Annotated in this window: 56 protein-coding genes and 1 pseudogene (2 of these 57 running past the window's edge); 24 read left to right on the top strand and 33 right to left on the bottom strand. The window is 70.4% G+C overall.

Translation table 11 applies throughout. From position 1 onward, the window contains the following. The 6 genes in view from ACSQ18_RS03830 to ACSQ18_RS03805 are tightly spaced (at most 10 nt apart) and all read left to right on the top strand, a layout consistent with a single transcriptional unit that may run on beyond the window. Nucleotides 1-652, top strand: the 3' portion of a protein-coding gene (locus ACSQ18_RS03830) for an ABC transporter permease (RefSeq protein WP_301039530.1). 299 nt of this gene lie to the left of the window's left edge; only the last 652 of its 951 coding nucleotides appear in the window; its start codon lies beyond the left edge, outside the window; it ends in the stop codon at nt 650-652. Next, nucleotides 649-1560 carry an ABC transporter permease gene (locus tag ACSQ18_RS03825; RefSeq protein ID WP_436035849.1) on the top strand — a complete coding sequence of 304 codons (912 nt, stop codon included), beginning with the start codon at nt 649-651 and terminating at the stop codon, nt 1558-1560. The genes ACSQ18_RS03830 and ACSQ18_RS03825 overlap by 4 nt, the downstream gene beginning before the upstream one ends. Then, nucleotides 1557-2357: an ATP-binding cassette domain-containing protein gene (locus tag ACSQ18_RS03820; protein WP_436035847.1), complete on the top strand. Its 801-nt coding sequence runs from the start codon at nt 1557-1559 to the stop codon at nt 2355-2357. Before ACSQ18_RS03825 ends, ACSQ18_RS03820 begins: the two co-directional genes overlap by 4 nt. After that, entirely contained in the window at nt 2354-3169 is an 816-nt protein-coding gene (locus ACSQ18_RS03815; protein WP_436035845.1) for an ABC transporter ATP-binding protein, read from the top strand. The genes ACSQ18_RS03820 and ACSQ18_RS03815 overlap by 4 nt, the downstream gene beginning before the upstream one ends. 10 nt (nt 3170-3179) lie before the next feature. Continuing rightward, nucleotides 3180-4295 carry a M4 family metallopeptidase gene (locus ACSQ18_RS03810; RefSeq protein ID WP_436035843.1) on the top strand — a complete coding sequence of 372 codons (1116 nt, stop codon included), beginning with the start codon at nt 3180-3182 and terminating at the stop codon, nt 4293-4295. After that, on the top strand, nt 4279-4680 hold the full coding sequence (locus ACSQ18_RS03805; RefSeq protein WP_436035842.1) for a protealysin inhibitor emfourin: 402 nt from the start codon (nt 4279-4281) through the stop codon (nt 4678-4680). The genes ACSQ18_RS03810 and ACSQ18_RS03805 overlap by 17 nt, the downstream gene beginning before the upstream one ends. On the opposite strand, the gene ACSQ18_RS03800 is transcribed toward ACSQ18_RS03805, so the two are convergent. Genes ACSQ18_RS03800 through ACSQ18_RS03790 form a run of 3 tightly spaced genes read right to left on the bottom strand, consistent with a single transcriptional unit; the run spans nt 4663 to nt 6483 of the window. After that, on the bottom strand, nt 4663-5280 hold the full coding sequence (locus ACSQ18_RS03800; protein WP_144807377.1) for a GNAT family N-acetyltransferase: 618 nt from the start codon (nt 5278-5280) through the stop codon (nt 4663-4665). The two genes, ACSQ18_RS03805 and ACSQ18_RS03800, sit on opposite strands and share 18 nt — an antisense overlap. Before the next feature lie 4 nt (nt 5281-5284). Beyond that, nucleotides 5285-5983, bottom strand: a complete 699-nt coding sequence (locus ACSQ18_RS03795; RefSeq protein ID WP_436035840.1) for a uracil-DNA glycosylase — start codon at nt 5981-5983, stop codon at nt 5285-5287. Further along, nucleotides 5983-6483 carry a phosphoribosyltransferase gene (locus ACSQ18_RS03790; RefSeq protein ID WP_436035838.1) on the bottom strand — a complete coding sequence of 167 codons (501 nt, stop codon included), beginning with the start codon at nt 6481-6483 and terminating at the stop codon, nt 5983-5985. Before ACSQ18_RS03790 ends, ACSQ18_RS03795 begins: the two co-directional genes overlap by 1 nt. A 167-nt stretch (nt 6484-6650) precedes the next feature. On the opposite strand from ACSQ18_RS03790, the gene ACSQ18_RS03785 reads away from it, so the two are divergent. Next, complete coding sequence (locus ACSQ18_RS03785; RefSeq protein WP_436038380.1) at nt 6651-8105, top strand: MFS transporter; 1455 nt, start codon at nt 6651-6653, stop codon at nt 8103-8105. A 208-nt stretch (nt 8106-8313) separates the two neighbouring features. Here ACSQ18_RS03785 and ACSQ18_RS03780 read toward each other — a convergent pair whose 3' ends face one another. Then, complete coding sequence (locus ACSQ18_RS03780) at nt 8314-9090, bottom strand: SDR family oxidoreductase (RefSeq protein WP_436035836.1); 777 nt, start codon at nt 9088-9090, stop codon at nt 8314-8316. A 174-nt stretch (nt 9091-9264) separates the two neighbouring features. On the opposite strand from ACSQ18_RS03780, the gene ACSQ18_RS03775 reads away from it, so the two are divergent. After that, nucleotides 9265-10587, top strand: coding sequence for a bifunctional o-acetylhomoserine/o-acetylserine sulfhydrylase (locus ACSQ18_RS03775; RefSeq protein WP_144809133.1), 1323 nt, complete (start codon nt 9265-9267; stop codon nt 10585-10587). Nucleotides 10588-10656: 69 nt separating this feature from the next. Here the strand turns inward: ACSQ18_RS03775 and ACSQ18_RS03770 are convergent, their stop codons facing one another. Then, entirely contained in the window at nt 10657-11598 is a 942-nt protein-coding gene (locus tag ACSQ18_RS03770) for a hypothetical protein (protein ID WP_436035834.1), read from the bottom strand. Between the two features lie 103 nt (nt 11599-11701). Between ACSQ18_RS03770 and metX the strand changes: the two genes are divergently transcribed. Beyond that, entirely contained in the window at nt 11702-12904 is a 1203-nt protein-coding gene (gene metX / locus ACSQ18_RS03765) for a homoserine O-acetyltransferase MetX (protein WP_436035833.1), read from the top strand. Between the two features lie 21 nt (nt 12905-12925). Here the strand turns inward: metX and ACSQ18_RS03760 are convergent, their stop codons facing one another. Genes ACSQ18_RS03760 through ACSQ18_RS03745 form a run of 4 tightly spaced genes read right to left on the bottom strand, consistent with a single transcriptional unit; the run spans nt 12926 to nt 16589 of the window. Continuing rightward, entirely contained in the window at nt 12926-14137 is a 1212-nt protein-coding gene (locus tag ACSQ18_RS03760) for an MFS transporter (RefSeq protein WP_436035831.1), read from the bottom strand. Between the two features lie 9 nt (nt 14138-14146). After that, nucleotides 14147-14467: a thiamine-binding protein gene (locus ACSQ18_RS03755; protein ID WP_436035829.1), complete on the bottom strand. Its 321-nt coding sequence runs from the start codon at nt 14465-14467 to the stop codon at nt 14147-14149. Nucleotides 14468-14498: 31 nt separating this feature from the next. Continuing rightward, nucleotides 14499-15722, bottom strand: coding sequence for a hypothetical protein (locus ACSQ18_RS03750; protein WP_436035827.1), 1224 nt, complete (start codon nt 15720-15722; stop codon nt 14499-14501). Between the two features lie 30 nt (nt 15723-15752). Next, on the bottom strand, nt 15753-16589 hold the full coding sequence (locus tag ACSQ18_RS03745; protein ID WP_436035825.1) for an ADP-dependent NAD(P)H-hydrate dehydratase: 837 nt from the start codon (nt 16587-16589) through the stop codon (nt 15753-15755). Nucleotides 16590-16628: 39 nt separating this feature from the next. On the opposite strand from ACSQ18_RS03745, the gene ACSQ18_RS03740 reads away from it, so the two are divergent. Next, entirely contained in the window at nt 16629-17696 is a 1068-nt protein-coding gene (locus ACSQ18_RS03740) for an NADH:flavin oxidoreductase/NADH oxidase (RefSeq protein ID WP_436035823.1), read from the top strand. A 69-nt stretch (nt 17697-17765) separates the two neighbouring features. On the opposite strand, the gene ACSQ18_RS03735 is transcribed toward ACSQ18_RS03740, so the two are convergent. The 3 genes from ACSQ18_RS03735 to ACSQ18_RS03725 form a co-directional block, all read right to left on the bottom strand. Beyond that, the gene (locus tag ACSQ18_RS03735; protein WP_436035821.1) at nt 17766-18821 is read right to left on the bottom strand and encodes a hemolysin family protein; all 1056 of its coding nucleotides are present in this window, start codon (nt 18819-18821) and stop codon (nt 17766-17768) included. Next, entirely contained in the window at nt 18818-20164 is a 1347-nt protein-coding gene (locus ACSQ18_RS03730; protein WP_436038379.1) for a hemolysin family protein, read from the bottom strand. Before ACSQ18_RS03730 ends, ACSQ18_RS03735 begins: the two co-directional genes overlap by 4 nt. A gap of 195 nt (nt 20165-20359) precedes the next feature. After that, nucleotides 20360-21817, bottom strand: coding sequence for a GuaB1 family IMP dehydrogenase-related protein (locus tag ACSQ18_RS03725; RefSeq protein WP_436035820.1), 1458 nt, complete (start codon nt 21815-21817; stop codon nt 20360-20362). Nucleotides 21818-21963: 146 nt separating this feature from the next. Here ACSQ18_RS03725 and ACSQ18_RS03720 point away from each other — a divergent pair, with 146 nt between their 5' ends. Continuing rightward, nucleotides 21964-25722 carry a multifunctional oxoglutarate decarboxylase/oxoglutarate dehydrogenase thiamine pyrophosphate-binding subunit/dihydrolipoyllysine-residue succinyltransferase subunit gene (locus ACSQ18_RS03720; RefSeq protein ID WP_436035818.1) on the top strand — a complete coding sequence of 1253 codons (3759 nt, stop codon included), beginning with the start codon at nt 21964-21966 and terminating at the stop codon, nt 25720-25722. Here ACSQ18_RS03720 and ACSQ18_RS03715 read toward each other — a convergent pair. Next, nucleotides 25712-26998, bottom strand: a complete 1287-nt coding sequence (locus ACSQ18_RS03715; protein WP_436035816.1) for an APC family permease — start codon at nt 26996-26998, stop codon at nt 25712-25714. The genes ACSQ18_RS03720 and ACSQ18_RS03715 overlap by 11 nt on opposite strands. 110 nt (nt 26999-27108) lie before the next feature. Here ACSQ18_RS03715 and ACSQ18_RS03710 point away from each other — a divergent pair, with 110 nt between their 5' ends. The 6 genes from ACSQ18_RS03710 to ACSQ18_RS03685 all read left to right on the top strand — a co-directional run bounded on the left by ACSQ18_RS03710 (nt 27109) and on the right by ACSQ18_RS03685 (nt 31784). Beyond that, nucleotides 27109-28008, top strand: coding sequence for a diacylglycerol kinase (locus ACSQ18_RS03710; RefSeq protein WP_436035814.1), 900 nt, complete (start codon nt 27109-27111; stop codon nt 28006-28008). A gap of 106 nt (nt 28009-28114) precedes the next feature. Next, on the top strand, nt 28115-28420 hold the full coding sequence (locus ACSQ18_RS03705) for a hypothetical protein (protein WP_144807363.1): 306 nt from the start codon (nt 28115-28117) through the stop codon (nt 28418-28420). Beyond that, nucleotides 28420-29673 carry a hypothetical protein gene (locus ACSQ18_RS03700; protein ID WP_436035813.1) on the top strand — a complete coding sequence of 418 codons (1254 nt, stop codon included), beginning with the start codon at nt 28420-28422 and terminating at the stop codon, nt 29671-29673. The genes ACSQ18_RS03705 and ACSQ18_RS03700 overlap by 1 nt, the downstream gene beginning before the upstream one ends. Before the next feature lie 48 nt (nt 29674-29721). Further along, nucleotides 29722-30327, top strand: coding sequence for a hypothetical protein (locus ACSQ18_RS03695; RefSeq protein ID WP_436035812.1), 606 nt, complete (start codon nt 29722-29724; stop codon nt 30325-30327). Then, complete coding sequence (locus tag ACSQ18_RS03690) at nt 30320-30934, top strand: hypothetical protein (protein ID WP_436035811.1); 615 nt, start codon at nt 30320-30322, stop codon at nt 30932-30934. The genes ACSQ18_RS03695 and ACSQ18_RS03690 overlap by 8 nt, the downstream gene beginning before the upstream one ends. Beyond that, nucleotides 30927-31784, top strand: coding sequence for a hypothetical protein (locus ACSQ18_RS03685; RefSeq protein WP_436035810.1), 858 nt, complete (start codon nt 30927-30929; stop codon nt 31782-31784). The genes ACSQ18_RS03690 and ACSQ18_RS03685 overlap by 8 nt, the downstream gene beginning before the upstream one ends. Before the next feature lie 3 nt (nt 31785-31787). Here ACSQ18_RS03685 and ACSQ18_RS03680 read toward each other — a convergent pair whose 3' ends face one another. After that, complete coding sequence (locus ACSQ18_RS03680; protein WP_144807358.1) at nt 31788-32033, bottom strand: zf-HC2 domain-containing protein; 246 nt, start codon at nt 32031-32033, stop codon at nt 31788-31790. Next, the gene (locus tag ACSQ18_RS03675; RefSeq protein ID WP_301039505.1) at nt 32030-32707 is read right to left on the bottom strand and encodes a sigma-70 family RNA polymerase sigma factor; all 678 of its coding nucleotides are present in this window, start codon (nt 32705-32707) and stop codon (nt 32030-32032) included. The genes ACSQ18_RS03680 and ACSQ18_RS03675 overlap by 4 nt, the downstream gene beginning before the upstream one ends. 59 nt (nt 32708-32766) lie before the next feature. Between ACSQ18_RS03675 and aroA the strand changes: the two genes are divergently transcribed. The 3 genes from aroA to bcp are packed head-to-tail and all read left to right on the top strand — an operon-like array spanning nt 32767 to nt 35652. Further along, a complete protein-coding gene (gene aroA, locus ACSQ18_RS03670; protein WP_436035807.1) occupies nt 32767-34119 on the top strand; it encodes a 3-phosphoshikimate 1-carboxyvinyltransferase in 1353 nt (450 codons plus the stop codon). Between the two features lie 16 nt (nt 34120-34135). Further along, nucleotides 34136-35173 carry a ribosome small subunit-dependent GTPase A gene (gene rsgA, locus ACSQ18_RS03665; protein WP_436035805.1) on the top strand — a complete coding sequence of 346 codons (1038 nt, stop codon included), beginning with the start codon at nt 34136-34138 and terminating at the stop codon, nt 35171-35173. Nucleotides 35174-35187: 14 nt separating this feature from the next. Continuing rightward, nucleotides 35188-35652 (top strand): thioredoxin-dependent thiol peroxidase, encoded by a 465-nt coding sequence (gene bcp, locus ACSQ18_RS03660; RefSeq protein ID WP_436035804.1) that lies wholly within the window; start codon nt 35188-35190, stop codon nt 35650-35652. Here bcp and ACSQ18_RS03655 read toward each other — a convergent pair. After that, complete coding sequence (locus tag ACSQ18_RS03655; protein WP_436035802.1) at nt 35635-36048, bottom strand: histidine kinase; 414 nt, start codon at nt 36046-36048, stop codon at nt 35635-35637. The two genes, bcp and ACSQ18_RS03655, sit on opposite strands and share 18 nt — an antisense overlap. 253 nt (nt 36049-36301) lie before the next feature. Here ACSQ18_RS03655 and ACSQ18_RS03650 point away from each other — a divergent pair, with 253 nt between their 5' ends. After that, the gene (locus ACSQ18_RS03650; protein WP_028496164.1) at nt 36302-36550 is read left to right on the top strand and encodes a WhiB family transcriptional regulator; all 249 of its coding nucleotides are present in this window, start codon (nt 36302-36304) and stop codon (nt 36548-36550) included. A gap of 134 nt (nt 36551-36684) precedes the next feature. Here the strand turns inward: ACSQ18_RS03650 and ACSQ18_RS03645 are convergent, their stop codons facing one another. The 9 genes and pseudogenes from ACSQ18_RS03645 to ACSQ18_RS03605 form a co-directional block, all read right to left on the bottom strand. Continuing rightward, a complete protein-coding gene (locus tag ACSQ18_RS03645) occupies nt 36685-37830 on the bottom strand; it encodes an ABC transporter permease (protein ID WP_436035801.1) in 1146 nt (381 codons plus the stop codon). Next, entirely contained in the window at nt 37827-38543 is a 717-nt protein-coding gene (locus ACSQ18_RS03640) for an ABC transporter ATP-binding protein (protein ID WP_436035800.1), read from the bottom strand. The genes ACSQ18_RS03645 and ACSQ18_RS03640 overlap by 4 nt, the downstream gene beginning before the upstream one ends. After that, entirely contained in the window at nt 38540-39421 is an 882-nt protein-coding gene (locus ACSQ18_RS03635; RefSeq protein WP_436035798.1) for a hypothetical protein, read from the bottom strand. Before ACSQ18_RS03635 ends, ACSQ18_RS03640 begins: the two co-directional genes overlap by 4 nt. Beyond that, nucleotides 39418-39819: a hypothetical protein gene (locus ACSQ18_RS03630; protein WP_436035796.1), complete on the bottom strand. Its 402-nt coding sequence runs from the start codon at nt 39817-39819 to the stop codon at nt 39418-39420. The genes ACSQ18_RS03635 and ACSQ18_RS03630 overlap by 4 nt, the downstream gene beginning before the upstream one ends. A gap of 95 nt (nt 39820-39914) precedes the next feature. Next, nucleotides 39915-40427 carry a hypothetical protein gene (locus ACSQ18_RS03625; RefSeq protein WP_436035795.1) on the bottom strand — a complete coding sequence of 171 codons (513 nt, stop codon included), beginning with the start codon at nt 40425-40427 and terminating at the stop codon, nt 39915-39917. After that, entirely contained in the window at nt 40421-40837 is a 417-nt protein-coding gene (locus ACSQ18_RS03620) for a hypothetical protein (RefSeq protein ID WP_436035793.1), read from the bottom strand. The genes ACSQ18_RS03625 and ACSQ18_RS03620 overlap by 7 nt, the downstream gene beginning before the upstream one ends. An 80-nt stretch (nt 40838-40917) precedes the next feature. Further along, nucleotides 40918-42411 carry a sensor histidine kinase gene (locus tag ACSQ18_RS03615; protein ID WP_301039494.1) on the bottom strand — a complete coding sequence of 498 codons (1494 nt, stop codon included), beginning with the start codon at nt 42409-42411 and terminating at the stop codon, nt 40918-40920. Nucleotides 42412-42420: 9 nt separating this feature from the next. Continuing rightward, nucleotides 42421-43668 carry an AAA family ATPase gene (locus ACSQ18_RS03610; protein ID WP_436035791.1) on the bottom strand — a complete coding sequence of 416 codons (1248 nt, stop codon included), beginning with the start codon at nt 43666-43668 and terminating at the stop codon, nt 42421-42423. Between the two features lie 373 nt (nt 43669-44041). Next, nucleotides 44042-44284, bottom strand: a pseudogene (locus ACSQ18_RS03605) (hypothetical protein); the annotation flags it as partial. A gap of 103 nt (nt 44285-44387) precedes the next feature. On the opposite strand from ACSQ18_RS03605, the gene ACSQ18_RS03600 reads away from it, so the two are divergent. Continuing rightward, complete coding sequence (locus ACSQ18_RS03600) at nt 44388-44666, top strand: excisionase family DNA-binding protein (RefSeq protein ID WP_436035789.1); 279 nt, start codon at nt 44388-44390, stop codon at nt 44664-44666. Between the two features lie 48 nt (nt 44667-44714). Here ACSQ18_RS03600 and ACSQ18_RS03595 read toward each other — a convergent pair whose 3' ends face one another. Continuing rightward, nucleotides 44715-45314, bottom strand: a complete 600-nt coding sequence (locus tag ACSQ18_RS03595; RefSeq protein ID WP_436035787.1) for a hypothetical protein — start codon at nt 45312-45314, stop codon at nt 44715-44717. 126 nt (nt 45315-45440) lie between these two features. Here ACSQ18_RS03595 and ACSQ18_RS03590 point away from each other — a divergent pair, with 126 nt between their 5' ends. Then, nucleotides 45441-45878 carry an Rv3235 family protein gene (locus ACSQ18_RS03590; protein WP_436035786.1) on the top strand — a complete coding sequence of 146 codons (438 nt, stop codon included), beginning with the start codon at nt 45441-45443 and terminating at the stop codon, nt 45876-45878. A 3-nt stretch (nt 45879-45881) separates the two neighbouring features. Here ACSQ18_RS03590 and ACSQ18_RS03585 read toward each other — a convergent pair whose 3' ends face one another. From ACSQ18_RS03585 to secA, 3 genes are all read right to left on the bottom strand, one after another. Beyond that, nucleotides 45882-47105: a pyridoxal phosphate-dependent aminotransferase gene (locus ACSQ18_RS03585; protein WP_436035784.1), complete on the bottom strand. Its 1224-nt coding sequence runs from the start codon at nt 47103-47105 to the stop codon at nt 45882-45884. A gap of 72 nt (nt 47106-47177) precedes the next feature. Continuing rightward, a complete protein-coding gene (locus ACSQ18_RS03580) occupies nt 47178-47429 on the bottom strand; it encodes a hypothetical protein (RefSeq protein ID WP_436035783.1) in 252 nt (83 codons plus the stop codon). A 340-nt stretch (nt 47430-47769) separates the two neighbouring features. Next, nucleotides 47770-50544, bottom strand: coding sequence for a preprotein translocase subunit SecA (gene secA, locus ACSQ18_RS03575; RefSeq protein ID WP_436035782.1), 2775 nt, complete (start codon nt 50542-50544; stop codon nt 47770-47772). A gap of 179 nt (nt 50545-50723) precedes the next feature. Between secA and ACSQ18_RS03570 the strand changes: the two genes are divergently transcribed. Then, entirely contained in the window at nt 50724-52058 is a 1335-nt protein-coding gene (locus ACSQ18_RS03570) for a hypothetical protein (RefSeq protein ID WP_436035780.1), read from the top strand. Nucleotides 52059-52140: 82 nt separating this feature from the next. On the opposite strand, the gene hpf is transcribed toward ACSQ18_RS03570, so the two are convergent. The 4 genes from hpf to mtrB form a co-directional block, all read right to left on the bottom strand. After that, on the bottom strand, nt 52141-52803 hold the full coding sequence (gene hpf, locus ACSQ18_RS03565; RefSeq protein WP_436035778.1) for a ribosome hibernation-promoting factor, HPF/YfiA family: 663 nt from the start codon (nt 52801-52803) through the stop codon (nt 52141-52143). 68 nt (nt 52804-52871) lie between these two features. Further along, on the bottom strand, nt 52872-53585 hold the full coding sequence (locus tag ACSQ18_RS03560; protein WP_436035776.1) for a ComF family protein: 714 nt from the start codon (nt 53583-53585) through the stop codon (nt 52872-52874). Nucleotides 53586-53685: 100 nt separating this feature from the next. Next, the gene (locus tag ACSQ18_RS03555) at nt 53686-55410 is read right to left on the bottom strand and encodes an LpqB family beta-propeller domain-containing protein (RefSeq protein WP_436035774.1); all 1725 of its coding nucleotides are present in this window, start codon (nt 55408-55410) and stop codon (nt 53686-53688) included. Continuing rightward, nucleotides 55407-55734, bottom strand: the final stretch of a protein-coding gene (mtrB, locus tag ACSQ18_RS03550; protein ID WP_436035773.1) for an MtrAB system histidine kinase MtrB. The gene runs 1355 nt beyond the window's last position; the window shows 328 of its 1683 coding nt (coding positions 1356-1683); its start codon lies beyond the right edge, outside the window — the gene reads right to left on this strand; the stop codon is at nt 55407-55409. Before mtrB ends, ACSQ18_RS03555 begins: the two co-directional genes overlap by 4 nt.

The raw sequence follows: 55734 nt of genomic DNA, 5'->3' as shown, positions 1-55734 counted from the left end.
GCTGGGATTGATGGCCCTCACCGTCGCGCTCCTGATCGCCCTCCCGTTCGGAGTGCTGTCGGCCGTGCGACGCGGCCGCCGCGATGGCACGGCGCTCAACGTCGGCGCACAGACGATCGCGGCAGTCCCGGTCGTCTGGGCGGGGATGATGCTCGTCATCGTGTTCGCCGTGTGGCTCGGCTGGCTGCCCGCTCAGGGCTTCCCTCGCGAGGGATGGGACGATCCGGCGCGCGCCTTCCGCTCGTTGCTGCTCCCGGCCGTCACCATCGGGGTGATCGAGGGGGCGATGCTCATGCGATTCGTCCGTTCGGCGACGCTCCAGGCGGTAGGACAGGACTACGTGCGCACCGCCGCCGCGAAGGGGCTCACCCGCACCCGCGCACTCCTCCAGCACGGCCTGCCCAACGTCGGCCTGTCGATCATCACGGTGCTCGGGCTGCAGGTCGCCGGCATCCTCGTCGGAGCCGTCGTCATCGAGCAGCTCTTCGGGCTCCCCGGCATCGGCCGCATGCTCGTGGCCGACGTGGGCAACCGCGATCTTCCGAAGGTGCAGGGCGAACTCCTCGTGCTCACCGGCTTCGTCCTCGTCGTGGGGTTCGTCGTCGATCTCCTCCACCGGGTCATCGACCCTCGGCAGCGGGAGGCGGAATGACACCCCGAGCGACGACGTCCCCTGACAGCCCGAGCCGCGTGGCGTGGTTGCGCCGGCTGTGGCAGCTGTCGACCGGCCGTTTCGGCATCCTGGTCGTCGCCGCCATCGGACTCGTCGCGCTCGTCTCGTGGGTGTGGCTGCCGTTCGATCCGCAGCGTGTCGACATCGCCGCGCGCTGGGCACCCCCGGGGTGGCCGCACCTCCTCGGCACCGACAACAGCGGACGCGACATCCTGAGCCTCTTGATGGCGGGAGCCCGCACGACCGTGTGGGTCGCTCTCGGCGCGGGGCTCGTGGCGACGGCCATCGGGCTCGTCCTGGCCGCGCTCGGCGCCCTCACGGCGCGGTGGGTGCGCGAGTCGGTCGCCGTGCTCGTCGACATCCTCATCGCCTTCCCGGTGCTGCTCATCGCGATGATGATCTCCTCGGTGTGGGGAGGGTCGCTGTGGGTCGTGATCTTCTCCGTGGGCATCGGCTTCGGGGTGAACATCGCCCGAGTGACGCGCCCCGAGCTGCGGCGCGTGCTCCACAGCGACTTCGTGCTGGCGGGCCGCGCCAGCGGTCTGACGCCCCTGCAGAACCTCTGGCGCCACCTCCTCCCGAATGTCGCACCGGTGTTCATCGTCCAGCTCTCGTGGGGCATGGCGGTCGCCGTACTGGCCGAAGCCGGCCTCAGCTACCTCGGCTTCGGAGCACCCTCGACCGAGCCGTCGTGGGGCCTGCTGCTGAAGGAGCTCCAGGCGTACATCACGGTCTATCCGCTGAGCGTCGTCTGGCCGGGCCTGACCATCACCCTCACGGTGCTGGGGCTCAACCTCCTCGGCGACGCGCTCCGCGAGGCGACAGACCCCACACTGTCCCGTCGCCGATCGGCCGCGCAGACCCACCAGCCGGCGGTGATCGCATGAGCCTCGAAGTACGCGACCTCGTCATCGAGATCGGAGATCGCCGCGTCGTCGATCGCATCTCCTTCGACGTTCCCGACGGCGCGCGGCTCGGACTGATCGGCGAATCGGGGTCGGGGAAGTCGCTGACGGCGCTCGCGCTGCTCGGACTGCTCCCGGAGGGCGCGCAGGCGACCGGCAGCATCCGGTGGGACGGTCGCGAACTGATCGGCCTCTCCGACCGCGAGCTCGCTCGCCTGCGCGGCGACGAGATCGGCATCGTATTCCAGGAGCCGCAGACGGCCCTCAATCCGATCCGCACGGTGGGGCGGCAGATCGCGGAGTCGCTGCGCATCCACACGCCCCTTTCCCGCGCGGAGGCGCGCACGCGTGCCGTCGCCGAGGCGGAGCGCGTGCGCCTGCCCGACCCCGAACAGATCGTCCGGCGCTATCCGCACCAGCTCTCGGGGGGTCAGCGTCAGCGCGTCGCGATCGCGATGGCGCTCGCCTGCCGTCCGCGGCTGCTGATCGCCGACGAGCCGACGACCGCTCTCGACGTCACGATCCAGGCCGAGATCCTCGATCTCCTGGGGTCACTCGTCGCCGACGACGGGATGTCGCTCGTCTTCATCACCCACGATCTCGCCGTCCTGTCGCAGGTCGCGACCGATGCCGTCGTGCTCGAAGACGGACGCGTCGTCGAGCAGGGACCGCTGTCGACGCTGCTGACCGCGCCGTCCTCCCCCGTGACGCAGGGCCTTCTGCGCGACGCGACGGCGACGCTGTGGCGACCGTCTGGCGCATCGGGAGGCCAGCGATGAGCACCCTGCTGAGCGGACGCGGTCTCACGCGACGGTTCCGGGCGCCCGCCCTCCGGCCGTTCGGACCGCCGCGGTGGACGACCGCCCTCGACGACGTCGACATCGACGTGCGCGAGGGTGCGGCCCTCGGCATCATCGGCGAATCCGGCTCGGGCAAGTCGACGCTCATCCGCCTCCTGCTCGGATTGGACGCGCCGACGGCAGGCACGGTCACCGTCGCCGGAAGAACGGTCGACGCGCGCGCCTCGGCACGCTCCCTCCACTGGCTCCGACGAGAGACCGGGATCGTCTTCCAAGACCCGTACGCGTCGCTCGATCCGCGCATGAGTGTGGGCCGCATCGTCGCGGAGCCGCTGTGGGCGCTCGACATCGAGGGCGACCGGCGCGCGCGCGTGCGCGACGTGCTCACCGACGTCGGACTCGAACCCGACATGGCCGATCGGTTCCCGCACGAGTTCTCCGGCGGACAGCGCCAGCGCATCGCCCTCGCGCGCGCGATCGTGCACCGTCCACGCCTCCTCGTCGGCGACGAGCCGCTGTCCGCCCTCGACGTGACCGTCCGCGCGCAGATCCTCGACCTGCTGCGAGAACTGCGCACGACGCAGCAGCTGACACTCGTCCTCGTCTCGCACGACATCGGCGTCGTCCAGAACCTGTGCGACGACGTCGTCGTTATGAAGGACGGGCGGGTCGTCGAGGAAGGGCCCACCGAGAAGGTGCTCCTGACGCCGCAGGTCGCGTACACGCGTCGTCTGCTGGCATCCATCCCCACCCTCTCGCCCGGGGGCCCCGGTGTCGGCCGGGCTGACTAGCCTGACCTGCATGGATGCCGAGACGACCGACCCCCGCACCCCACACCCCGCCATCGCCCGCGACGACGCCCACAGCATCATCCCGGCCTACCTCCTGGCGCGGCTCGCGGCATCCGATCACCCCGGCTTCGCGCGCGCGTCGGAGGCCGCCCGAGCGACGCTCGCAATGCCGCGCACGTACCGGCCGGTCCGCGCGAGCATCGATCTCACGGTCGACGGCGATGCGCTCGTGGTGGAGGCCTCACCCGATCCCGACCGCCTCGTGTCCGACGCGCAGACGCGCGAAACGCTCCCCGGTGTGCCCGTGCGCCGCGAGGGCGACGGCCCGACCGGCGACATCGCGGCGGACCAGGCGTACGACGGGCTCGGCGAGACGTTCGCGTTCCTGTGGGATGCCGTCGAGCGGGTGTCGCTCGATGGGGCGGGCGGGGCGCTCCTGGCGACGGTGCACTACGGCGAGAACTACGACAACGCGTTCTGGAACGGCGAGCGCATGGTCTTCGGCGACGGGGACGGCGAGGTGTTCACCGGCTTCACCGGCTCGCTCACGGTGATCGCCCACGAGCTCGGCCACGGCGTCATCGAGAGCGCGGGCGGCCTCGTGTATGCGGGACAGTCCGGTGCCCTCAACGAGTCGATCGCCGACGTCTTCGGGGTGCTGACGGAGCAGCACGCGCGGCAGCAGACGGTCGACGAGGCATCCTGGCTCATCGGCGCCGGTATCTTCACGGCCGCCGTGCAGGGCGAGGCCCTCCGGTCGATGAGCGCGCCGGGAACCGCCTACGACGACGACGTCCTCGGGCGCGACCCGCAGCCGGCGCACATGCGCGACTTCGTCGACACGACGGCCGACAACGGCGGCGTCCACATCAACTCCGGCATCCCGAACAAGGCCTTCCATCTCGCCGCCACCGCGCTGGGCGGCTACGCGTGGGAGCGCGCCGGACGGATCTGGTACCTCACGCTCACCGGCGGCGCTGTCGCCCCGACGGCCGACTTCGCCGCGTTCGCCCGCGCCACGCTAGAGACTGCGACACGCGAGTACGGTGAGGAGTCGGAGGAGCACACCGCCGTCCGCGCCGCGTGGGTCGGCGTCGGTGTGATCGACGATGTCGCAGCCCGCTGACCGCACCGACGAGACCGCCGCGGAGCTCGCCCTCTCGATCCGAGTCGAGCGCACGGGAGGCTTCGCGGGGCTCACGCGCCGCTGGTCCGCGACTCCCCCGCCGGACGAAGCGGATCACTGGCGAACACTGATCGACGCGTGCCCGTGGGATGCCGCATCGCCTGGGGCAGGCGCCGACGCCGCGGCAGGCTCCGATGTCGGGGCGGGCGCCGATGTCGGGGCCACGACCGGAGGCGCCGACCGGTTCTGCTGGACGGTGGTCGCCGGCACCCCGGAGAGCGAGCACACCGCCGTGCTGCCCGAGACCGACCTCGGCGAACCCTGGCGGCGACTCATCGACTCGGTGCGCGAGGCGGATGCCGGTCGATCACCGGCCGAAGAGTGAGCGCTTCTTCCGTTTCTTGGCGTCGAGGTGCTTCTGCAGATAGATCGTGCCGAGCCAGCGCCCGAACTTGAAACCGACCCGTCCCATCCGCCCGACCTCGACGAAGCCGAGCTTCTCGTGCAGGGCCACCGACGCCTCGGCGCCCTTGTCGCTGATGACGGCCACCATCTCGCGGATGCCGAGTTCTTCGCACGCGGCGATCAGCGCCTCCAGGAGCGCGCGGCCGAGACCTTTTCCGGTGGCCGCCTGCCCGAGGTAGATCGAGTTCTCCACGGTGTACCGGTAGCCGGACTTTCCGGTCCACGGCGAGACCAGACCGTAGCCGAGGATCTGACCCGACGGCGACACGGCGACGAGGAACGGGAGCCCGAGCTTGTGCAGGTAGTCGAACTTGTCGGTCCAGCGCGCGTGCGACCACTTCTTCTCGTCGAGCGTCACGACGGAGTTGGTGACGTAGTAGTTGTAGATCTCCCTCACGTCCGCCATGTCGGTGCGGGTGGCGGGACGGATCTCGAAAGCGAAAGGACGCTCGGGCTCGGGAGCGCGGCGGAGGTGGTGCGGCAGCACCCGCCGAGTCTTCTCGTACTCCTCCTCCAGCATGGGCTCAGCCTACGGGGCGCACCCGCCAGTCCACGGAGTCCGCTCCCAGATCGGCGAGGAGCGCGTTGGCCCGCGAGAACGGCCGCGAGCCGAAGAACCCGCGACGGGCCGAGAGCGGCGACGGATGCGCGGATTCGATCACAGGGGTCTGCCCGAGCAGCGGGCGGAGGTTCGCGGCATCCTTGCCCCACAGGATCGCGACGAGCGGCCGGTCCCGAGCCACCAGGGTGCGGATCGCGTGCTCGGTCACGGCTTCCCAGCCCCATCCGCGGTGCGAGGCGGGTGCGCCGGGCGCGACCGTGAGCACGCGGTTGAGCAGCATGACCCCCTGATCGCTCCACGCCGAGAGGTCGCCGTGCGGCGCGGGAGGGATGCCGAGGTCGGTCTCCAGCTCTCGGTAGATGTTCGCGAGGCTCCGCGGGAGGGGGCGGACGTCGGCGTCGACGGCGAAGGAGAGCCCGATCGGATGCCCCGGCGTGGGATAGGGGTCCTGCCCCACGATGAGCACCCGCACATCGTTCAGCGGTCGCGCAAAAGCCCGCAGCACGCGATCCCCCGAGGGGAGGTAGCCGCGTCCGGCGGCCGTCTCGGCCCGCAGCCTCTCGCCGAGAGCGGCGATGTCGTCGGCGACGGGGGCAAGCGCCGATGCCCAGCCGGGGTCGATGAGTCCTGCCTCGGCGAGTTCCGACAGCCCCCGCGGCATCAGGCGCTCGCCTTCGCGCCGCCGTCCTCCTCGACGACCGTGCCCCGGGCCGACCACGGGAAGTCGATCCAGAGACCCGTCTCACGCCAGGCGTAATCCGGCAGCGCGACCGAACCGGGCTTCGTGTAGATGCACACCGAGCGCACGTCCGCACCCGCGTCGCGCAGCAGCTGCACGGCGAGCGCGAGGGTGCGGCCGCTGTCGGCCACGTCGTCGACGAGAAGCACGCGCTTTCCGGGCAGGTACCCGAGGTCGAGGTCGGGCGGCAGCAGTTCCGGCGCGTCGAGCACGGTGCCGATCCCCGTGTAGAACTCGACGTTCAACGCGCCGCAGCTCTTGACGCCGAGACCGTAGGCGATCGCCCCCGCGGGGAGCAGTCCGCCCCGCGCGATCGCGACGACCACATCGGGCACGAACCCGTCGCCGACGATCCGCCGCGACAGCTCGCGCGTCGCCTCCCCGAATCCGTCCCAGGTCAGCTTCTCGCGCTCCTGCGTCACCCGTTCCTCCTTCGTCGGCTCCAGCCTACGGCGCGCCGAGAGGGCTTCCTTCCGCTGCACGCGGTGTCAGCGCGCGTGAGACCTAGACTGACGCCGTGGCATCCCGACCCGCTTCATCCCCGCGGCCCGCCGCCGCCCCGCGTTCCTCAGCCCCGCGGTCCTCCGCCCTGCGCTCATCGACACTGGGGATCACCGCCGGGCTCATCGGCTGGTTCATCCTCGTCGAGGTGGTCAGCGGCATCCTGCAGGGGTACTACGTGCCCCTGTTCAGCGACATCGTCGTCGCCCTGGACATCCACGACTCCGACGTGAACTGGTTCGAAGCCGCGCAGCTGCTGCTCTCGGCGCTCGTCGTGCCCGTCCTCGCCAAGCTCGGCGACATGTACGGCCACAAGCGCATCCTGCTGATCGCGGCGATCCTCACGGCGGGCGCGACGTGGTGGCTCGCGTTCGCCGGCTCGTTCTGGACCTTCCTCATCGCCTGGGCGCTGCAGGGGTTCTACGTCGTGTGGCTGCCCTTGGAGATCGCCCTCATCTTCGAGCGCGGCCGCGCGCAGAATCGCGGGGTCTCTCTCACGCGTCGCGCCGCCGGTCTCCTCGTCGTCGGACTGCAGGCGGGCGCGATCATCGGCGCCCTCGCCGCCGGACGCATCTTCGCCGCCACCGGCGGCGACCTGACGCTCACCCTCATCGTCCCGGCCATCGCGGTGACGCTCGTCGCCGTCGTCATCTGGCTGTGGGTGCCGGAGTCCACCCCGCAACCGGGCCGGACGCTCGACACCTGGGGCTTCGTCATCCTCGCGTGGGGGCTGCTGCTCATCACGAGCGCACTCGCCTGGATGCGTCTCATCGGCGAACTCGACCTCGGTGACGGTGTCTGGGTGGGCGTCGTGACGCTCCTCGTGCTCGGCGTGGTCGTCCTCGTCGGCTTCGTGCTGTTCGAGCTGCGCCAGAAAGACCCGGCGATCGACGTCCGCGTGCTCGCGCGCCCCGACATGTGGCCCGTGCAGGTGACGGCGTTCCTCATCGGCATCAGCCTGCTCGGCGCACAGGGCCCCCTCTCCACCTACGCGGGCACCGACCCGTCGCTCGGCTACGGCCTGGGCCTGGATGCCACGGAGCGCTCGAACGTCATCGGCGTCTACCTCGTGTCGCTCATCGTGGGCGCCGTGCTGTTCGCCGTCACCTCGCGTCGGGCGAGCCCTCGGATCGTCCTGATCGCCGCCGCCCTCCTCGTCGGCGTCGGGTACACGCTCTTCCTGCCCTTCCACCTCGAGCTGTGGCAGGTGCTCCTGAACCTCTCGATCGCGGGCCTCGGTTGCGGTGCCCTCGTGGGCGCCATGCCGGCGGCGGCCGCGGCGGCCGCACCGCTCGGTCAGACCGGCGTGGCATCCGCTCTCACCAACACGACCAAGACGATCGGCGGCACATTCTCGTCGGCGGTGTTCGGCGTCGTGCTCGCCGGCGGCGCGGGGGTGGCGGCGAGCCAGACCGCCGCGTCGCTCGGCGGGTACCTGACGGTGTGGGCGATCTGCGCTGCGGGTGGCTTCCTCGCGGCGGCGCTCCTGTTCTTCGTCCCGAAGGTCGCTTTCGCCGACGCTGCGGAGACCCCCGCGGCCTGAGTCGGTCCCGGTCGGCGGCAGCTCGCGTCGCCAACTCCTTCGATCCAGGCGCGCGCGGCGGGTGCTCCCGCGTCGTTCCGCGGCAGGGCTACCGCGCGCATGCCGTTTTGGAGGAGTTACCGACGCGACGCGTCGCCCACACGAGACGGATCGGCCGAGCGAGCGCCCGCCGGTGCCGCCACCGACGCAGCGGTCAGGCCGCCGAGCGTTACGCGCGCGGGCGGAGTGGCCCGCGCGCCAGGAGATGCTGGGCCGACTGCGCGACAGGGCGCATCGTGACCAGGTCGAGGTTCACGTGCCCCGGAGCGGACAGCGCGTACGCGATCACGTCGGCCACGTCGTCCGCCGTCAGCGGCTCCGCCACACCCTCGTACACCTTCTCGGCCGCGGCCTGGTTGCCACCGAGGCGGTTGAGCGTGAACTCCTCCGTGTAGACCATGCCGGGGGCGATCTCGGTGACGCGGATCGGCTCCCCGTTGAGCTCCAGCCGCAGCGCGCGGGCGATCATCGACTCCCCCGCCTTCGCCGCGTTGTAGCCGGAACCGCCGGGGTAGGCGGTCTGGGCGGCCGTGGAGGTGACGTACAGCGCATCGGCGTGGTCGTCGTCGGCGGCGGCGGCCCGCAGCAGCGGAAGCAGAGCCGCGGTCACCCGCTGGGCCGACAGGACGTTCACCTCGAACATCCACCGCCAGTCCTCCGGGTCGCCGTTCTCGACCAGGTCGGTCCCGCGCGCTCCGCCGGCCACGTGGACGAGCGCGTGCACCGCACCCGACGCGGCCAGGTGCTCGGCCAGCGCCGACACGTCGGCCGCCGCGGTGAGGTCGGCGGCGAAAGACACGGAGCCCACCTCGGCATCCAGTTCGGCAAGCCGATCGGCGCGACGCGCGACCCCCACGACATCCCAGCCCTTCGCCCGGAGGGCTCGCACCGTCGCGGCCCCGATCCCCGAACTCGCCCCGGTCACCACTGCACGCCGTGTCGTCATGACCTCCACGCTACGACACCCGCAGCGCGGCCCCTCGGTGACCCGCGCATCCGCCCTCCCGCCGCGCACGTTACGTCACATTTCCCGGGCGTTGTTGCGAGGGATGCCGTGAACATACTGTCGAGCAACGGCATCCGCCGTGAGACCCGTGACCCGAACCCGCAGGAGCACACCATGTCCGCCAACGAGAACTGGCGCTTCGAGACCACGCAGATCCATGCGGGAGCCGCTCCCGACCCGGTCACGAAGGCGCGCGCCACGCCGATCTACCAGACCACGTCGTACGTGTTCGACAACGCCGACCACGCCGCGAACCTCTTCGCGCTGGCCGAGTTCGGCAACATTTACACGCGCATCCAGAACCCCACGCAGGATGTCGTCGAGCAGCGCATCGCGGCGCTCGAAGGCGGCACGGGGGCGCTCCTGGTGGCCTCGGGGCAGGCCGCAGAGACCTTCGCGGTGCTCAACATCGCCGAGGCCGGCGACCACATCGTCTCGTCGAGCTCGATCTACGGCGGCACGTACAACCTGTTCAAGTACACGCTGGCCAAGCTCGGCATCGAGACGACCTTCGTGGAGAACCAGGACGACCCCGAGGAGTGGCGTCGCGCCGTGCGGCCCAACACGAAGCTGTTCTTCGCGGAGACGATCGGCAACCCGAAGATCAACATCCTCGACATCCGCACGGTGGCCGACGTCGCACACGAGGCGGGCGTGCCCCTCATCGTCGACAACACGATCGCGACTCCCTACCTCATCCGCCCGTTCGAGCACGGCGCCGACATCGTCATCCACTCGGCCACGAAGTTCCTCGGCGGGCACGGCACCGTGATCGGCGGCGCCATCGTCGACGGCGGGAAGTTCGCGTGGTCGCAGAACGTGGAGAAGTTCCCCGGTCTCACCGAGCCCGACCCGTCGTACCACGGCGCGTCGTACACGACGGCGGTCGGCGACGCCCTCGCCTACATCATCAAGGCGCGCGTGCAGCTGCTGCGCGACCTGGGCGCCGCGATCTCGCCCCAGAGCGCGTGGCTGCTCATCCAGGGCATCGAGACGCTCTCGCTGCGCATCGAGCGTCACGTGCAGAACGCGCAGGAGATCGCGGAGTGGCTCGAGAACCACGACGACATCGCGTCGGTGAACTACTCGGGTCTGCCCACGTCGCCGTGGTACGCCGCCGCGAACACGTACGCCCCCAAGGGCGTCGGTGCAGTGCTGTCGTTCGAGCTCAAGGGCGGCGTTCAGGCGGGTCGTGAGTTCGTCAACGCACTCAGCCTCTTCAGCCACCTCGCCAACATCGGCGACGTGCGCTCGCTCGTGATCCACCCGGCCTCGACGACGCACTCGCAGCTCACGCCCGAGCAGCAGCTGACGACGGGGGTCACCCCCGGCCTCGTCCGCCTGTCGGTGGGCCTCGAGAACATCGACGACCTCAAGGCCGACCTGGAGCAGGCCCTCGCGGCCGCCCGTCGCGTCTCGGAGGCGGCTCGCGCCTGACCCGCACTCCACCGAACGACACGGATGCCTCGTCCTTCGGGACGGGGCATCCGTTGTTCGTCGGGCCGCTCAGGCGCCGTCCCACCACCGCAGCACGCGTCGTGCGCGCAACGTGACCCACCGGCTCGGTGCGCCCTCGTGTTCGCCCTCCATCTCGAAGAGCATGGGCCCTTCATGGCGGTTCTCGTAGGGGAACCGCCCGTCGGGGAGCTGCTTCGCGCGAAGCAGCTCGACCGCGTCACCCAGTCGCGGATCGCGCAGGTCGGCGCGACGGAAGTACTCGAGAGCGCGGAGCGTGTCGTAGAACCAGCGCACGGGGTACGACGCCATCCCGAAGCGCGGGTCGATGACCGCGTCGTCGGACTTCCGGAAGAGCAGCCGCCTCTCCAGCAGCACCTCCTCCCCACGCCGCAGCACCTCGTCGAGCCGCGCGTCACCGCCGCGGGCGCGGTGGGCGTCGCGGAGTCCTTCGAGCGCGCAGATCGTCGAGTGCAGCGATGCGACGCTCGTGCCGTCTTCGTCCCAGCAGTTCCAGCCGCCGTCGGGCAGCTGCCCCGCCACGAGCGTGTCAACGATGGCCGACCCGTCGCGTCCGAAGTACGTCGCGATCGTGAGCGCGACGCCGTTGATGCAGGGCTCCGTCTCGCCCTCGAAGTAGGGCTCGTCGTCGTGCTCCCACCGCACGTGCTGTTCGACGCGGTCGACGGCCGTCACCACCCGCGGGTCGTGCGGATCGACACCGAGGTCGACCAGCTGCTGCAGCGAGAAGTGCGTCGCCGTCCACGCGTCGAACATCGGCCGGGACTCGTCCACCCACCCGGGACGGTACACCCCGCCGTCCCACCGCCCGTCGGCACCCTGCTCGGCCAGCAGCCGCGCACCCCAGCCCTCCGCGGCGACACGTGCGCGTTCGGCAGCGACCGTCGCCTCGTCGGCATCCGTCAGGTCGCGCAGGGTCTGCCAGCGGATCGCCGGATCTCCCCCGAGCAGGTACTCGACTGCATCGTCCATGCCGGCGAGCGTACGCCCGGCCCCCGACACCGCCCGGCCCCCGACACCACGCAGGGCCGTAACACGACGCACGCCTGCGCCCACGACCGGGAGAATGGATGCCATGGACTGGCAGACCTCCGAAGACACGGTGCCGAGCGCACCGATCACGGAGGCCGACGCGCGCCTGCTTCGCGCGCGCCCGCCGGCGACCGGCGCGTGGCGCGACGGCGACGACCCGGGCGAGCGACGGTTCGCCGCGCTCGGCGCGTTCCGCACGGAAGGCGGCCGGGAGCTGCCCGGCATCCGTCTCGCGTACGAGACGTGGGGTGAGCTGTCCCCTGCGCGCGACAACGCCGTGCTCGTGCTCCACGCGCTGACGGGCGACAGCCACGTGCGCGGTGCCGCCGGGCGCGGACATCCCACCGCGGGCTGGTGGGAGGACGTCGTCGGCCCGGGGGCGGCGATCGACACGGACCGCTGGTTCGTGGTCGCGGCGAACATGCTCGGCGGATGCCAGGGCTCCACCGGACCGTCGAGCATCGCTCCCGACGGCTACGAGTGGGCGGGGCGCTTCCCGACGCTGACGATCCGCGATCAGGTCGAGGCGCAGGTGCGGCTCGCCGATGAGCTCGGCATCGACGTATGGGCGGCGGTCGTCGGCGGCTCGATGGGCGGCATGCACGCGCTGGAATGGGCGGCCGGTCACCCCGATCGCGTCGAGAGGCTGGCGGTGCTCTGCTCGCCGCCGACCACGACGGCCGACCAGGTAGCGCTGAACTCCGTGCAGCTCGAGGCCATCCGCATGGACCCGCGGTTCGCCGGCGGCGAGTACTACGACGCCGCGGACGGGGAGGGTCCGCACCGCGGCCTCGCGCTCGCGCGCCGCATGGCGCTGCTGAACTACCGCAGTCCCACCGAGCTCAACCAGCGCTTCGGTCGCAGCTGGCAGTCCGACAAGAGCCCGATGACCGCGGGCGGCCGGTACGCCGTGGAGAGCTACCTCGACTTCCACGGCAACAAGTTCACCCGCCGCTTCGACGCGAACGCCTACCTCACCCTCGTCGAGGCGATGAACTCGCACGACATCGGGCGCGACCGGGGCGGTGTCGAGGATGCCTTGGCCCGCATCACGGCCCGCACGCTCGTGCTCGGCATCGACAGCGACCGTCTGTTCCCCGTCGACGGTCAGCGGCGCATCGCCCGTGGCATCCGGTCGACCATCGACGACGACGTCGTGGTGCTCTCCAGCGACTTCGGCCATGACGGCTTCCTCATCGAGAGCGAAGCGGTCGGCAGGCACCTGCGCCGGCTGCTCGACTCCTGAGGGAGCGTTCGGAAAGGGACGTCAGACCAGCGCGGGACGCCGTTCGGCCCGGAGACTGACGACCGCGATCGCGAGCCCGGCGAGGGCGAGCACGACGCCCACCCAGACGGGGGCGACGAAGCCGAACCCCGCCGCGATGACCGCGCCGCCCAGGGCCGCTCCGGTCGCGTTGCCGATGTTCAGTGCGGAGTGGTTCAGGGCCGCGGCGATGGACTGGTTGTCGCCGGCGACGTCCATGAGCCTGGTCTGGATCGTCGGCCCGAGCACCGAAGAGGTGAACCCGATGGCGAACACGAAGACGGTGAGCGCGACGATCCAACCGGCGGTGAGGGCGAGAGCGACCTGGACGACCACGAGCCCGAGCAGGCCGCCGAGCAGCGTGCGCCGCAGATCGTGATCGGCGAGTCGCCCACCCGCGAGGTTGCCGGCCGTCATCCCGAGTCCCATCACGACGAGCACGACGGGCACCGCGGCCTGCGGCGACCCGGCGACCTCCGTCACCAGCGGCGCGATGTAGCTGTACGCGGCGAAGAAGCCGCCGAACCCGATCGCCCCGACGCCGAGCGTGAACCACACCTGTCCGATGCGGAAGACGCCCAACTCCGCGCGCAGCGTGCGCGCCGGATCGCCGGCGTGCGCGGGCACGAACACCCAGATCATGACGGCGGCGACCGCGAAGATCGTCGCGACCAGCAGGAACGCGATGCGCCAGCCGAACTGCTGCCCGAGGTACGTGCCGAGCGGAACGCCGACGACGTTGGCGATCGTGAGACCCATCATCACGGCGGCGACACCTCGCGCGCGCTTGCCCGGACCGAGCACATCGGATGCCACGAGCGCTCCGATGCCGAAGTACGCGCCGTGCGGGAGGCCGGCCAGGAGCCGTGAGGCGGCGACCGTCTCGAAGGTCGGTGCGAGGAACGTCAGCGCACTGAAGAACGTGAGCGCGGCGGCCAGCGCCAGCATGACGCGGTGCCGCGGGAACCTCGCGACGGTGGCGGCGATCGTCGGGGCTCCGATGACGACGCCGAGCGCGTACAGCGTGATGAGCCAGCCGGTCTGGGCGATGGCGCCGTCGGGGTCGGCGGCCGAGCGCGCAGGAAGCAGGTCGGCGGCGATGTCGGGCAGGAGGCCCATCACGACGAACTCGGTCATGCCGATACCGAAGCTGCCGATGGCGAGAGAGAGGAGCGCCCCCGTCGCCGCACCCCTCGAACGAGTCGAGGAGGTCACCGCACCATGCTACCCGCGGTCGTCCTCGCGCGCGGTCAGCGCCTGCTCGAGGCGATCGAGCTTGCCGGTGATCTCCCTCGTGTGGCCGGGGCGGATGTCGGCCTTGAGCACGAGCGAGACGCGGGAGCCGAAGGGCATCACGGCATCCGTGGCGGCCTTCACCACCGCGAACACCTCGTCCCACTCCCCCTCGATCTCGGTGAACATCGAGCTCGTGCGGTGCGGCAGCCCGGAGGCACGGACCACCGCGACGGCCGCGGCGACAGCGTCGTGGACCGATCCGTCGGCACGTCCGGTGCCGCTCGGGGCGACGGAGAAGGCGATCAGCATGGGTCCTCCAGGGTGTGGGACGGCGAGACGGTCAGGCGACGGCGCGAGGCGCGGCCAGTGCGGTGTGCCGGGGTGAGCGGACACGAGCCAGACGCGCCACCATCCAGGCGAAGAGCGCGATCAGCACGAGGTTGCGTGCCGTCAGCAGACTGACCGCCAAAGGCTCGGGCACGAGGATGCCCATGTAGAGCACCGGGTAGACGAACTGGGTGAGCAGCGCGGCGGCGAGCGCGAGGGTGGCGGGGGCGATCCACGCCGAGCGATCGAGCAGGAGTCCCAGCACGAGCGACGGGATGAGCCAGCACAGGTACTGGGGCGAACCCACCTTGTTGAAGACGATGAACCCGGTGACGAGCGCGAGAGACAGCACGGGGAACAGCGCATGGAACGTCGCGCCCCGCCACGCCTTCACGACGCCGAGCACAGCGACCGCGGCCATCGCGAGCACCAGCAGCGGGGTCATGGCGGCGATCACGGGGTCGATCTGGGTGCCCGTCACCTGGAACGTGAGGAGGTCGTACGAGTAGTACACGGAGAAGCCGTCGAGCCGCAGGAGAGCACCCCACAAGTACGGTGCTGCTACCGGTGCCTCGACCTGCAGCCCTCGCGTGGTCTGATCCCCGATGAAGCCGAAGGCGTTCGCGCCGCCTCCCGCGGCCCAGACCGCGGCCAGCGTCACCGCCGACACGGCGACCGCGCCGCCGATCACCGCGCCGCGTCGACGGAGCGCGACGAGAGCGGCCGCGAGCAGGGCGGCCGGCCACACCTTCATCCAGGTGACGGCCGCCAGGAGGATCGATGCGAGCCAGGGTCGACCGACGAGCCACAGGCACGCGGCGATCGCCACCGGGACGGTGAAGCCGTCGAGTCGGTAGAGGCCCACGGGACCGAGCGCCGCGATGTACGCGAGCCAGTACCACGCTGCCACCGTGCGGCCGGCCGCATGACCGCGACCGACGAGCAGGGCGAAGGCGACGGCATCCACGAGCATCACCAGGAGGACCCAGGCGACCGTGTAGGACCCGACGAACGGGACGAAGGCGTGCGCGAGCACCATGGGGGTCAACGCCAGCTGCGGATAGACCCAGGTCTCGTCGATCCCGACGATGCCGCCGCCGTTCAGCGCCTGCGTCGACCACGGTTCGTAGACGCGGTACACGTCGCCCATCGGCTCGTTCGGCATGAGGAAGCCGAGCCACGCCACGCCGAGATGTACGACGACGAACGCGACCCATAGAACCGTCCGTCTCGACACCCTCCCATCCTACGGAGAGCCCCCGGCGACTCACTCCGGCCTGTGGAGAGCGCCGACCGCTCTGGCCAGCTCCCCCGCGACATCGAGCGCCGTCACGGGTCCGCCGCCCGCGGCGCGCACCGCACGACGGGCCGCGTCGGCGTGGAGCCAGGCGCCCGTCGCCGCGAGCGGGCCGAGCGCCTCGACGTCGAGCTCGGCGACCGCGGCACGAGCGGCGATGACCGCACCGATCGCCCCCGCGAGCACATCGCCCGTTCCCGCGGTGGCCAGCCACGGGGTCGCATGCGGAAGCGTCACCGACCATCCCGACGGCGCGGCGACGACCGTCTCCGCTCCCTTGAGCACGACGCACGCGCCGAGGGCCTCCGCCGTCTCCACGGCAGCCTCCGCGCGCGACTCGCGCGGGCGCAGACCCAGCATCGCCCGCAGCTTCTCGTGCTCACGCTCGTGGGGCGTGACCACGATCGGCGCTGCAGCCCCCGGCGCGAGATCGAGGGCACCCGCGTCGACGACGACCGGCACCGTCCCTTGCAGGATGCCTTCGAGGGCACGGGCGTCCTCGTCCGAGCGGTCATCGGCATCCGTCCCCGACCCGATCAGCCACGCCTGCACGCGCCCCTCCGCGACGACCGTCTCCGGCCGACGCGACAGCACGAGATCGGCCGCGCGCGCCGGCCCGACGTACCGCACCATCCCGAGCCCGGTCCGCCACGCGGCCTCGACACCGAGCACCGCCGCCCCCGGGTACGCCGTCGAACCTGTTCGGATGCCGAGCACCCCTCGGGAATACTTGTCGTCGGACGCGGTTGGCTCACGAAGGAGCTCCGCCGCGTCGGATGCCGTCCATCCCCTGGCCGCCGTGTTCATGGCGCCACCCTATCCACGCCACCCCTGGAGCCTCACCGCATGAGCCTGCTGTTCTCGCCCATCGACCTGCACGGCATCCCCGTGCGCAACCGCTTGTGGGTCGCCCCCATGTGCCAGTACTCCGCCGTCGACGGCGTGCCCAACACGTGGCACCTCGTGCACCTCGCGCAGTTCGCCTCCGGTGGAGCAGGAGTCGTCATCGCCGAGGCGACGGCCGTCTCCCCCGAGGGCCGCATCTCCCCCGAGGACACCGGCATCTGGAACGACGAGCAGCGCGACGCCTGGCGCCCGATCGCGCACGCGATCCGCGACCGCGGTGCTGTCGCCGGCATCCAGCTCGCCCACGCGGGCCGAAAGGCGTCGACCTGGTCGCCGTTCACCGGCCACCGCGGCAGTGTGCCGACGAGCGAGGGTGGCTGGCAGACCGTCGCGCCCTCCGACGTCGCCTACGAGGGCTTCGCGGCCCCCGAGGCGCTGAGCATCGCCCAGATCGACGAACTCGTCGACGCGTTCGCACACGCCGCCGTGCGCGCCGTCGACGCCGGCTTCCAGGTGCTCGAGGTGCACGCCGCGCACGGCTACCTGCTCCACCAGTTCCTCTCGCCGCTGTCCAACCGTCGCGACGACGAGTACGGCGGCTCGCTGGAGAACCGCGCGCGCCTGCTCCTGCGCATCGTCGACGCCGTGCGCGCCGCGGCACCGGATGCCGCCGTCCTCGTGCGGTTCTCCGCCACCGACGCGGCAGACGGCGGCTGGGACGTCGAGCAGACGGCCACCGTGGCCCGGTGGGCCGCCGAACACGGCGCCGAGTTCTTCGACATCTCCAGCGGCGGCCTCGTCGCCCACCAGCGCATCGTGACCGGACCGGGCTACCAGGTGCCGCTGGCAGCCGCGGTCCGCGCAGCCGGCGCCGGTCCCGTCGGCGCCGTGGGCGAGATCACCGACGGCCCGCAGGCCGAGAGCATCCTCGCCGCCGGCGACGCCGACGTCGTGCTCGCGGGTCGGGAGTGGCTCCGCGACCCGCATTTCGCCCTGCGTGCGGCACGCGAGCTGGGCGAGACCGACAGCGCACCGTGGCCCGTGCAGTACGCGCGGGCGGCTCGCTGAGCGGATCGCCGTACTGACGGCAGAGGGGGCGGGCGCTTCGCGCACCCGCCCCCTCTGCCGTATCCGTCGCTAGCGGCGTCGCCTCGTCGCGTCGTGGACCTCGCCGACGAGTTCCTCGATGATGTCCTCGAGGAACAGCACCGCCGTCGTCTCGCCGCGCGCGTCGCGCACCTGCGCGAGGTGGCGACTCGACCGTCGCATCAACGCGAGAGCGTCCTCCAAGTCGGTCGTCTCCGACACGGGCACCATATGGTGGATGCGCTTGGCGGGGATCGGCACGTCGGCGAGCGCATCGGCATCCGGGCCCTCCGCCTCCCGCAGCACGTCCTTCAGGTGCACGTAGCCGAGCGGGATGCCGTCGGCATCCACGATCACGTAGCGCGAGAAACCGTGCCGGGCGACCGATCGCTCGATCTCGTCGGGCGTGGTCGATTCCGGGAGGGTGACCAGGTCGCCGAGCGGGACGGCGACGTCCTTCGCCTTCTTCTCGGTGAACTCGACCGCCGCCGTCACGGCGCCCGACGCGTCGTCGAGGACGCCTTCGATGCGCGACTGGTTCACGATCGTCGCCACCTCGTCGAGCGTGAAGGTCGAGGCGGCCTCGTCCTTCGGCTCGACGCGGAAGAGGCGCACGATGTGGTTCGCGATCCAGTTGAGCGCGACGATCACCGGGTGGAAGAGCTTGGATACCCACACCAGCGGCGGGGCGAGCATCAGCACGGCGCGGTCGGGCAGCGAGAACGCGAGGTTCTTGGGCACCATCTCGCCGAAGACGACGTGGAGGTAGGAGACCAGCACGAGGGCGAGGGCGAACGCGACGCCGCCGATGACCGCCTCGCTCCACCCCGTGAGACCGAGCGGCACCTCCAGGAGGTGGTGGATCGCCGGCTCCGACACGTTCAGGATCAGCAGCGAGCAGATCGTGATGCCCAGCTGGCTCGTGGCGAGCATGAGCGTCGCGTGCTCCATCGCGAACAGCGCGGTCTTGGCCGCACGCGACCCCTTCTCGGCGAGCGGCTCGATCTGCGACCGGCGTGCGGAGATGACGGCGAACTCGGCGCCGACGAAGAAGGCGTTGAAGATCAGCAGGACGAACAGCCATGCGATACCGGCCCAGTCGTTCATCGCACCTCACCCCCCTGCGTCTCCGCGCGGACAGCCTTCTCGGCACCCTCCGACATCGGTGTCGGCACGAACCGCACACGGTCCACGCGCCGGCCATCCATCCGGTGCACGGTCAAGGTTCCGTCCTCGATCTCCACCGTGTCGCCCACGACGGGGATGCGTTCCAGGGTCGACATGACGAATCCGCCGATCGTGTCGTAGACGTCGCCCTCCGGCACGCGGATGCCGGTGCGATCGCTGAGCTCGTCGGGGCGCAGGTCGCCGGGGAACGTCACGGCATCCGCACCCCGGACGATGCCGGCACGGCTGCGGTCGTGCTCGTCGAGCACCTCGCCGACGATCTCCTCGACGAGGTCCTCCAGGGTGACGACGCCGGCCGTGCCGCCGTACTCGTCGACGACGATCGCCATCTGATACCCGCGGGCGCGGAGCTCCGACATGAGACCGTCCAGGTGCACCGCCTCGGGCACCCGCAGGGGCTCCTCGGCGATCGCCGCCGCCGGCACGTCGGCCCGGCGGTCGCGCGGCACGCTGATGGCCTGCTTGAGGTGGACGATCCCGGTGATGTCGTCCATCGATTCGTCGTACACCGGGAAGCGGCTGTGGCCCGTGCGACGGGCGAGCTGGATGACTTCTTCGACGCTGTCCCCCGCCGCGACGGCGTGGACGCTCGGACGCGGCGTCATGACGTCGGCCGTCGTGAGGCGCGCGAAGGTCAGCGTGCGGTCCAGCAGCGAGGCCGTGTCCTTCTCGAGCACGCCCGCGCTCGCGGAACGGCGGACGAGGCTCGAGAGCTCCTCCGCGGTGCGAGCGCCCGACAGCTCCTCCTTCGGCTCGACGCCCATCGCCCGCAGCACCCCGTTGGCGCTGCCGTTGAGCACCGTGATCGCGGGGCGGAAGACCGTCGTGAACACCGTCTGGAACGGGATCACGAGCTTGGCGGTCTGACGGGGAACCGCCAGGGCGAAGTTCTTCGGCACGAGCTCGCCGATGATCATCGAGAACACCGTCGCCACCGAGATCGCCACGATCGTCGCGATCGGGCGGGCTGCCGACTCCGGGATGCCCCACGCGGTGAAGACGGGGTTCAACAGGTTCGAGAGCGCCGGCTCCATCGTGTACCCGGTGAGCAGCGTCGTCAGGGTGATCCCCAGCTGCGCACTGGAGAGGTGCGTCGAGGTGATCCGCAGCGCGCTGATCGTGAGCGACAGCCGGGACTCACCGGCGGCCTGTCGCTTCTCCAGCTCTGCCCGGTCGAGATTGACCAGGGCGAACTCGCTGGCGACGAACAGGCCCGTGCCGATCGTCAGGAGGAGCCCCACGCCCAACATGACGTAATCCATCACGCATCACCCCCGCTCGCGCGGGATGAGGGTCGGTGGGGCGAGTGTCTGCAACTAGGAGGGTCGTCCATCGTGCCGACGATTCTACGGCATCCCCTCTCGGAGCTCTCCGGAGCTTTCGCCGACCGGAAAGTGGCGCCGCGACTCGCGAAGCGTGCCGGAAAGTGGCGGCGAGGCGGGGAGAGCCCGCGGCGGCTACCAGCTGACCGGGAGCGCCTTGCCCTCTTCGTAGCCGGCGGCGGACTGGAGCCCGACGGTCGCGCGCTCGTGGAACTCCGCCACGGTGGCGGCTCCGGCGTAGGTGAACGACGAGCGCACGCCCGACGTGATCATGTCGACGAGGTCCTCGACCGACGGGCGCAGCGGATCGAGGTAGATCTTCGACGACGAGATCCCCTCCGCGAACAGCTCCTTGCGGGCACGCTCGTACGGGTCGAGCCGGCCGAACCTGCCGTGCACGGCCTTCGTGGACGCCATCCCCCACGACTCCTTGTAGACGCGGCCCGCGGCATCCGTCTGCAGCTCGCCGGGCGCCTCGATCGTGCCGGCGAACCACGAGCCGATCATGACGGATGCCGCACCCGCCGCGAGCGCGAGGGCGACGTCGCGGGGGTACCGCACTCCGCCGTCGGCCCAGACGTGGGCGCCCAGCTCCGCGGCGGCCTGGGAGGTCTCCAGCACTGCGGAGAACTGCGGACGTCCGACGGCGGTCATCATGCGCGTCGTGCACATGGCGCCCGGACCCACGCCGACCTTCAGGATCGATGCGCCGGCGTCGACCAGATCGCGCACCCCCTCGGCGGTGACGATGTTGCCCGCGACGAGCGGGATGCCGAGGTCGAGGGCCGCCACGTCGCGCAGGGCGCGGAGCATGCCCTCCTGGTGGCCGTGGGCCGTGTCGACCACGAGGACGTCCACTCCGCCGCCGGCCAGGGCGCGCGCCTTCGCGGCGACGTCGCCGTTGATGCCGACGGCGGCCGCGACGATCAGCCGCCCGTCCGCATCGACGGCGGGGCGGTAGAGCGTGGATCGCAGCGCCGTGCGCTGCGACAGGGTGCCGACGAGGTAGCCGTGCTGCAGCACGCACACGGTCTCGGCCTCCGCGGCGACGATGAGGTCGAACGCGTGGCGCGCGTCGGTGACGTCGTCGGCGTCGATGGATGCCGCGCGACCGCGTGCGAGGTCGCCCAGACGGGCATCGGGCAGAGCGGTTCCCAGGCGGGTCGCGGGCACCACCCCCAGGACGTCGTCGATGTGCACACGGTCGTCGCGCTCGACGGCCACGACGATGCCGTGGCCGTCGGTCGCCGGGAGCAGACTCGCCGCGTCGGCCACGGTCGCCTCGGGCGGGAGTACCAGCGGGGTGTCCCACACGACCGGCTGCGCCTTGACCCAGCGGATCGCGGCGTCGATCTCCTGCAGCCGCATGTCCTGCGGCAGCACGCCGAGACCGCCGCGGCGCGCGAGGGTCGCGGCCAGTCGCGCTCCGGTGACCGAGTTCATGTTGGATGCCACGAGCGGGATCGTCGCCGTGGACCCGTCGCCGGGCGCCAGATCGACGTCGAGACGGCTCGTCACGTCCGATCTGCGCGGCACGAGGAAGACGTCCGAGTACGTCAGGTCGACCTGGGGGCGCTCTCCGGAGAAGTGCATGATTCCACGGTACCCACTCCTGACCGCACCGACGCCGGCATCCGTACTGCGGCCGTGATTACTGGGATACCCTTGTTAGTCGTGCGCAAGTGCCACGATCCGGGCCTGCGCACCATCTGAACTTCACCGATGAAAGCAGGAGAATCGTGTCCAGCCAGGTGACCGGCGCGGGAACATCGAACGACGGCGAATTCGGCGCCAACGAATGGCTCGTCGCCGAGATGTACGAGCAGTACACCAAGGACCGCAACTCCGTGGATCAGGCATGGTGGCCGATCCTCGAGTCCTACCGACCGGATGCCGAGGCCGCAGCACCCGCCGAGGCCGCCGCACCCGCCGAGGCCGCCGCACCCGCCGAGGCCGCCGCACCCGCCGAGGCCGCAGCGCCCGCTCCCGCCGCCACGCCCGCGCCGGCTGCAGCCCCTGCCCCGGAGTCGCATCCGGTCACCGCGCCGGTGCCGGTGATCGGCGCCTCTCCCGTGGCCCGCACGACCGCGCGGCCTGCCGCACCCCAGCCCGTGCCCGCGCAGGCACCCAAGTCGGCGCCGTCGCCGCAGGAGGCCGGTGAGGACGTCGTCACGACCCTCCGCGGCATGCCCAAGACCCTCGCCGCCAACATGGACGAGTCGCTGACCGTGCCCACCGCGACGAGCGTGCGCACGATCCCCGCGAAGCTCCTCATCGACAACCGCATCGTCATCAACAACCACATGTCGCGCACGCGCGGCGGCAAGGTGAGCTTCACCCATCTGATCGGGTGGGCGCTGATCCAGGCGCTCAAGGCGTTCCCGAGCCAGAACGTGTACTACGCCGAGGTCGACGGCAAGCCGTCCGTCGTCGCCCCCGCTCACGTGAACCTGGGCATCGCGATCGACCTGCCCAAGCCCGACGGCACGCGGGCTCTCATGGTCCCGAGCATCAAGCAGGCCGAGTCGCTGACGTTCCAGGAGTACCTGCAGTCCTACGAGGACCTCGTCCGCCGGGCCCGGGGCGGCAAGCTCACCGCCGCCGACTTCCAGGGCACCACGGTGTCGCTCACGAACCCCGGCGGCATCGGCACGGTGCACTCGGTTCCGCGACTCATGAAGGGCCAGGGGTGCATCGTCGGCGCCGGCGCGCTGGAGTATCCCGCAGAGTTCCAGGGATCGAGCGAGAAGACGCTCGTCGAGCTCGGTATCGGCAAGACCATCACCCTCACGAGCACGTACGACCACCGCGTGATCCAGGGAGCCGGGTCGGGCGAGTTCCTCAAGATCGTGCACGAGCTGCTCATCGGCCAGCGGGGCTTCTACGAAGGCATCTTCGCGGCGCTCCGCATTCCCTACGCCCCCATCCACTGGGCGGGCGACATCAACGTCGACATCGCCGAGCGCGTCGACAAGACGGCGCGCGTGCAGGAGCTCATCAACTCGTTCCGCGTGCGCGGTCACCTCATGGCCGACATCGATCCGCTGGAGTACGTGCAGCGCACGCACCCCGACCTCGAGATCGAGTCGCACGGCCTCACCTTCTGGGACCTCGACCGCGAGTTCGTCACCGGCGGATTCGGCGGGCGACGCACCATGAAGCTGCGCGAGATCCTCGGCGTGCTGCGCGATTCGTACTGCCGCACGATCGGCATCGAGTACATGCACATCCAGGACCCGGCTCAGCGCAAGTGGTTCCAGGACAACGTCGAGGTCAAGTACCAGAAGCCCGGTCACGACGAGCAGCTGCGAATTCTCGACAAGCTCAACCAGGCCGAGGCGTTCGAGACGTTCCTGCAGACGAAGTACGTCGGCCAGAAGCGGTTCAGCCTCGAAGGCGGAGAGTCGCTCATCCCCCTCCTCGACGAGATCCTGCAGGGCGCGGCGGGCGCCGGCCTCGACGGCGCCGCCATCGGCATGGCGCACCGCGGCCGCCTCAACGTCCTCACCAACATCGCCGGCAAGACCTACGGGCAGGTGTTCCGCGAGTTCGAAGGCTCCGTCGCGATCGGCTCCAAGAGCGGGTCGGGCGACGTGAAGTACCACCTCGGCACCGAGGGGACGTTCGTGTCGGATGCCGATGAGGAACTCCCCGTGTACCTCGCCGCCAACCCGTCGCACCTGGAGACGGTCGACGGCGTGCTGGAGGGCATCGTCCGCGCCAAGCAGGACCGGATGCCGATCGGCTCGTTCTCGTGGCTGCCGATCCTCGTCCACGGTGACGCCGCCTTCGCGGGCCAGGGCGTCGTGGTCGAGACCCTGCAGATGTCGCAGCTGCGCGGCTACCGCACGGGAGGCACCGTCCACGTGGTGGTCAACAACCAGGTCGGCTTCACGACGCTCCCCCAGGATGCGCGGTCGTCGGTCTACGCGACGGACGTGGCCAAGAGCATCCAGGCCCCCGTCTTCCACGTCAACGGCGATGACCCCGAGGCCGTCGTCCGCGTCGCCGAGCTGGCCTTCCGCTACCGCGAGGAGTTCCACCGCGACGTCGTCGTCGACCTCGTCTGCTACCGCCGCCGCGGTCACAACGAGGGCGACGACCCGTCGATGACGCAGCCCCTCATGACCAACCTCATCGAGGCGAAGCGCTCCGTGCGCCGCCTCTACACGGAATCGCTGGTCGGACGCGGCGACATCACCGAGGAGGAGTACGAGAAGGCCAAGCAGGACTTCCAGAACCGCCTCGAGATCGCATTCGCCGAGACGCATGCCGCGGCCACCGGTTCCACCGGCATCGTGACGCCGAGCGGCTCGGTCGACGTCGCGGTCGGCGAGCCCGACACGACGGGCGTCGCACGCGAGGTCGTCCACCAGATCGGCGACGCGTTCGTGAACCGCCCGGAGGGCTTCACGGTGCACGCGAAGCTCCAGCAGCTGCTCGACAAGCGCAACGACATGAGCCGCAACGGCGGCATCGACTGGGCGTTCGGCGAGCTCTTGGCCTTCGGTTCGGTGCTCATGGAGGGCACCAACGTGCGCCTGGCGGGGCAGGATGCCCGCCGCGGCACGTTCGTGCAGCGTCACGCCGTCATGCACGACCGCGTGAACGGTCAGGAGTGGCTGCCGCTGGCGAACCTCGGTGACGGGCAGGGCCGCTTCTACGTCTACGACTCGCTGCTGAGCGAATACGCGGCCATGGCGTTCGAGTACGGCTACTCCGTGGAGCGCGCCGACACGCTGACCCTGTGGGAAGCACAGTTCGGCGACTTCGCCAACGGCGCCCAGTCGGTCATCGACGAGTACATCTCGGCCGCCGAGCAGAAGTGGAGCCAGCAGTCGAGCGTGGTCCTGCTCCTGCCGCACGGCTACGAGGGTCAGGGCCCCGACCACTCGTCCGCGCGTATCGAGCGCTACCTGCAGCTGTGCGCCCAGGACAACATGACGGTGGCGCGCCCCTCGACGCCCGCGTCGTACTTCCACCTGCTCCGTCGGCAGGCCTACGCCCGCCCGCGTCGCCCCCTGATCGTCTTCACCCCGAAGGCCATGCTGCGTCTGCGCGGTGCCACGAGCCCCGTGGATGCCTTCACGCAGGGACGCTTCGAGCCGGTGCTCGACGACGACCGCGGGATCGACAAGAGCGCGGTGCGGCGCGTGCTGCTGCACTCCGGCAAGATCCACTGGGATCTCAAGGCCGAGCTCGAGAAGAAGCCGAACCCCGAGATCGCCCTCGTGCGCCTGGAGCAGTACTACCCGGCACCTGTCGACGAGCTCAACGCGATCCTCGACGGCTATCCCGACGCCGAACTGGTGTGGGTGCAGGACGAGCCCGAGAACCAGGGCGCGTGGCCCTTCATCGCTCTCGAGGTCGTGAAGAACCTGCGGGGCCGCACGGTGCGCCGCATCTCGCGCGCCGCGGCCGCTTCGACGGCGACCGGTTCGCCGAAGGTCCACGCCGTGGAGCAGTCGACGATCCTCGAATCGGCGCTCACGCTCTAGCGCGACGTCCGCGGCGAGCGACGGTCACGACGACCGCCGCCGCCGCGAGCGCGAGCGCGGGCGCCAGTGAGGCCCACGCGAGCGCCAGCATGCCCGCGCACAGCACCGCAGCGACGACCGCCATCCACCACCCCGGCGAACGCCGCGGCAGCAGCCGCACGGCGGCGACCATGCCGAGCGCGTAGATCGAGACCATGCTGCTCGTGTGAACGAGGATGAACGGGGTGAGCACCATGCCGTTCACGAGCATGAGCGAGAAGTAGACGGCGGCGACGGTCGCGGTGAGGGCGAGCGCGCGGCGCGGGATGCCGCCGTGTTCGACCCCTCGGGAGAACCACCGCGGAAGGTCGCCGTTGTCGGCCAGTGAGGCGCCCAGCTTCGCGAAGGCCGCGAGGTAGGCGTTGAGCACGCCGAGCGCGACGATCGCCGCGATGATGCCGACGGCGATCGGCCCCAGGCGCGGCGACCCCAGCCGTGCGAGGTCGAGGAGCGGCACCTGCCCCTCGCCCGCGCTCGCCCCGAGTGCGCCGACGGTCACGACCTGCAGCACGAGGTAGCACGCGCCCGTGACGACCACGGCGATGCCGGTGGCCCACGGGATGTCCCGCGCGGGGCGCCGGAACTCCCCCGAGATGTGGGTGCCGACCTCCCAGCCCGCGAACGCCCAGACGAACAGGCTCACCGCCGTCCCGACCCCCGCCCAGCCGTACGGGAGGAATGGCTGGAAGTTCGAGGCCTCCACCGACGGCGCCCCCAGTCCGACGACGAAGACGACCACGGCGAGCAGGAGGGCGGTGAGCACGAACTGGGCGCCGCCGGCGACCCGCACGCCGAGCGCGTTGAGCGCGAACGGCGGGAGGAAGACGAGGGCGGCCAGGAGCGGCACGAACGCGCGATCGACGCCGAGGGCGGCGACGACGTACTCGGCGCCCAGCGCGGCGACCACCGGCGCCCCGGCGCACACCCCGAAGAGGAACCAGTAGCCCGTCATGCGGGCTGCGGTGCCCCCGAGCGCCTTCCGCACGTAGCTCGCGACTCCTCCGGGGTCGGGGTAGAGCGCCGCGAGGACGGCGAACGTGCCCGCCAGCGGCACGGAGAGACCGAGGACGGCCACGACGGCCAGGATGCTCGCGGGACCCGCCACGCTCGCCGTGAGGCCGGGCAGCACGAGCAGACCCGTGCCGAGGACGGATGCCACGTAGAGCGCGGTTCCCTGCACGAGTCCGATCCCGCCGTGGCGGGCGGGCGTGTCGATGGCGAGGGAGCGGCCGGTCATGACACCATCCTGTCCAGCACCCCCGACGCTCGGCTCGCGGAAAACGGTCGTCTCGGTGCGGAATCCTGCCAGCACCCGACCGCGACGCACCCGAGAGAACAGGTACGGCGATGGACGTCGCACTGCTCGTCAACCCCGCAGCGCGCGCCGGCGCGCACACCGTCGTCGTGGACGAGGTGTCCGCCCGCCTCCGAGGCCACGGCATCCGGGTCGCGGTGATCTCCGGCGGGAGCGCCGCCGATTCGTCCTCGCTGCTGCGGGCCGCACTCGACGTCGGGACGGATGCCGTGCTCGTCGCGGGCGGAGACGGAACGGTGAACCTCGCGATCCAGGAGCTCGCCGGCACCAACACTCCCCTGGGGATCGTCCCGGTCGGCACGGGCAACGACTTCGCCGCCGCCCTCGGACTGCGTGAGCTGCGAGCGGAGGCGACCGCCGCCGCCGTCATCGCGGGTCGCACCCGGCGGGTCGACCTCGCCCGCGCGACACGGGCGGACGACTCCTCGCGGCTGTACGCGACCGTGCTGGCGGCCGGCTTCGATTCGAAGGTGAACGACCGCGCCAACGGTATGACGTGGCCCCGAGGGCACTCCCGCTACGACATCGCCGTCCTCATCGAGTTCCTGCGGCTGCGCGACCTCCCGTTCCGTGTGGAACTGGAGGGCGCCGACGGCGACGTGGAGGTGCTCGACGGACCGCTCGTCCTGGCATCCGTCGGTAACGGTCCGACCTACGGCGGCGGCATCCGCATCTGCCCCGAGGCGACGCTCGACGACGGCCTGCTCGACATCACTCTCGTTCGTCCTGCCGGCCGTCTGCGGCTGCTGCGCCTCCTTCCGCGCGTCTACCGCGGCACCCACGCGTCGTCGCCCGACGTCGTGATGCGTCGGGCCCGCTCGGTGCGCCTGGACGCACCGGCGCTGACCGCCTACGCGGACGGCGATCCCCTGGGCGCTCTGCCCGTGCGGGTGGATGCCGTTCCCGGCGCGCTCACCGTGTTCACCGCGTGAGGCCGGCCCTCAGGAGACGGAACCCGTGGACAGGGAAGTGGGGAGTTCTCCCCATGGCGGCCTGCGGCCCCGTCCCTAGGATGGAAACGACCGGGGAGGTGCACTCATGGCTGGAGACGGCGTCGACATTCCGCTCGACTCGATGGCGGAGCTGAGCGAGGCGCTCGGCGCGATCATCGCCGAGTATCAGAACGCGTCTTCGCAGACGAACACGCTGACCGAGGCGATCTCGCGGCCGCAGGGACGCGGTTCGCTGCAGTCCGCCGCCGAGGACTTCGAGGCGAAGTGGGACGACAAGCGCGAGACGCAGCGTCGCCACCTCGAGGAGATGAAGAAGCGGCTCGACGAGGCCCGGGACAACTGGGCCGAAGCTGACGCCGAACTCGCCCGCAGCATGGAGGCATCCGAGTAATGGGACACGACGGCTACTGGTACCAGCGCGAGAACATGCCGAACACCGCCGGCGGGCGCGATATCGAGCAGATCGTGGGCGAGCCCTCCCGCATCCGCAGCCGCGGCGAGAACATCGTCGAGCAGGGCGAGATGATGCGCTCCGCGGCCCGCACGCTGGAGATGTTCGCCGACGGGACGATCGGCAGCGGCGAGTCGTTCGAGGCGGTCCGCGAACAGGCCAAGGAGGTCTACGCCGATCTCCGGACGGCCGGAGAGCGCTACCTGCCGAGCGGACGCGCCCTGGTCCGCTATGCGGGCGCCCTCGAGACGGTCCAGTCGGAGACCGACGGGCTCGTGACCCGTGCCGCCTCGGCCTGGGAGCGCGTCAACGACACCTCGCGTGCCCTCTCGGCGGCCGAAGGCGACCAGCAGCAGTGGGACTTCAACGACGACCACGAGGTCGAGCAGTCCGGGAGCCGTCCCAGCAGCGCCGCCGAGCAGTCCTCGTTCGACTCCGCTCTCCAGACGTTCGAGACGTACCGCGCGCAGTACGACGCGCCCGTCGCCCGCTGGGAAGCGGTGTACGACTCGACGCTGTCCAGCCTGCAGGGCGCGAACGAGGACGGCGTGTCCGACGGATTCTGGGACGACGCGATGCCGTTCGTCGAGGGTCTGCTCACCGTGCTCATGTGGGTGGGTGTCGCGCTCATCATCGTGGCTTTCGTCGTCACCGGCCCGCTCGCCGCCATCGCCGCAGCCCTTGCTGTGATCGTCGGCGTGATCTCCCTGCTCGGCGAGATCGCACGACTGTCCACTGGCCGCGGGAGCTGGCAGGAAGTGGCGCTCTCCGCCGTCGCGATCCTCCCCTTCGGCAAGCTCGCCGGGCTCGGCAGACTCGGCTCGTTCGCCTCCGCCGGGGCGCGCTTCCCCCGCCTGTCGGGAACGGTCCGCCTCTTCGGTTCGGAGTTCGTCGATGCGCGCAATGCGTTCCGCGCCCTGGACTCGGTGCTCGCGAACCGGATGCCGCAGCTGTTCGTGCGCGGCACGCCACACGGCCTGAACACGCGCAACATGTTCCGCCTGTTCTACTCGCCGGTGATGGTCAAGGAGACCTTCGCCCTGACGGGGAGCTGGGGCAACGGCTGGCGCGCCCTGGCCGGGTTCGCTCCCGGGCGGATGCCGCAGACGCTCACCGAGGCGCTGGGCGGCGCGGCGCAGGTCTACGCGACCGTCATGCCGACCGTCGTCAGCGTGGCCAAGTCGTTCGACTGACCCGCCTAGAATCGGGATGCCGTCCCCTCCCCCCACGATCGGAGCACCGTGTCTTTGCGCGCTGAACTGGTCGAGCCGACCGCCGGGATGCCCGGCTTCGCGCTCGTCCTCCCCCTGGGCTGGGGGTCTTTCGATCCCGAGCCGGCCGCGCTGCGCGCCGTCGCGGAGCAGTCGCTGGAGCGGCTCGCCGCGGCTCAGCGGACCGCGCTGCGGCCCGTGCTCGACGAGGTGTTCGCCGCGGCGAACCGCGGCGTCGGCGACGCGATCCGCCTGTTCGCGCAGCAGGACGTGCCCGAGAGCGACTTCCTGCCGGTCTCGATCGTCGCGGCGCGCATGGACGCTCCCGGTGGGCGGAGCCTTGCCGAAGCCGGACGCCACCTCATGGCGACGCGCGGGGCCGCGCCCCTCGACGAGGGGGGAACGATCCTCCGCTGGACGCAGACCTCGACGGCCGGGTTCTCGGGGGGCGCCGCCGAGATCCTCACCATCAACTACCTGCTGCCCGCTCCCGACAGCGACCGCCGCGGACTGCTGTTCCAGGCCAGCATCCTCGCCTCCGCCGCAGGCACGACAGTCGACCCGACCGGCGTCGCGACGATGACCGCCCTCTGCGACGCGATCGTGGCCACCGTCCGCTGGAAGCGCGATGCCTGAGCTGTCCGTCGAAGCCGATCCTCGCCTGTGGTCGGTGGTGCCGCCGGAGTCCGAGGCGGAGCCGTGGCTGCGTTCGCTGTTGGACAGCCGGGCCGACGAGCAGCAGGCTCGCATCCTCCTGGCCGCCGACCTCGCCGTGACCGCCCGCGAAGCGGCGCCCGACTCGCTGGTGCTCCTGCTGTGCGAACCCGTGTCGGGTCTCTATGCGACGCTGGGCTTCCTCGTCACGGAGGCGCCGGCGTTCCGCGATGCCGCGCGCGCGGAGGAACTCGCCCTCACGCTGACCCCCTCACCGTGGCCGCCGACGACGACCCCGTTCACGGCCGGGGCGGTCTCGGGCTGGCGGGTCACGGTCTTGTTCTCCGACGAGGACGCCGCGTCCGACGAGCAGACCGCCGACGGGCAGAACCCCGACGCACAGACCGCCGACGGCGCCGACGCGTCGCCGGTCACGCCGCTCGGTTGGGTGCGCACGACCTACGTTCTCGACCTCGATGGCCGGCTCGTCGTGGGGCAGCTGTCGCCGTTGGCCCCCGAGGCGGGCGCCGTCGCCCTCGCGCTGACCGAGCGGCTCCTTCCGACACTCGAGATGGATCACCGTGACTGACTCCCCGATCGCCGCCCGCGCCGAGGCGGTGCGCGACGACCTCATCGCACCGGCGACGGCCAGCCGCGAACTGATCGAGTACTCCGTGCTGGGCGTCGCCGGGCTCGGGGAGGTGCGCGATCGCCTCGTGGCCGACTCCAACGCGGTGGCCGCGAGCGCACGCCGACGCGTGACCGAGCTGCTGACCGAACGCCACGGCGGACGTCGCCCCCAGCTCAGCGGGTGGCACTCCCTGCTCGTGTTCCTGCTGACCTTCGCATCTGCCGCACCCCTCGCACTTCTCGGCTCGCTCCGCCTCGGGGCCGACGGACTCGAGACGCCCGCGGCGATCGTCGCGCTGGCCGTCGGCATCCTGCAGGCGCTCGTGGCGCTCGCCGTCGTCGGCAAACCGGTGCCGCGCAGCACGCTCTTCCAGTCGCAGGTCTCGGCGGCGCTCGCCGTGGCCGGCGCGGTGTTCGGCGCATCCGTGACCTCGGGCAGCCTCCCGGTCCTGTTCCTCGCCGGCGCGGCGGGTTCGGTGATCGCGCTCGTCGCGTACCTCTTCGGTCGCCGCGACCGTGACGCGCGTCAGCGCATCGACGACGCGCTGGAGACGGCTTTCCTCGACGTCAGCGCCGAAGTGGCCGCCGAGCGTGCGCGTCTCCAGGAGGAACTGGCTCGCGAGCTCTCCGAACGGCGCGCCGATGTCGACGGCATCCGGGCGCTGCGTTCGGCATCGATCGCGCTACTGCGCCAGATGGGGAACCCTGCGGTCGACGACGACCCGGCGTCCCTGCCGGGCACCTACCTCATCGCGGGGCACACGAGCGCGTGGCTGCCGCCCACACACCGCGACCGCGGGGTCGCCTGACGGTCAGTGGTGAGTGGCCTGCTCGGCACGGAGTCGGCTCAGCACCTGGTCGCGCAGCTGCTCCGGCGCGGTCTCCTTGCAGGCGCGCGCGAGCACAGCCGTGAGGGTCGTCGCCACGAGGGCCTCCTCGCGGCAGGCCGGACAGTTCTCGAGATGCTCGCGGATGTCGGCGTGCTGGGTCTTGCACACCTCGTTGCGCAGGTACTCCTCGAGGTCTTTCCTCGCCTTGTCGCAGCCGCAGTCGCTCATTTCTTGCTCCTCGTGGCGGGCACATCGATGCCGCGCTCTTTCGCATAGTCGGCAAGGAGGTCACGCAGCATTCGCCTGCCACGGTGCAGACGGCTCATGACCGTGCCGATGGGGGTTTTCATGATGTCCGCGATCTCCTGATACGCGAAGCCTTCGACGTCGGCGAGGTAGACCGCGAGGCGGAAGTCCTCGGGGATCTGCTGCAGCGCGTCTTTCACCGCCGACGCCGGCATGTGGTCGATCGCCTCGGCCTCGGCCGAGCGTGTGCTCGTCGCCGTGGTCGACTCCGCACCGCCCAGCTGCCAGTCCTCGAGGTCGTCGATCGTGCCCTGGAACGGCTCACGCTGCTTCTTGCGGTACGTGTTGATGTACGTGTTGGTCAGGATGCGGTACAGCCACGCCTTGAGGTTCGTACCCTGCGTGAACGAAGCCCACGAGCCGAAGGCCTTGACGAAGGTCTCCTGCACGAGGTCGGCCGCGTCGGCGGGGTTGCGCGTCATCCGCATCGCGGCGGCGTACAGCTGGTCCATGAACGGGAGCGCCTGCTCCTCGAACTGGGCGCTGGGGTCCTGGGGGGCCTCGGGGGTCTGCGGATCGATCGCCGCCTCGTGTTCCATCAGGCGCCAGTCTACGTCGCCGAGCACGTCGAACACGGGGGGAAGGGTGGCGATCATGGCGCTCCTCACTGTGCTCTCACTCGGGTTCTGACGACGGTTCGTTAGGGTAGAACCCGATGACTGCGTCCGGGTATTCCCAGCTCTCCCCCAGCGACGGGGCCACGGCCCGGGTCGCCGCGTGGCCCGCGCCCACGACGGAGGCGCCCGTGCACGCGACGGTGACCGTCCCGGGCTCCAAATCCCTCACCAATCGCAAGCTGGTGCTGGCCGCTCTCGCCGACGGGCCGAGCACCCTCGCCGCTCCCCTGCACTCGGACGATTCCGCCCGCATGATCGAGGCGCTCCGCACGCTCGGCGTGGAGATCGAGGAGCTTCCTCCCACCGGGCCCTACGGTCCCGACCTGCACATCACGCCTCCCGCCGCTTTCCGCGGCGACGTGGTGATCGACTGTGGACAGGCGGGCACCGTGATGCGCTTCATCGCGCCGCTGGCAGGTCTCGCGCACGGTGATGTGACGATCACGGCGCACGAGAGCGCCCTGCACCGCCCCATGGGCGTCATGATCAAGGCGCTGCGAGAACTGGGCGTCGACATCGACGACGGCGGCAATTGGGCACTGCCGTTCACCATCAAGGGCCGCGGGCACATCCGCGGCGGCGAAGTCACGATCGACGCGAGCACGTCGAGCCAATTCGTCTCGGGCCTGCTGCTGGCCGCCCCACGCTACGACGTCGGCCTGCACCTCCTCCACTCCGGTGCCCGGCTTCCGAGCGTGCCGCACATCGACATGACCGTCGAGGCCCTCGCCCGGCGCGGTGTGCACGTCGAGCACGAGAACCCGCACGAGTGGCTCGTACCCGCAGGGGCCCCGCGCGGCCGGGATGCCGTGGTCGAGCCCGATCTGTCGAACGCGGCCCCGTTCCTGGCCGCCGCCATCCTCACCGGCGGCGCCGTCACGATCCCGGGCTGGCCCGCCACGTCCACCCAGCCGGGCGCGCTCCTCACCGAGATCCTCACGCTCATGGGCGCGCGCGCGTCGCGCCGCGGCGGTGCGCTCACGGTGTCCGCGGGCGACCGCATCGCCGGCGTCGACCTCGACCTCACCGCCGCGAGCGAGCTCACGCCGACGCTGTTCGCGCTCGCCGCTTTCGCCGACGCTCCGTCGACCCTGCACGGCATCGGCCACATCCGCGGGCACGAGACCGACCGCATCGCTGCTCTGGTCTCCAACCTGCGGGCGATCGGCGGCGACGCGGAGGAGCTGGCGGACGGCATCCGCATCACCCCTGCTCCCTTGCACGGCGGCCTGTGGAAGGCCCACCACGACCACCGGATCGCGACTGCCGGCGCCATCATCGGCTTGCGCGTCCCGGGCGTCGAGGTCGACGACATCGGCACCACCGCGAAGACGATGCCCGAGTTCCCGCAGCTGTGGCACGCCATGCTGCAGGCAGACGGCGTCTCGTGAGCGGTCGGGTCGCCCGATGAGCTGGCTGGACGACATCGACGACGATGAGTCCGACTTCGACGAGTCGTCCATCCGCGTGCGACCCAACCCGAAGGCCAACCGGCCGCGCACCAAGCGGCGACCCGCGCACGCCGACGCGCAGATCGCCCGGGTGCTGGGCGTCGACCGTGGACGGTACACCGTCCTGGTCGACGAGGACGGTCCGACCGAGCACACCGTGTCTGCGACGCGTGCCCGAGAACTGCGCAAACAGCCGATCGTGACCGGCGACCGGGCACGCGTCGTCGGCGACGTGACCGGCGACGAGGGAACGCTCGGCCGCATCGTGGGCATCGAGGAGCGCACCTCTCTTCTGCGCCGCAGCGCGGACGACACCGATCAGGTGGAGCGGGTGATCGTCGCCAACGCCGATCAGATGCTCGTCGTCGTCGCCGCCGCCGACCCTGAGCCGCGACCGCGACTCGTCGACCGGTATCTCATCGCCGCGCTGGATGCTGGCATCCGCCCCCTCCTCGTGGTCACCAAGACCGACCTCGCCGACCCGGCGGCCTTCCTCGGCCATTTCGAGGGGCTGGACGACCTCGAGGTGTTCACGAGCGGTCACGGTGACATGCCCGTCGAGCGGATCGGGGAACGCCTCGTCGGGCACTCCACGGTCTTCGTCGGACATTCGGGCGTAGGCAAGTCGACGCTGGTCAACGCGCTCGTGCCCGACGCGGCCCGGGCGACGGGCCACGTCAACGAGGTGACCGGCCGCGGCCGCCACACCTCCAGCTCGACGGTGTCGCTGCGCTACGTCGGCTCGGACGGCAAGGGCTGGGTCATCGATACGCCGGGAGTGCGCTCGTTCGGTCTGGGTCACGTCGACCCCGCCAACATCTTGAAGGCGTTCACCGACCTCGCCGCGATCGCGGAGGAGTGTCCACGCGGGTGCACGCACCTGCCGGACGCCCCCGACTGCGCGATCGTCGAGGCCGTCACCGAAGGGCGACTCGGGGAACGGGGCGCCGCGCGTCTGGACTCCCTGCAACGCCTGCTCGCCACTTTCGCCTGAGTAGGCTGGGGGGCATGACGCGCCTCGACATCGGCTCCCCCGCTCCCGCCTTCACGCTCGTCGACCAGGACGAGCGGACGGTGTCGCTCAGCGACTACCGCGGCGGCCGAGTGATCTTGTTCTTCTACCCGGCGGCGATGACTCCGGGTTGCACGACCGAGGCCTGCGACTTCCGCGACAGCCTCGCGCCGTTGCAGGCCGCCGGGTACACCGTCTTGGGCATCTCGCGTGACGAGCCCGCGACGCTGCGCGAGTTCCGCACTCGCGATGCACTTCCGTACGACCTGCTCAGCGATCCCGACCACAGCGTGCACGACGCCTACGGCGCGTGGGGCGAGAAGACCAACTACGGCAAGACGGTCGAGGGCGTTATCCGCTCGACGTTCGTGATCGGCCCCGACGGCGACATCGAGCACGCGCTCTACAACGTGAAGGCCACGGGTCACGTGGCCCGCATCCGCTCACTCCTCGACGTCTGACCCTGCCGCTTCGGCCGCCCGCAGCCGGCGACCCGCTGCACGTGCGCTCGCGACGAGCGCCGCGAGCACGGCGATCGCAGGGGCGGCGACAGCGAGGGCGAAGGCGGGTTGCGGGTTCTCCCCCGACAGCGCGCCCACGGCGACGGCGAGAGCCAGGAGCTGGGCGACGATGCCGCCGCTGCGTCCCCACGAGCCGCCGCGCCACACCGCTGCACCGAACGCCACGAGGGCCACGGCACCGATCGCGGTGAGGACGATGAGAGCCGTCGAGCTGCTCACGGAGTCGGTGTCGCCCGTGACGAGCGCGACGACCTCCCACCCCGCGAGCACGAACAGCGCGAGGCCCTCGAGCACGAGCGCTACCGCGGCGAACCGCTCCACAGGGGTGGTGGACATGTTCCCGCGACTCCTCGGAAGTGTCAGTGTCCCGCCGCGTCACGGCATCCGTCTTGGAGGCTACGCACAGCAAACTGGTCTGGAAATGCCATGTTCACCCTTGATTCACCTGCCGACGCATGGGACGATTGATGAAGCGTGTGCTCCCACAGCGCAGTGGGGCGAGCAAGAGCTCGCACACTTCCAGGGTAATCGACGTCGACCCGGCGAACGACCCACCCGAACTTCATCCCGCATCAAGGAGCACCACACCATGGATTGGCGCGACAAAGCCGCCTGCCTGACCGTCGACCCGGAACTCTTCTTCCCCGTCGGCAACACCGGCCCCGCCGTCGACCAGATCGAGAAGGCGAAGACCGTCTGCGCTCGATGCACGGTCACCGAGATCTGCTTGCAGTACGCCCTCGAGTCCGGTCAGGACTCGGGTGTCTGGGGCGGGCTCTCCGAAGACGAGCGCCGCGCTCTGAAGCGACGCGCTGCTCGTGCCCGCCGCGCCTCCTGACGTCGACTGAGCCTCCCGCGGATGCCATCGGCATCCCGCGCGGAGGCTCAGTTCGTGTCGTGAGCCATTCGCTGGGTGTCGCTCGCGGGATCTCGCTGGCGTTTCCTCGCTGGCGTTTCCTCGCTCGCTACCGCTCAGAGGCGCATGATCGTCGACATCGGCAGACGCCACATCCGCGCCACCGGCGCGATGTTGCCGACCGCGGCGGCGAGTGCGCCGACGCCGAGTCCGAGCACGGCGGCATCGGCGGGGTAACTCGACGCTGCCGTGTCGGGGAGCGTCGCCATCGCCGACACCATGGCCGGATGCGCGAGCACCGAGACGGCGACGGCGGCGATAGCGGCCACCCCCGCGACGACCTGCGACTCGATCACCATCGCCCATGCGAGGGCCGAACGCGGCATGCCGAGGGCGCGTCGTAGCGAGAGCTCCCACGCGCGTTCGCGTGACCGGGACAGGCCGATGTTCAGGATGCCGACGGTCAGCGACAGCACGCTGAAGATCCCGACCACGATGAACGAGATGGTCGTCGCGGCGAGCTCGGCGGCGAGTTCGGCCAGCGTGTCTGTGCGCTCGACGCGATCGACGAGCGTCGTCTCTGCGATGCTCTCGATGCCGGTGAGCACGTCGCGAGCGGTGCCGGCCTCGAGCTCCGGATGGGAGACCGTGAGGAGAGACTCGCGATCCGTGTGGAGCGCCGCCGTGTCGGCGTGTTGATCCAGCCGAAGGTAGACGCACGGGTCGCGGGAACCGTCGTCGACGATCCCGCGGATCACGATGGGCTCACCGGCATCCGTGTGGATGACGGTACCCACGCCGACGTCGAGGACGGATGCCGCGCGATTGATCACCCCCGTCGACACGAGCGACTCGGTGTCGTCCAGCCACGCGCCGTCGATCACCGGCCATCGACGCACGGTCTGCAGGTCGCGCGAGGTCAGCACGACCTGCGCTTCGAGCATCTGGCGCGGCTCGGCGATGACCAGGGCGGGTGTGCGAACGACGGGCGCCACGGCAGCACGGTCGGGCATCCGTCTCTCGAGTTGGGTGGCCAGACGAATCACGTCTTCCGGGGTCGCCGGGGCGCGCAGGTAGGCGGAGATCGTCACCCGGTGGCCGCGTTCGAGCGTGGATTGATGCTCGATCGTCCGCGCCATTGTGGTCGACGCTCCGGCCACGGTGACGATGCCGACGAGGCCCAGGAGGAGCGTGGCGACCGTGAGGAGGTGACCGCGGAGGTGACCGCGAAGCAGCTGTCCGGCCAGCCGCAGAGTCTTCACGTGCTTTCCCCTCGGAGCCTCTGCGCCCTCCGACCCCGGGGGGCAGTGACGGTACGCAGGCGACCGTCGACGAGCTCTGTGACGGTGTCCATCTGTGCGGCCACGGCCGTGTCGTGCGTCACGACGAGCAGAGCGCAGTCGCGCTCCCGGGTGGCGTCGCGGAGCAGGCGCAACACCTCGGCGGCTGTCACTTCGTCGAGTGAGCCCGTGGGTTCGTCGGCGAGGAGGAGGTCGGGCTCGCAGGCGAGCGCCCGGGCGATGGCGACACGCTGCTGTTCGCCGCCGGAGAGCTGTCGCGGTCGGCGACGCCGCAGCGCTGCGAGGCCGAGTTCATCGAGGAGCTCGTCGGCCCTCCGCCGGCGTTGTCGTCTCGTCAGGGTGCCGGCGGCATCCATCGGCACCGTGACGTTCCCTGCGGCCGTGAGGTAGTCGATCAGCCGGAAGTTCTGAAAGACGAAACCGAGCCTTCGCGCGCGAAGTACCGCGCGATCCCGCTCCCCGAGGTCTTCGACTCGCTGCCCCCACAGCCATCGCTCCCCCTCGGTGAGCTCGTCGAGGAGTCCGAGTATCGACAGCAGCGTGCTCTTGCCGCTCCCGGATCGTCCGATCACGGCGAGCGATTCGCCTCGGGAGATCGTCAGGTTCGCGGCGTCGAGCACCGGCCGGCCGCCGACGACCTTGGTGCCCTGCACCAGACGGAGAACATCGGTCATTCGAGGAGGCTCGGGCTCGGGATCAGCACTTCGTCGCCCTCGCGCAGGCCGTCGACGATTTCCACGAGGTACCCGTTCGATCCGCCGAGGGTCACGTCGCGCTCGACGACCTCGTCGCCGTCCTTCACCGAGACTCGCGCGCGATCGACCGTTCCGGCGATCGCCTCCAACGGCAGCGACAGGACATCGTCATGCGTGGCGAGGGTGACGACGAGCTGCCCGCTCATGCCGGCGATGACACGCACCGTCTCGGGGACGGCACAGGCGAGGAACGAACTGCCCTCTTCTACGACGGACGGGTCGGTGGAACTCGGCACCGGGTCCACGAGGTCGCAGTCGAACGGGCCGGAGGAGCCGCGTACTTCGCCCGCCGCTCGTACCGGAGGGCCGCCCTTCGTCGACCCGCCAGCGGGCGCTGTCAGCCGCAGCAGGTGCTCGCCCGTGACCGAGGCTCGCAGGGCGAACCCGTCGTGCACCGCTTCGGCGAGAGGAAGCCCGGCGACCACCTCGGTTCCGGGTGCGACGAGAAGGGTCTCGATCCGAGCGCCGCCTCCGACGCGGATTTCGCGACCGGAGTCGAGCTGCATGAACAGTGCACCGTCGCGTTCGACGAGGATGCCGGTTGCCGGAGCCGTCACCTGGAAGGCCAGGCCCGCCACCACGGTCGCCGGCAGGGAGAGGACGGTGTCGAACGTGCGCCGCTCGACCGTCTCGGTCATGACCGTCGCCTCGGTCGGCTCGTCCTCTGCATACGGGGCGGGCGGCGGGGCCGTGCACGCGGCGAAGAGACCGCTCAGGAGCAGCGCGGCGACCGCGGCAAGGGCGCCGCCGCGGACGGGCTGGCGGGAGCTCTCCGGACCATGTGATCGGACGGTCATCGTGAGTCCACGTGGCAGCCCACGGCGAAGTCCTTCATCGAGCTCAAGTCGCCCTTTCGCGCACCCCCGAGCACCTCGAGCTCCCACATCCGGCCAGGATCCTCGTAATACAGGCGATGGAACTTGGAATCAAGAGCCGACTCCAGCATGTCAACCGCCGCGTCGAGCCTCTCGCGGTCGCCGCCTGCCTCGAGCGCCTGGGTCATCCAGACGCACTCCCAGTAGATGTACGCCTGAACCTCTCCCGATCCCACTTGGAACAGATCAGTCGTTTCAGGGTCAGTAACGATCTGAGACTCCAAGGGCGGACGGGGATTCACGCCCTCTGGGAACGGGAGGTCGGCGGGAAAGTTCTCCAGCGTCCGGTCATACTCGTCGCGCATCTCTTCGTACGACATGAAGCCCTCCTGGACCGGCGCGTCCGGGGTGCACGCGACGAGCGGTGACGCGAGCAGCACGACAGCGCTAGCTCTACCGAGACTTCTGGCACGCATCAGGACTCACCGTCGCAACCGACGGCGAAGTCTCTCAGCAGCCCGAGGTCGCCCTGTCGAGCGCTCCGGAGAACCTGGTTCTCCCACACGCCACTGGAGTCGTCGAAGTGTCTCGCACGCATCTCGGAGTCGAGCGCCGACTCCAGCATGTCCAGACCCTGATCGGCTCTCGCTCCCTTGCCCTCAGCAGCAAGCACCTGCAGCATCCATGTGCACTCCCAGTACACGTAGGCCTGTCCCGAACCGGAACCTACTTCAAAGAGGTCGGTGGTTTCGGGGTCCGTGACAATCTGGCTCTCGAGCGGTGGATGAGTGTCGACGCCCTCTGGGAACGGGAGGTCGGCGGGAAAGTTCTCCAGCGTCCGGTCATACTCGTCGCGCATCTCTGCATACGACATGAAGCCCACCTGCGTGGGGGCTTCTGGAGAACATCCAACGACAGTGAAGGCGACGAGCGCGAAGCCCAGACACGACCCGGTCTTCCACGCGCGCGGTCTCTGGGTTGTCACCACGTGATGTCTCCCTGCCACCGAATCCTGCTCGGATCGAATCCACCCTGCAACTCCCCCAGCATTTGCCCGGATAGCTTGTAGCGCCCGCTAGGGATGACGGTCGATCCCGACGACGAGGACCAATACGTCGTCTCTCCAGGAGTGTGGAAGAGAGCGCGGTCGGAGACCCGGACACCATCCCTATTCCTCATCCACAGACGGAAGTTGAACGCCGCCACCCGGTCGAGATGCATGCGAGGTCGAGTGGTCGAGACGTGATCTCGAAAGGTCTGATAGTTGACGACGTACCCACGCCCGTTCAGCTCACCCCAGACGTTGCCGAAGTAGCGGGCGTGCGCGGGGACGGCCACACCGAGGACGATGGCCGCGGTGAGCAGAACTGCTGCCAGTGGCTTCCTGATAACTCTCATGAGTGCATAAAAGCATGTTTCATGAAAGCAGAGTGCGAGTTATCCACAGCGCCGAGCGAGACGCCGGACTGCGGACGCGGTCAGGCGCTGCGTCGGTCGATGTAGCGCAGGGGGATCTCGATGGTCACTTCGGTGCCCGAACCCACGAGCGTGTGCCAGTCGATCGTCCCGCTGAGCTCACCCTGGATCAGCGTGCGCACGATCTGGGTGCCGAGTCCGCGTCCGACCTGACCTTCGGGGAGACCGACGCCGGTGTCACGCACCCGCACGCCGAGTTGATCGTCGGTGCGCTGCGCGATGATCTCGACCTCGCCCTCCTGATCGGCGAGGCCGTGCTCGACCGCGTTCGTGACGAGTTCCGTCAGTGCGAGGGCGAGAGGCGTCGCGTACTCGCTGGGGAGCGTGCCGAACTCCCCCGATTTCACCGTACGCGCCCGAGTGTTCGGCGATGCCGCAACCTCGGCGACGAGCTTGAGCACCCGGTTGAAGACGTCGTCGAAGTCAACGTTCTGGGCGAGCCCCTCCGACAGCGTGTCGTGCACGACGGCGATCGCCGAGACGCGACGCATAGCCTGCGTGAGAGCATCGCGCGCCTCGTCGGAATGAGTGCGTCGCGACTGGATGCGCAGGAGGGAGGCGACGGTCTGGAGGTTGTTCTTGACGCGGTGATGGATCTCGCGGATCGTCGCGTCTTTCGTGATGAGTTCCTGCTCCTGGTGCCGGATCTCGGTGACGTCGCGGCAGAGCACGATCGCACCGATGCGGGTGCCGTGGTCTTTGAGCGGGATCGTGCGCAGCGAGACGGTCACGCCGCGGGCCTCGATGTCGGCGCGCCACGGGGCGCGTCCCGCCATCACGATCGGCAACGACTCGTCGAACTGACGGGATGCCGGCAGGAGCGCCGTCGCCACCTCGATGAGGGGCTCGCCCTCGAGCTCGTCATCGAATCCGAGGCGGTTGAACGCGGACAGGGCGTTCGGGCTCGCGAAGGTCGTGACCCCGTCGACGTCGATGCGGATGAGTCCGTCGGACGCACGGGGGGCTCCACGCCGCGGTGACGTGGGCGCCGAAAGGTCGGGGAAGTCGGCGGATGCCATCATGCCGAACAGTTCGTCGGCGCAGTCGTTGAACGTGATCTGCTGCCGCGACGGCGTGCGCGCCTCCCCCAGGTTGGTGTGCCGCGTCAGGACGCCCACGACCGTGGCGGGGCGATCGGCAGTCGCATGCTCTCGCACGATCGGCACGGCACGCACCCGCGTGGGCGTCTCCTCGAACCAGTCGGGCGATGCCGAGTCGACGATCCGCAACTGCGTGAAGGCGTCGCGGACCTGCGTGCGCCACTGCGGACGCACCCGGTCGCCGACGATGTCGCGATAGAACAGCGTGGCCGCGCCGGACGGACGAGTGTGGGCGACGGCGATGAACGAGTCGTCGTCGGTGGGCACCCACACGACGATGTCGGCGAAGGCGAGGTCGGCCAGAAGCTGACCATCTCCGGCGAGCCGGTGCAGCCACTCCACGTCCGCTTCGCTGGACCGGCCTTGGGCGTACACGAGATCGCTGAGCGTCGACACGTCTCCAGGCTACCGACCCGCCGCGCCGGCTGCGCGCCGTCGGCGGACGCGCGACGTACCGCTGCGCGGCCGCTCGGATGTCGCGGCCGGCTCGATGACCTCGCCGACGAATCGACGGATCGCTGCGGTGAGCGAGGATCGACCTGCGGCCCTCAGGAGGGGCTGCGCCGCCACGAGAGCAGCGTCGACGGCGCGAGGGTCGAACGGGGCGAACGAAGCCCTCCCGACCCCGACATAGCGGTCGAGCGTACGGCGCACCTGGGCCTGTGGATCGATCCCCAGCACGGTTCGCCGCGTCTTGTTCACGAGGACGTGAACGGGCGCTGATCCAGCGGCCCCGCGAAGATCGTCGTGAGCCCGCACGAACCGCGAGACGCCGATCGGATCTGCCGCGACCACCGCGACCACGGCGTCGGCCGCGGCGAGGGCACCGAGCGTCGCTCCGTTGCGCCGAGGACCATCGAGATCCGACACGATCTCCTCGTCGAGCTCCAAGGATGCCGAGACGTCGACCACGACGTCGTCGGCCCAGGTGCGGCACACCTCCAACGCCGCACGCACCCGGTCGGCCGACAACTCCGGCCAGCGCGCGGGGCGGTTGATCCCCGGGAGCAACGACATCGCGCCGAGATCGACGGCGATCCGCTCGAGCTCCGCCACCGTGAGCGCACCGCGCTCCACCTGACGGCACGCCGCCGCGAACCCCGGCCCCTCGTCGGGCACGCCGAGGGCCAGTGCGACCGCCGGCGCGTGGGAGTCGGCGTCGACGAGGAGCACTCGCCTCCCGTCCCGCGCCAGCTCGGCGGCAAGTCCCACGGCGATCGTGGTGCGCCCCGGCGCGCCGGCCGGCCCCCACACCACGAGAACCCTGCCGCGGTGCGCCCGGCCGTCAGACACGCTGACACCCGGTTCGATCACCTCGTGCGCCGGCGCATCGGCGTCCACCACGCGCAGTCCGAACCGCTCGGCGGCGCGACGATCGGCGGGGCGCGCGCAGCGCGCGACGATCCGCACCCCGAACCGGTCGCACGCCGCGACGAGCTCGCTCGTGAGCGCCCGCGGCTGGGGCTCGATGATCAGAAGGTCGGCCGTCGACAACTCCGCGAGCAGCGCGGCCGCTCCGGCGTCTGATGCGGCATCGGCCACGGCGGCGGCCGGAGCGGATGCCGAGACCACCGCGCGCACGTCCGCCCCCTCCGCCCGGAGGTCGTCCGCCCACCGACGCGGATCGCCCGCCGTGGCCAGGATGACCCTCACGGTGCTGTACCGGTCGCCGGGACGACAGAGAGCGCGGCGCCCTCGCGATGGCGGCGAGGGTGTCGGCGAGGTCGGCGCGGTCGATCACCACCTCGACCGTCGTCTCCCCTCCCCCCATGACCGCATCACCGCGTTTCACCGATACGACCGTCGCGAGGGGAATGAGGACCGCGGGAGCATCGAAGCGGCCTTGTTCGCGCGGAGGCGCGGACCACACCTCGACCTCCGAGCCGGTCGACACCCCCGCCGGCACCTCCCCCGAACTGCGGAGGACGACGGTCGTCACACCCGCCATCTCGGCCGGCCCGACGGCATCCCGCGGGATGAGGTCACCGCGCGGCAGCGTGCGGGTCGCGACAGAGCCGGGGACGAGTTCCCCGGGCGCCAGATAGCGTTCCGCGACCGCGCCGAGGCCGATGTCGACGGCTTCGAGGTCGGTGGCCGAAAGAACCTGGCCCGCGACGACCGTGCGCGTCGCGACGAGGGCGGGGGCCGTCTGGCGCGCCGTCGCGACAACGGCCCACACGGCGGCGATCGACCCGATGACGAGGACGATCCCCAGGAGGAAGCGGGCGTCGGCCCAGAACGCGGGAGGCCGAGGACGGGAGTCGGTCATGGTCATCGACCCATCGTGGCGGCGACGTCGATCCGATGTCGCCGGTTCTCCACAGGACGCCCGAACCATGGCGCGCGGCGCGAGGCGAGCGCATAATGGCGTCATGCCCGACGTCCCGCTCCCCGACGCGCGCCTGCTCACCGCTGCGCAGGCCGCGGAGACGCTCGCGGTCGACGTCGACGAGGTGGTCGCGCTGATCCTCGAGGGGCACCTGCGGGGCACACGCGTGGGAACGCGCGCGCAGTGGCGCGTCGAGGCGGCGAGCGTCGACGACTACCTCGAGGCGCAGACGGAGGAGGTTCGCCGAATGGCCCTCTGGCGCGAATCGCAGGCAGCGAGCTTCCCCGAACTGTGGGGGCGCGGTTCGGCGCACGCCGACTGAAGCCCCTGTCGCTGTCTCGCTGCGCCCAGCGCAGACGCGACGAGCGGCTTACGGCACAGCGGCGCGACCATCCGGCAGCACGCTGAGGATCGCCGCGAAGCTGACGATCCGGTAGCCGGTGACGGCATCCCGTCGGCGCGGGGCACCGGCGTCGTGGAGTGCCAGGTCCAGATGATCCGCACCCGCACGGTCGATGGTTCCCGTGAGGAGCTTGCCGCCCGTGACGCGCAGGCTCACCGGCACACGCTTGCGCGCCAGGTCGCGAAGAACATAACCGAGGGTCATGCGCTGTCTCAGCGCCGACCCTTCGGCCGCGTCGCGCGCCGACGCCACAAGGGGCGCGGGCTCCACTGCGAGGGAGACGATGGCGGGCAGGGGGAGGATGACGGCCGCACCGCGTCGAAGATCGCTGTCGAGCGCGAGCCAGTCCGCTCCCACCGCCTGGACGCGCCCCGTCAACACCGTGGCGTCGCTCAGCTCCACCGCCGCCGGGGTATCCCCCGAGCGGGCGAGGGCGACGAGACGCTCGCGCAGGAGGAGCCGCGACACCCGCAGTCGCTCCGCCTCCGAATCCAGAGCGGCCCGCTCGGCCTCCCATTCGGAGTCGAGTTGGTCTTCCAGGTCTTCGAAGAAGCGATCCCAGCGCACGCCCCGACAGTAGGACACGCAGCGTCGGCCCGTTTCGACCCTCCACAACGTTGGAGATCTCTCATCCCGATGCTCTCCGAGCTGTGCTCTACTCGTGCCCACTCCCCCCTCGTGAGGAGGTCCGCTGTGTCCGTTGCATCCGGCGGAGCCCGCTCCGCGCCCCGCGCGGCCAGGGCTCTCGATGTGGCCGAGTATTTCGCCCCCCAGCGCACCCCTGCAAAGGAGCTCCCCGACCCCGATCCGCTGGTGCGCAACCTGACGATCGGCGTCATGGAGGTGCTGGCGGGAGTGCGCGAGGTCGATCAGCTCGCCCGCTGGCTCGGCGAGGACGCCTTCCGCGCCCTGGTCGCACGCGCGAATCTGTCGGCGCGCGCCCGAAGTGCGCGGGGCGTTCCGGCCGCGCGACCCGTGCACCGGATCCTCAGCACCCGGCATTCCACACCGGCAGATGGCGTCGTGGAGGCGGTCGCTATCGTTGCCGGCCCGCGGCGTACGCGCGCGATCGCCGTGCGCCTCGAGGGGTGGGACGGACGGTGGCGTGCGACCTCGCTCGCGCTCCTGTGAGGGTTACTGCCGATACGACGACAGGAAGTTGCCGAGCCGCTCCACGGCTTCCGAGAGCACGCGCGCTTCCGGAAGGGTGACGATGCGGAGGTGGTCGGGGGTCGGCCAGTTGAAGCCGGTTCCCTGCACCAGGAGCACGTGCTCAGCCACGAGGAAGTCGTAGACGAACTTCGCGTCGTCGCGGATCTCGTGCACCTCAGGGTCGAGGCGGGGGAACGCGTACAGCGCGCCCTGCGGCTTCAGGCAGGTCACGCCCGGGATGCGCGTCAGGCCCTCCCACGCCGCGTCGCGTTGCTCGTGAAGGCGACCGGAGGGGGCGATGAGCGCGTCGATCGACTGCACCCCGGAGAGGGCCGCCTGGACGGCGTGCTGCGCAGGGACGTTCGGGCACAGGCGCGTGGAGGCGAGGAGTTGGATGCCTTCGAGGAACCCCGCGGCGTGCCGCTTGGGGCCGGTGATGACCATCCATCCAGAACGGTACCCGGCCACGCGATACGTCTTGGACAGACCGTTGAAGGTCAGACACAGCAGATCGGGCGCGAGCGTCGCCAGCGGAATGTGGACGGCGTCGTCGAAGAGGATGCGGTCGTAGATCTCATCGCTGAGGAGCAGGAGATCGTGCTCTCTCGCGATCTCCACGATGCCGGCGAGAACCTCGCGCGTGTAGACGGCTCCCGTCGGATTGTTCGGGTTGATCACGACGATCGCCTTCGTGCGGGGCGTGATCTTCTCGCGGATGTCGTCGAGATCGGGTTGCCAGCCGTTCTCGTTGTCGCAGCGGTAGTGCACCGGGGTGCCGCCCGCGAGGCTCGTCATCGCCGTCCACAGCGGATAATCGGGCGCCGGGATGAGGACCTCGTCGCCTTCGTCCAGGAGCGCCTGCATCGTCATCGTGATGAGCTCGGAGACGCCGTTGCCGAGGTAGACGTGGTCGGGGTCGAACGGCGGGAAGTCGGGCACTTGCTCGTAGCGTGACACGATCGCGCGGCGAGCCGACATGATGCCCCGGCTGTCGCTGTAGCCGTGGGCCTGCGGGATCGCCTCGATCATGTCCCGCACGATCTGGTACGGAGCCTCGAAGCCGAACACGGCCGGATTCCCGGTGTTGAGCTTCAGGATGGTGTGGCCGTCTGCTTCGAGGCGATCGGCCTCGACCAGCGCTGCCCCGCGGATCTCGTAGAGGACGTCCTTGAGCTTCGACGATTGATCCAGGATGCGGGGACTCATCGGATCAGGATATCGCCGCCCCGACGGTGCCAATCGACGAGCCGTGGCCTCCGATCGGGCCCCCGTGCAGACTCAGCTGAGCAGGATCGCTCGGATGACCGCCGCGACGGCGAACGCGCCGAGGACGAGCGGCACGACGTTCGGGCGACGAGTGGCGACGGCCGCGGGGTCGGAAGTCACGGACCGGAGCCGCACCGCGATCTCGCGCGCCCAGCTGTCCGCCTCGGTCCGCACCCGCGGCGCCAGCGGCGACTCGCCGCGGGCATCGCCGTCGAAGTAGCCGCCCTCGGCACCGAGCGCACCCTCCCGCCAGGCCTCGGTCATCGCCTCACCGGCAGAGACCGCGGCGACGTGGATCCGCCGCCCGTCGCGCAGCGCTATCCGCAGCCCCGGCCGCCCTGGACGGACCCGACGGCGCCCCAGGGTACGTGCCAGGTGGAGACGAAGTTCCGCACGACGATCTCGTCCGCTCGAAGAGTGATCTGCGGCAAGACCCAAATCATCCACGCCGCCCAACACGCTCCCGCGACGAACGACGCCATCCGGTCCGGTGCCCATTCGGGTGGCAGCAGGGACGCGAGCGCCACAACGGCGACCGCCACGACGGGAAGCGCTACCCCGAGCGCGCGACTGAGCGTCGACGCCGAGGACTGCTCCACCCGGACTACTTCTTCTTGTCGGCGGCGCGGCGCTCTGCCCGGTTGAGGGGAGCGGATGCCGGGGCGTCGGTGCGCTGACCGAACGCGCCGCGCGGCGCCTCCTCTGCCGGGGCGGCCTGGGCGGCCGCCTGACGCACCTTGTTGGTGGCCGCCTGCTGCACCTGGCCGCGATCGTTGCGTACCTCGACCTCGCCGGCGTCGTTCGCCGCCGTGTACTGGAGCTTCTGCGCCTCGACGGGAGGAGCGGCGAGCCCCTTGGCCTCCACGCCCTCGCCCGCCTGACGCACCTCCACCTCGAGGTTGTAGAGGAACCCGACGGACTCCTCCTTGATCTGGGCCATCATCGACTGGAACATCTGGTAGCCCTCGCGCTGATACTCGATCAGCGGGTCTCGCTGCGCCATGGCGCGCAGACCGATGCCGTCCTTGAGGTAGTCCATCTCGTACAGGTGGTCGCGCCAGCGGCGGTCGAGTACCTGGAGCACGACGCGTCGCTCGAGCTCGCGCGTCGCAGCGGCGCCCAGGGTCTCCTCGCGCTTCTGGTACGCGATCTTCGCGTCGGAGAGGATCTCGCGCTTGAGCCCCTCCGGGGTCACGCGGCCCTTCGCGCCGCTCTCGGCGACGACCTCGTCGATGGTGACGCCGACCGGGTAGAGCGTCTTCAGCTCGGTCCAGAGCGCATCGAAGTCCCAGCTCTCGTTGTGACCGCTGCCGGTGTGGTCGTCGATGACGGCGCTGATGGCATCCTCGATGAAATGGTGCACGCGGTCGGAGAGATCGTCGCCTTCGAGCATGTGACGCCGGTCGGCGTAGATCGCCTCACGCTGGCGGTTGAGGACGTCGTCGTACTTGAGGACGTTCTTGCGGATCTCGGCGTTACGCGCCTCGACCTGCGACTGCGCGCTCTTGATCGCACGCGAGACCATGGTCGACTCGATCGCGACGTCGTCCGGGAAGTTCGTGCGCGCGAGGATCGCCTCGGCGGCTCCGGACTGGAACAGGCGCATGAGGTCGTCCGTGAGGGACAGGTAGAAGCGGCTCTCGCCGGGATCGCCCTGTCGGCCCGATCGTCCGCGCAGCTGGTTGTCGATACGCCGGGACTCGTGCCGCTCGGTGCCGAGCACGTAGAGGCCGCCGGCCGCCACGACCTTGGCACCCTCCTCGGCGACGGTGTCGCGCATCGACGTGTACACCTCGTCCCAGGCGGCCTCGTACTCCTCAGGGTTCTCCTCGGGGTCGAGACCGCGAGCGCGCATCTCCTGCACGGCGAGGAACTCGGCGTTGCCGCCGAGCATGATGTCGGTACCGCGGCCGGCCATGTTCGTGGCGACGGTGACGGCGCCGAGGCGACCTGCGCGCGCGACGATCTCCGCCTCGCGTGCGTGGTTCTTCGCGTTCAGGACCTCGTGCTTCACGCCCTTCTTCGCGAGCAGGCGCGACAGGTACTCGCTCTTCTCGACGCTCACCGTGCCCACGAGCACCGGCTGACCGGTCTCGTGACGCTGCGCGATGTCTTCGACGACCTGGGTGAACTTGGCCTGCTCGTTCTTGTAGACCAGGTCCGACTGGTCCTTGCGGATCATCGGCTTGTTAGTCGGGATCGGCACGACGCCCAGCTTGTACGTCGACATGAACTCGGCGGCCTCGGTCTCGGCCGTACCGGTCATGCCGGCGAGCTTGTCGTACAGGCGGAAGTAGTTCTGCAGCGTCACCGTGGCGAGCGTCTGGTTCTCCGCCTTGACGGGAACGGCTTCCTTCGCCTCGATGGCCTGGTGGATGCCCTCGTTGTAGCGACGTCCGACGAGGATGCGACCCGTGTGCTCGTCGACGATCATGACCTCGTCGTTCATGACGACGTAGTCGGTGTCGCGCTTGAAGAGGGCGAGCGCCTTGATCGAGTTGTTCAGGAACGAGATGAGGGGCGTGTTGGCCGACTCGTACAGGTTGTCGATGCCGAGGTAGTCCTCGACCTTCTCGATGCCCGGCTCCAGGACACCGATCGTCCGCTTCTTCTCGTCGACCTCGTAGTCGACACCGGCCTCGAGGGTCTTGGCGATCTTCGCGAACTCCACGAACCACCGGTTGGCCTCGCCCGACGACGGTCCGGAGATGATGAGCGGCGTGCGCGCCTCGTCGATGAGGATCGAGTCCACCTCGTCGACGATCGCGAAGAAGTGCCCGCGCTGCACGAGGTCGTCCTTGCGCCACGCCATGTTGTCGCGGAGGTAATCGAAGCCGAACTCGTTGTTCGTGCCGTAGGTGATGTCGGCGTTGTACTGCTCGCGGCGAACCTCCGGCGTCTGACCGGCGATGATCGTGCCCGTCGTCATCCCGAGGGCGCGGTAGACGCGGCCCATGAGTTCGGACTGGTACGACGCGAGGAAGTCGTTGACGGTGATGACGTGCACGCCCTTGCCCGCGATGGCGTTGAGGTAGACCGCGAACGTGGCGGTCAGCGTCTTGCCCTCACCGGTCTTCATCTCGGCGATATTGCCGAGGTGGAGCGCCGCCCCACCCATGATCTGCACGTCGTACGGGCGCTGGCCGAGCGTGCGCTTGGCCGCCTCCCGCACCGCGGCGAAAGCCTCGGGCATGAGCTTGTCGAGCGTCTCGCCCGCCTCGTAGCGCGCACGCAGCTCAGCGGTCTCGCTGCGCAGTTCCTCGTCGGTCAGCTGGGCGTAATCCTCTTCGAGGGCGCCGACGGCCTTCACGACCTGCTGGAGCCGCCGCAGGATGCGTCCTTCACCGGCACGGAGCAGTTTCTCGAGAGGGTTGGCCACGGAGGTTCTCCATCTTTCGGGTGCGGGTGGCGCGGGATGCCACCGGTGTCGCGCGCCCATGCGCACAGCACAACACCCCATGTTATGCGGTTGTGACCTTGATACGGGCTGTACGTGCCGTGCCAGGGAGCACGGCAAGCGCTCAGTCTCGCCCTTCACGGGAGTCCTAGGATCGATTCATGGCCGGAATCTGGGGCAACCGCAAGAAGGAACGCGAAGCGCAGGCGGCGCAGGATGCCGAGCTCACACGACGCGCCGGCACCGCCCTCGTCGAGGCCGACGAGCGCATCCGCACCACGAGTGACGAGCTGGTCTACGCCGAGGCGGAGCTGGGCACCGATGCGACCCGTGACCTTCGCGACGCAATCACGGCCGTCCGACAGCACCTGGCCGAGGCCTTCCACCTCCACCAGCTGAACCACGACGAGATCCCCGACACCTCGGAGGAGCTCCAGTCCCGCGGCGCCCGCATCCTTCAGCTGTGCGAGTGGGCGCAGGAGCTGCTCGACGACCGCACCGCGGCGCTGGCAGCGCCGATCGAACGCGCCCGGCGCGCACCGGAGATCATCGACGGCATCCGCCGTGACGTCGAGCGGCTCACCGCTCGCCTCCCCCAGGTGAAGGTCACGATCGATCGCCTCGCGTCGCGATACTCCGCCGATGCGCTCCGCAAGGTGTCGGGAAATCACGCCGAGGCGTCGCAGCTGCTCGAGTTCGCCGCCCACGGGGCGGACATCTCCGAGCGTCGCCGCGAATCCGGCCAGCGCGAGCAGGCGAACCTCGCGCTGGAGACGGCGATCGAAGCTGTCCGGCGGGCGACGACGCTCATCGAGGCCGTCGACGGATACGAGGTCGAGGCGTTGCGGGCCGAGTCCACCCTCGACGCGATCGTGCTCGACTCCCGCGAAGACCTCGCCGCCGCGAAGGACATCGCCAACGTTCCGGCGGTGGCCACGGCGATGACGGTGCTGGAGAAGGAGCTCGGTGCGCTGGCTCCCGCGGGCACGCCCACCGACCCGTTCGCCGAGCTGACGAGACTGCGCGAGGCGAACGCGGCACTCGACACGATCGTGGCGAAGACGCGCGAACGCGCCGCACGCCCCGTCGTGCCAGAGACCCACGTGTGGCACGCGCTCGACGACGCCGACCGCCAGCTCGGGGTCGCCAGGAGCGTCATCTCCGGGCACCGGGGTTGGATCGGCGCGGACGCGCGCACCCGCCTGGCCGAGGCGGAGCGCATCCGGCTGGATCTGCGGTGGGCTCCCGGCATCGCCGTGCCCGAGGACGACCGCGATCAGGCCATGGCCGACGCACGCCGCTGCGGGCAGCTGGCATCCGAGGCGCTTCAGCTCGCGCAGCGCGACATCGACTCGTCGCGCCCCCAGGGCCCCGGCGGCGGCTGGGGCGGTGGCGGCGGCTGGGGCGGCGGCAACCGCGGAGGCGGCGGCGACGTCATGGGCGGCATTCTCGGCGGTCTCGTCATCGGGAGCATCCTCGACGGCATCTTCGACTGACCCTCCCCCGCGAGGGTCACACGGATCGTGAACGCGGAAGAGGGGATACCGGTCGGCATCCCCTCTTCGCTTGCGTCTGAGTTCAGGACGCGAGTTCTTGCGCCGGCGGCGCCGAGGCCGTCAGCGAGATGACGCCGTAGTCCCAGCCCTTGCGGCGGTACACGACGCTCGGGTGATCCGTGCGAGCGTCGATGAAGAGGAAGAAGTCGTGGCCGACGAGTTCCATGCGGTCGACCGCCTCTTCCACCGTCATCCACTCGGCGTCGAAGTTCTTCGTCCGAATGACGACCGGGGTGTAGTCCGCCTCGTCGTCGTCGCTCGCGAGCACGGGGATCTCACCCGTCGCGACCGCCCGGAGGGCCTCGACCGAGGCGGGCTGCACGTCGATGCCCTCGAGGGCGCCGCTGCCTTTCTCGAACTTCGCCCCGCGCGGGTGGTTGCGCGCGTCGACACGCTTGTCCTTCGCACGCCGCAGCTGCTCGGCGAGCTTGTCGACGGCGAGGTCGAGAGCGACGAACTTGTCGCCGTCGGTCGCCTCCGCCCGGACGACGGGCCCCTTGCCGGTGACGGTCAGCTCGACGGTCTCCTCTTCGCGGCCGCCGTTGTGGTACGCGCGGTGAGTGACCTTGACGTCCATACGCAGTGCGCGCGGAGCGAGGTTCTCGATGCGGCTGGACTTCTCTTCGGTGACCGTGCGGAATCGATCGCTGATTCCCACTCCGACACCGACGATGCTCGTTTCCATCCGTGACCTCCTTGTTCCGGTTCCACCCGGTCAAGGGCGGAACCTGGGTTCGCCTTGTCCCCACCACGCTATCCGTGGACGTCGCCGATGTCACGTATGGATCGCTGGTGCGGCAGCACAGCGTCAGCCGAGAGGTCACGGGCGAGTCGGCGCCGAGGTGTCGCGGCGACGGCAACGCCGCAGACGACGTCCGCACCCGCCTCCCGCAGCGCCCTCACCGCCTCGGCGAGGGTCGCGCCGGTCGTCACCACGTCGTCGACGACGACCACGCGCTGCCCCGCTGCCGAGGCGTGGGCGCGGAAAGCGCCGGCCATGTTCTCCGCGCGGGAGCGGCGGTCGAGACCGCGCTGATCGGACGTGGCACGCGCGGGCGAGAGCAGTCGCAGGGGCCTCCGCCCGGCACCCCGCACGATGAGCTCGACCGGCGCGTATCCGCGGCGCCGCATCGCCGCCCGCGACGACGGCACCGGCACCACGGCCGCGTCGATCGGGAGGTGCCGCTGCAGCGCGGCTCCGAGCGGTGCGGCCAGCCCCGTGCGCCCCTCCTCCTTCAGCGCACGGATCACCCGCGCGGTCACTCCGTCGAACTCGTATGCCGCGACCACCGTGACGCCCGCGTCGCGCGCGGCCACCGGCACCGTCGCCCTCCCGTCAGCGACGAGCGCTTCGCGACACTCGTCACAGAGGGCACGATCGGGACGGTCGCACCCCGCGCACCACACGGGGAACAGCAGGGCGAGCGCATCGAGAGCGGCGTCGCGGACCGCCGGAGGAAGGGGCATCGTGCCAGGGTGGCTCTCCGACAGTCCGTGCAGCGCTCGGTCACCCGCGCATGGGGAGAAGTTGTCACGGGAGGCTCCTGGGGAGGACACCCGGCGACGGTCAGCCCGGCATCCCCTTCTGGACGACGAGCACCGAGATCTCGGATGCCATGGGGGTCCACGTCGCGCCGCGCTGTCCGTAGAGCTCGCCGTCGGCGTCGAGCACGCGCACCGAGCCGGGCTCGTTGCCTCCCGCGAGAGAGACGGCCTGCTCGGGGGCGCGCGTCGACGTGGCGGGACCACCGACGGGTTGCTGGACGACCGTGCGGCCGCCTTCGGAGTCGGCGAGGATCGCCAACGTCGAGCCGTCCAGCCAGGCCAGGTCGCGGCCCCTTCCGGGCAGCTCCCCCAGCGTCGTGGGCTCGCCGAGTCGCACGGGCGCGCCGGACTCGTCTCGGACGATGCCGGACACCACCACGGTCGACACGGCGCCGTTGCGGACGAGCGCCGCGAGACGGGTGCCGTCTCGCGAGACCCGGATCGCATCGACCCGGCTCGCACCCGTCCACGCGTCGGCCACGTCGTAGGTGCTCCCGTCGGCGCCGAACGCGAGGAGCGCTGCCGGGTCGTCGGCGGGCACCGAGAAGATATGGCCCGTCGTGTCGACCGAGGGTGCCACGAGCTCCGGCCGACTGTCCAAGGACTCCCACCGCGAATCGGCGAGCACCCGACGCACCTCGCCCTGGGCGGTGCGGACGGCCGCGATCGCGCGGTCGGCGTCGATCTCGACGGCATCCGGATCGACGCCCTGGAGCGCCTGCGAAAAGCTCGCCAGCGGGTCGATCTCGGAGCCCGAGAGGAATCCGAGCGACGAACCGCTCATGACCAGCGTGCGCGCCTCGATCCGCGTGCTGCGCACCGCCACCGGCGATGCGTCCAGCGGTTGCCCGTCGACGAGCATGTCGACATCCCGCACCCCCGCCGTCCCCAGGCTCTGCTGGAACTGCGTCTGCATGCGGTCGAGGGTGAGCTGGTCGAGATCGCGCGCGGTCGGACGCAGCGACACCTCCGCCGTCTGGGCTCGCACCGGCACGAACGGGCCGCTGAGGCCCGCGCTCTCCGTGAAGGCCGTCGCCACCGAGTCCGCGAGCCACGGGACGGGCCCCGCGACGAGCGCTTCCGCGATGCGCACCGGGGCGTACTCGACGGTGAACCACCGCTGGTCGGGAAGCAGGTAGGTCCACGTCGGGTCGAAATACATGAGCGAGTAGCTGCGGTAGACCGAACCGAAGCGATTGCGGTCGAGCAGGATGCCGTCGGGCGCTTCGCTGATGCGCCACTCGCCGTCGACCTGCGCGAGCCGATAGTTCAGGCTGATGGCCTGCCCCGAGCCGGGCGTGTACGCGCCGACATCGTCGACGGACGCCTCCTGCATGACGGAGACGGTCACCTCGGCGACACCCGCGACCACGTCGCCCGCCTCGCCGCCGTCCTCGGCCGCGTCGCCTCCCCCGGTCTGCGTCGCGCTGCGCTGACCCGGCGTGTAGACGGTGACGCCGGCGTTCGGATTCCAGTCGCTGTCGGGCGTGAGGAACATGCGGGCCGTGCCCCAGTCGTTGCGGGGTCCTGTACCGGCATCGATGAACCCTTCGACCACCTGTTGCGGCGTCATGCCCGCGACCGGCTCCTCAGGGTTGAACGAGACTTCGGGATCCTCCCCCGCCTCGGCGACCACCCGACCGAGCTTCACCGGGCCGCTCACCGGCAGGCCGGCGCACGCGGTCAGGGCCAGGGCGACGAGTGCCGCGAGCGCGACGGTCGCCGTACTGCGCATCCGAACGCTCATGACGTGCCTCCCCGTCCGGGCGATGGGAGCTCGATCGGCTGGGTGAGACCCAGATCCTCCAGCGGTGCACCGTCGTCGCCGGGGTCGGCAGGCAGCGGCGACGACGAGCCGATGCGGGCACCTCCGCGGGGAAGGGTCAGCACGAAGTTCGTCCCGCGTCCGAGCTCCGACCACACCGCGAGTGTGCCGCCGTGGAGGCGGGCATCGCCGAGCGCGATGGACAGGCCGAGGCCCGTGCCGCCGATGGTGCGCTTGCGCGACGGGTCGGCGCGCCAGAAGCGGTCGAAGACGCGTTCCACCTCCTCGGGACGCATGCCGAGCCCG

The sequence above is a fragment of the Microbacterium sp. LjRoot45 genome (assembly GCF_964253325.1).
Taxonomy (GTDB): Bacteria; Actinomycetota; Actinomycetes; order Actinomycetales; family Microbacteriaceae; genus Microbacterium.
Note: the sequence above shows the minus strand (reverse complement) of the source record. Positions and strands in the feature narration are given on the sequence as shown.

Bases quoted from the DNA above. Each gene is read 5' to 3' on its own strand.
- ACSQ18_RS03825 (WP_436035849.1), top strand. From the start codon at position 649: ATGACACCCCGAGCGACGACGTCCCCTGACAGCCCGAGCCGCGTGGCG.
- ACSQ18_RS03820 (WP_436035847.1), top strand. From the start codon at position 1,557: ATGAGCCTCGAAGTACGCGACCTCGTCATCGAGATCGGAGATCGCCGC.
- ACSQ18_RS03815 (WP_436035845.1), top strand. From the start codon at position 2,354: ATGAGCACCCTGCTGAGCGGACGCGGTCTCACGCGACGGTTCCGGGCG.
- ACSQ18_RS03810 (WP_436035843.1), top strand. From the start codon at position 3,180: ATGGATGCCGAGACGACCGACCCCCGCACCCCACACCCCGCCATCGCC.
- ACSQ18_RS03805 (WP_436035842.1), top strand. From the start codon at position 4,279: ATGTCGCAGCCCGCTGACCGCACCGACGAGACCGCCGCGGAGCTCGCC.
- ACSQ18_RS03800 (WP_144807377.1), bottom strand. From the start codon at position 5,280: ATGCTGGAGGAGGAGTACGAGAAGACTCGGCGGGTGCTGCCGCACCAC.
- ACSQ18_RS03795 (WP_436035840.1), bottom strand. From the start codon at position 5,983: ATGCCGCGGGGGCTGTCGGAACTCGCCGAGGCAGGACTCATCGACCCC.
- ACSQ18_RS03780 (WP_436035836.1), bottom strand. From the start codon at position 9,090: ATGACGACACGGCGTGCAGTGGTGACCGGGGCGAGTTCGGGGATCGGG.
- ACSQ18_RS03775 (WP_144809133.1), top strand. From the start codon at position 9,265: ATGTCCGCCAACGAGAACTGGCGCTTCGAGACCACGCAGATCCATGCG.
- ACSQ18_RS03770 (WP_436035834.1), bottom strand. From the start codon at position 11,598: ATGGACGATGCAGTCGAGTACCTGCTCGGGGGAGATCCGGCGATCCGC.
- metX (WP_436035833.1), top strand. From the start codon at position 11,702: ATGGACTGGCAGACCTCCGAAGACACGGTGCCGAGCGCACCGATCACG.
- ACSQ18_RS03755 (WP_436035829.1), bottom strand. From the start codon at position 14,467: ATGCTGATCGCCTTCTCCGTCGCCCCGAGCGGCACCGGACGTGCCGAC.
- ACSQ18_RS03745 (WP_436035825.1), bottom strand. From the start codon at position 16,589: ATGAACACGGCGGCCAGGGGATGGACGGCATCCGACGCGGCGGAGCTC.
- ACSQ18_RS03740 (WP_436035823.1), top strand. From the start codon at position 16,629: ATGAGCCTGCTGTTCTCGCCCATCGACCTGCACGGCATCCCCGTGCGC.
- ACSQ18_RS03735 (WP_436035821.1), bottom strand. From the start codon at position 18,821: ATGAACGACTGGGCCGGTATCGCATGGCTGTTCGTCCTGCTGATCTTC.
- ACSQ18_RS03730 (WP_436038379.1), bottom strand. From the start codon at position 20,164: ATGGATTACGTCATGTTGGGCGTGGGGCTCCTCCTGACGATCGGCACG.
- ACSQ18_RS03725 (WP_436035820.1), bottom strand. From the start codon at position 21,817: ATGCACTTCTCCGGAGAGCGCCCCCAGGTCGACCTGACGTACTCGGAC.
- ACSQ18_RS03715 (WP_436035816.1), bottom strand. From the start codon at position 26,998: ATGACCGGCCGCTCCCTCGCCATCGACACGCCCGCCCGCCACGGCGGG.
- ACSQ18_RS03710 (WP_436035814.1), top strand. From the start codon at position 27,109: ATGGACGTCGCACTGCTCGTCAACCCCGCAGCGCGCGCCGGCGCGCAC.
- ACSQ18_RS03705 (WP_144807363.1), top strand. From the start codon at position 28,115: ATGGCTGGAGACGGCGTCGACATTCCGCTCGACTCGATGGCGGAGCTG.
- ACSQ18_RS03700 (WP_436035813.1), top strand. From the start codon at position 28,420: ATGGGACACGACGGCTACTGGTACCAGCGCGAGAACATGCCGAACACC.
- ACSQ18_RS03690 (WP_436035811.1), top strand. From the start codon at position 30,320: ATGCCTGAGCTGTCCGTCGAAGCCGATCCTCGCCTGTGGTCGGTGGTG.
- ACSQ18_RS03680 (WP_144807358.1), bottom strand. From the start codon at position 32,033: ATGAGCGACTGCGGCTGCGACAAGGCGAGGAAAGACCTCGAGGAGTAC.
- ACSQ18_RS03675 (WP_301039505.1), bottom strand. From the start codon at position 32,707: ATGATCGCCACCCTTCCCCCCGTGTTCGACGTGCTCGGCGACGTAGAC.
- aroA (WP_436035807.1), top strand. From the start codon at position 32,767: ATGACTGCGTCCGGGTATTCCCAGCTCTCCCCCAGCGACGGGGCCACG.
- rsgA (WP_436035805.1), top strand. From the start codon at position 34,136: ATGAGCTGGCTGGACGACATCGACGACGATGAGTCCGACTTCGACGAG.
- bcp (WP_436035804.1), top strand. From the start codon at position 35,188: ATGACGCGCCTCGACATCGGCTCCCCCGCTCCCGCCTTCACGCTCGTC.
- ACSQ18_RS03655 (WP_436035802.1), bottom strand. From the start codon at position 36,048: ATGTCCACCACCCCTGTGGAGCGGTTCGCCGCGGTAGCGCTCGTGCTC.
- ACSQ18_RS03650 (WP_028496164.1), top strand. From the start codon at position 36,302: ATGGATTGGCGCGACAAAGCCGCCTGCCTGACCGTCGACCCGGAACTC.
- ACSQ18_RS03640 (WP_436035800.1), bottom strand. From the start codon at position 38,543: ATGACCGATGTTCTCCGTCTGGTGCAGGGCACCAAGGTCGTCGGCGGC.
- ACSQ18_RS03635 (WP_436035798.1), bottom strand. From the start codon at position 39,421: ATGACCGTCCGATCACATGGTCCGGAGAGCTCCCGCCAGCCCGTCCGC.
- ACSQ18_RS03630 (WP_436035796.1), bottom strand. From the start codon at position 39,819: ATGTCGTACGAAGAGATGCGCGACGAGTATGACCGGACGCTGGAGAAC.
- ACSQ18_RS03620 (WP_436035793.1), bottom strand. From the start codon at position 40,837: ATGAGAGTTATCAGGAAGCCACTGGCAGCAGTTCTGCTCACCGCGGCC.
- ACSQ18_RS03600 (WP_436035789.1), top strand. From the start codon at position 44,388: ATGCCCGACGTCCCGCTCCCCGACGCGCGCCTGCTCACCGCTGCGCAG.
- ACSQ18_RS03585 (WP_436035784.1), bottom strand. From the start codon at position 47,105: ATGAGTCCCCGCATCCTGGATCAATCGTCGAAGCTCAAGGACGTCCTC.
- ACSQ18_RS03580 (WP_436035783.1), bottom strand. From the start codon at position 47,429: ATGACCGAGGCCTGGCGGGAGGGTGCGCTCGGTGCCGAGGGCGGCTAC.
- ACSQ18_RS03570 (WP_436035780.1), top strand. From the start codon at position 50,724: ATGGCCGGAATCTGGGGCAACCGCAAGAAGGAACGCGAAGCGCAGGCG.
- hpf (WP_436035778.1), bottom strand. From the start codon at position 52,803: ATGGAAACGAGCATCGTCGGTGTCGGAGTGGGAATCAGCGATCGATTC.
- ACSQ18_RS03560 (WP_436035776.1), bottom strand. From the start codon at position 53,585: ATGCCCCTTCCTCCGGCGGTCCGCGACGCCGCTCTCGATGCGCTCGCC.
- ACSQ18_RS03555 (WP_436035774.1), bottom strand. From the start codon at position 55,410: ATGAGCGTTCGGATGCGCAGTACGGCGACCGTCGCGCTCGCGGCACTC.